The following is a 43,675-nucleotide window of genomic DNA, read 5'->3' as shown; positions in this document are numbered from 1 at the left end:
GCATGTCGATGTCGGCGCCGGCGAGCGTGCCGTCTGCCAGGGTGAGCCGGCCGTCACGGCGATAGACCGCACGACCATTGAGGTCGAAGCCGGTGCTGTCGGTGCCGATGGTCGACATGGCATCGGTGACGAGGAAGATATGGGCCGGGCCTTGTTTGGCGGCGAGCGCCACCTGCATGGTGACCGGATCGACATGGAAGCCGTCGGCGATCAGGCCACAATGCAGCGCTGGCGAAGAAAGGCCGGCGCCGACCAGACCTGGCTCGCGGTTGCCGAGCTGGCTCATGGCGTTGAACAGATGGGTTACCAGCGTTGCGCCCGCATCGACATATGCTGCGATTGCTGCGCATTCGGAATCGGTGTGGCCGAGACTGATGTGGTAGCCGGCCGCGACGAGGCGGCGGACCTGATCAGGCGTGACGCTTTCCGGGGCCACGGTCATCATAGCTAGGCCGAATTTGCCGGCCTTGCTCTCCAGATAGACGAGATCGTCTTCGGTCATCGGTCGGATCAAGGCTGGATCGTGGGTTCCCTTGCGGGCGACCGAGAGATGCGGGCCTTCCAGATGCAGGCCGAGGAAACCCGGCACAGCATCTTGCGCCGCCTGGCAACCGGCCTCGACTGCGGTGTTGCGGATGGCAGGAACATCGGTGATCAGGGTGACCATCAGGGCCGTCGTGCCGAAACGGGCATGGGCTGCACAGATCGTCTCGATACCAGTGACATCCGGCTGGTTGTTGAACAGCACGCCACCGCCGCCGTTGACCTGCAGATCGATGAAGCCCGGTGCAATCAGGCCGTTGCCGACCGGAAGCGTCTTCATGCCGGCCGGCAGTTTCGATTGTGGCATGACGGCGCCGACTTTGCTGCCGTCGACGACAAGAGCTGCGTCCTGGTGAAAGTTCTGACCATCGAAGATGCGGCTGGCGGTTATGGCGAAAACGGCAGTCATCGGGTCTGGGTGACTTTCTTAAGGGCGACGGGTTTATCGGGATTGAAGCCCCTTGCACGCGAAAGCGATTCGACCATGCCATAATAGGGAACGATCAGCATCAGCGCATCGGTCAAAGGATGGCCGGTCTCGATAAACGGCAGGCGGTTTGCGCAGTCGGTTTTGTCGGAGGTGATGAAGCAGGCGGCATTGTTGGAGGCCAGGTTCGACATGGTCTGGGCAATCGAGGCTTCCGCCTTGTCACGGGCGGCAAATCCGACGACCGGGAAATTCTTGCCGACGATCGAGACCGGGCCGTGCAGGACTTCGGCAGAGGAATAGGCCTCTGCGTGCAGTTCACAGGTTTCCTTGCATTTCAGCGCCGCTTCCGCAGCAATCGCCAGCGCTGGGCCACGGCCGAGCATATAGAGGGAGTCTGCATTGGTCAGCGGCTCGATCAGCGCGCTCCAGTCGAGCTCGAGCGCCTGCGAAAAATGCTCCGGCAGGCGAGAGACTGCGCTTTCCAGCTCCTTGTCTTCGCTCCAGCCGGCGATGATGGCGAGACCTGCGACAATCGAATTGACGAAAGACTTGGTCGCCGCGACCGCGATTTCCGGGCCGGCCTTGATGTCGACGGCGATGGTTGCAGCGTCGCCAAGCGGCGAGGGCAGCGTGTTGACCAGGCTGATCGTTGTCGCGCCGCCAAGCCTGGCACCGCGCATCATGGCAACGATATCCGGGCTTGCACCGGATTGCGACACGGCAAAGGCCGCAGCGTTTTTCAGCTTCATCGGCGCTTCGTAGATGGATGCCAGCGACGGGCCGAGGGACGCCACCGGCAGGCCGAGCTGCAGTTCGATGGCATATTTGAGGAAATAGGCCGCATGGTCGGACGATCCGCGGGCGATCGTCACGACGACGCTGGGATCCTTTTGGCGCAGCGCATCCGCGCATGCGCCGATGGCTTCAGACGATTCCTTCAGAAGGCGCGCTGCGGCTGCCGGGATCTCGTCGATTTCTTCTCGCATTTTCGTCAGCATTGCAGGTCTTTCAAGGTTCGGCGTCACGGAGATCCGATGCTCAGTTCCGCGACCAGGTCATAGGCGTCGCTGCGGTAGAGCGCGCGCGACATTTCCATCACGCGGCCGGTTTCAAGATAGGCGATACGTTGGACGGACAGCGCGGCGGAGCCCTGGGGCACGCCAAGCAGCTTGGTCTCGTCATCCCTCAGGATGACGGCAGAGATGCGCTGGTTGGCACGTACCGGGGTGATGCCGCTCTGACGCAGATGGAGATAGAGGGAATCGTCCATGGCATCCGGATCTGGCAGGATATCGTCGGGAAGGCTGGTGCGTTCCAGCGCGATGGGCATGTCATTGGCGGTGCGAATGCGCTCGATGCGGGCGACCCTCGCGCCGCCGACCAGACCCAGCATCATGGTTTCCTCTGCGGTCGGAAAATATAGCCCACGGTCGATCCAGTGCGATCCCGCCGTCATGCCGCGCCGGCGCATGTCCTCGGTGAACGAGGTGAGCTGGCTCAGAGGTTGTTGCATGCGCGGCACAGGCTTGACGACGAACGTGCCGGAGCCGCGCCGCCGAACGAGCAGTCCGTCGTTGACCAGGTCGTCAATGGCTTTGCGCACGGTGACGCGACTGATCGCGGCCGCGTCGGCAATGTCGCGTTCGGCAGGCAGCGCATCGCCGTGCTTCAGGCGACCGGAGGACACGGCGTCCTCAATCATCTTGCGAAGCTTGACATAAAGCGGACCGCCACGAACGGCCTGCAGCTGATCCAGCGGAAGGGTCGCGCTCATGGGTGATCCTTACCGAAACGATGGCAAGCGGGCCAACAGCCACCGGAAGCGCAATCCACGCTTTTCGCTATCCGCATTTCTCGAGCCTCCCAATGTAAGTTGCTTAAAAAGATACCAACCAAGCACCTATTTCGCAAATGGTTTCATCACTTGAATGCCAAAAACCTGTTGCTGCCAGAAATATCGCCGTAAAATCATCTATTTATCAATAATTCAGGCGTTTCGGGCGAATCTCGCTGGACGATTGGCATTTATTTGGTATCGTTTGTTAACTTTTGAACTGCCGAGGCATGTCTGTCCGTCGTTCGAGGGTGTGTGTGCCTGATCAGGTTGTTGTGCGTCGGCGACGATGTATCCTTGATCGATCGGGGTGAGGCCGGGAGGTTATCGCGATATCGAGTGCATGAAAAGGATTTTCATAAGTTGATGAAAATTTCCACTAGATGTTGACGATCGCCGGTTTCTGACGCAGTCTAAGAAAAATAATTGCGAAAGCAGGGGAATAGCACATGAAGGTTGCCGTTATCGGGCTCGGATTCCGCCTCGGCTACCTGGGCCGGATGTTCAAGGAGCTCGATCCAGATTTCCAGATCGTCGGATATGTCGATCCGGCTCCGGCTGGGATGTCGACCTTGGCTGAGAACGGCATCTCGCCGGGCAAGGCCTATGACACGCCCGAAGCGCTGATCGCCGGTGAGGTTTTCGACCTTCTGATGATCGGTTCGCCCAACCATCTTCATTTGGACCATATCCGTCTTGGTCTCGAGGCCGGGCTGACGGTGTTTACCGAAAAGCCGATTGTTACGACCATCGAGGAGAGCTACGCGCTGGCCTCATTGCTGCACACCCATGGCCATGACCGCCTGCTGGTCGGTCTGGTACTGCGCTATTCGCCTCTATATCGCGATCTGCGCAAGGCGCAGGCGGAAGGCAAGCTTGGCGACGTCGTGTCGATCGAGGCATCCGAGCATATCCAGCCCTATCATGGCGCATTCTTCATGCGCGACTGGCGCCGTTACGGCCAGTATGCCGGCGGTTTCATGCTGGAAAAGTGCTGCCACGACCTCGACCTTTATAACGGCGTGGTCGGCGCACGCCCGCGTTTCGTCGCCAGCTTTGGTGGCCGCAAGAGTTTTGTGCCGTCGAACGCGCCGGAAAATCACGGCGTCAACGATATGGAAGTCTATCATCGCAAGCCGAGCGGCTGGATGGGTTCCGACAAGGTGTTTGACAGCGATGGCGACATCATCGATTTCCAGACCGCGATCGTCGAATACGAGAACGGCGCGTCGATGACCTTCCATACCAATCTCAATGTTCCGGACGAGTTCCGTCGCTTCTGCGTCATGGGCTCGAAGGGCATGGCGGAAGGCGATTTCGTCCGTGGCTTCATGGATGTGCATGATGCGCGCACCAATGAGAAGCTGATTGCCAACACCTATTCCGCGCCTTCGGCAACGTCGCATCACTACGGTGCAGACGAGCAGATGGCGGAAGATGTTCTCGCTTTCGTTCGCACGGGGGCCAAGCAGCCGGTTTCGGCAATCGACGCGCTCGAAGCTGGCATGCTGGCTCTGGCGATGGACGAAGCTCGCCTCGGCCGCAAGGTTATCGACATGAAACCGGTATTCGAGCATTTCGATGCCTGCCTTCACGGCACGAGCCAGGGCATTGCCCAGGCTAAGTCAGCTTAAGGGGCGATGTGATGCAAGCCAGACGAAGCGCTGTCATCTTTGCCTGGCTGCTGATTGCGCCGGCTCTTCTCTATATCACCGTCATCGTCGCCTATCCGCTGGTCGACACCTTCATCCTGTCCTTCACCGATGCCTCGTTGAAGAAGACAAGCAATTGGGTCGGATGGGTCAATTACGAGAAGATCTTCAATGACACCTTCGGCACGGTTATCGTCCGGACCTTCATCTGGACCTTCTTTTCGGTGTCGATCAAAATGATCATCGGTACCTTCGGGGCCGCGATGTTGAATTCTGCGGTACCCGGCCGGACGCTGTTTCGGATCTTGACGATGCCGCCATGGATCGTGCCGATGGCCATCGGTATCTTCATGTGGGGCTGGATGTATAACGGCCAGTTCGGCATGATTTCCGGCGTACTCCAGCGCATGGACGTGGTTGATGGCCCCGTCGCCTTCCTTGCCTATGGATCGACCGCCTTCTGGGCAACGGTGTTTACCGACGTGTGGATCGGCGTGCCGATGGTGACGCTCTACATGATGGCGGCGATGCAGGCGATCCCCCAGGATCTTTACGAAGCGGCGTGGACAGATGGTGCCGGTCGTTCCTATCGATTCCGTCGCATCACCCTGCCGATGATCCTGCCCGCCATGATCACCATGTCGATGATTTCCCTTATTTCGACCTTCAACTCGTTCGACATCATCTGGATCCTGACCCGCGGCGGCCCGAGCGGTGAGACGACGACGATGATCATCGACACCTATCACACGGCGATCGGGTCGAAGAAATACGGCGAGGGTGCGGCACGCGCCGTGCTGATCTGCATCTTCCTGTCGATCTTCTGCTTTGCCTATTTCCGCGTCACGAGCCGGCTTTCCCAGGAGCACGCACGATGAGCTACGACAAGACAGCCCTCATCAATCGCTACAAGTGGTATGAACTCGTCGGTATCTATGCAGGCATCGCCGTCTTCCTGACCTTTGTGCTCGCACCCTTCGTTGAAGGTTTCCTGGTTTCGCTGAAGCCGCTCAGCCAGCTGTTTTCCTCGCCTTATCGGTTCTTTCCGGAAAACGGCTCTTTCGAGGCCTATCGTACTATGTGGGTGAGCGTTCCTGGCTTTGCCCGCTACATCTTCAATTCGTTCTTCATCTCCACAGTCGCCACCGTCATCGTGCTCATTCTGGTGGTGCCGGCGTCCTACGCTTTTGCGCGATTCGAGTTCAAAGGCAGCGGCCAGCTGCTCGGGGCATTCCTCGCCGTCAACATGTTCTCAGGTGCCGTATTGCTCATTCCGCTCTTCCGCCTGATGCGATCGATGGGTGTGCTCAACACCTATTTCGCCATGATCGTGCCGGGTGTCGCCTTCCTCATCCCGACTGCCATCTGGCTGTTGCGCACCTATATGCTGCGCATTCCGCGCGAGTTGGAGGAGGCGGCCTATGTCGACGGTGCTGGCTATTTCTACACCTTCCGGCGCGTCGTCCTGCCGCTCGCCACGCCGGGCATCGCCGTGGTCGCGATCACGACCTTCATTGGCGCCTATGCACAGCAGTTCATCTTCGCGCTCACCTTCAACTCCAAGACGGAATACATGCCGCTGCCGATCGGGCTGTTCGCCTATTTCGGCCGCCAGGAAGTGGTGTGGAACGAATTGATGGCCGCAAGCTTCGTCGGCATCGCACCCGCGATGATCGTCATCTTCTTCCTGCAGCGCTATCTCGTCAGCGGTCTGACCGCCGGGGCGATCAAGTAAGGCTGCCAATAAAATTCGGGCCAACCGGACGCTTCAACCTGTCAACAAAGGGGAACTATCGATGACAAGAAAACTGACCATGCTTGCAGGCTCTTTTGCCCTGCTGGCCAGCTCGGCACTGACCACGCTGGCTGCCGACCAGGAAATCTCCTGGATCTATTGCGGCGACAAGATCGACCCGATCCATGAGAAGTATATCAAGGAATGGGAAGGCAAGAACGAAGGCTGGAAGGTCACGCCGGAAGTTGTTGGCTGGGAACAGTGCCAGGACAAGGCAACGACGCTCGCCGTCGCCGGCACGCCGGTCGGCATGGCCTATGTCGGCTCGCGCACGCTGAAGGAATTCGCCCAGAACGACCTGATCGTTCCGGTTCCGATGACCGACGACGAAAAGGCATCCTACTATCCGAACATCGTCGACACCGTGACCTTCGAGGACACGCAGTGGGGCGTTCCGGTCGCCTTCTCGACCAAGGCACTCTACTGGAACAAGGACCTGTTCAAGGCCGCCGGCCTTGACCCGGAAACCCCGCCGAAGACCTGGGCCGAAGAAATCGCCTTTGCCAAGCAGATCAAGGAAAAGACCGGTACTGCCGGTTACGGCCTGCCGGCCAAGACCTTCGACAACACCATGCACCAGTTCATGCACTGGGTTTACACCAACAACGGCAAGGTCATCGACGGCGACAAGGTCGTGATCGACAGCCCTGAAGTTCTCGCAGCCCTCCAGGCCTACAAGGACATCACGCCTTATTCCGTCGAAGGCGCGACCGCCTATGAGCAGAACGAAATCCGCGCCATCTTCCTCGACGGCAAGGTCGGCATGATCCAGGCCGGCTCGGGTGCTGCTGCCCGTCTCAAGGAAACCAAGGTCAACTGGGGCGTTGCCGCTCTGCCGCTCGGCCCTGCCGCCAAGGGCGAAGGCACGCTGCTGATCACCGACAGCCTGGCCGTGTTCAAGGGTTCCGGCGTTGAAGAAAAGGCGATCGAATTCGCCAAGTTCATCACTTCGCCGGGTCCGCAGGGCGAATACGAACTGCAGGGCGGCGCTGGCCTCACGCCGTTGCGTCCGTCGCCTAAGGTTGACGAATTCGTCAAGGCCGACCCGTCGTGGAAGCCGTTCATCGACGGTATCGCTTTCGGTGGTCCTGAGCCACTGTTCACCGACTACAAGGGCTTCCAGAACGTCATCATCGAACTGGTCCAGTCCGTCGTCACCGGCAAGGCTGAACCGGCCGATGCTCTGAAGAAGGCTGCCGGCGAGCTCGAGCAGTATAAATAATCTCGGGCAACCGAGGCTCCGCGGGCCGGTTTCGGCCTGCGGTTTTCGATTGATGATGAATTGGCCGGTCCAGTCATTTGGCCGGCGCACGGGGACAGAAGTCGTGGGACAGCTATTTCTCAACAAGGTGCGAAAGTCGTTCGGACATTTCGACGTGATCAAGGGTGTCAGCCTCGAGGTCAAGGACGGCGAGTTCGTTGTCTTCGTCGGCCCGTCCGGCTGCGGCAAGTCCACGCTTCTCAGGATGATCGCGGGTCTTGATGACACGTCAGATGGCGACATTGTCATTGCCGGGGAGCGGGTCAACGACAAGCCGCCGGTCGAACGCGGCATTGCCATGGTCTTCCAGTCCTACGCACTCTATCCACATATGTCCGTCTTCGAGAACATTGCTTTCCCACTCAGAGTCGAGAAACTGCCCGAAGAGACGATCCGCGAAAAGGTTGGCGCGGTGGCGAAAATCCTCAAGCTTGACCAGCGCCTCGAGCAGCGTCCGGGCCAACTGTCCGGCGGCCAGCGCCAGCGCGTGGCGATCGGCCGTGCGATCGTGCGCGAGCCGAAGATCTTCCTCTTCGACGAACCGTTGTCGAACCTCGACGCTGCTCTGCGCGCCGACATGCGTATCGAGTTGACTAAGCTGCACAGCGATCTGAAGGCAACCATGATCTACGTGACCCACGATCAGATCGAGGCCATGACCATGGCTGATCGCATCGTCGTGCTGAATGCTGGCGATATCGCCCAGGTTGGCGCGCCGCTCGAACTCTATCACAAGCCGCAGAACATTTTCGTTGCCGGCTTTATCGGCAATCCGAAGATGAACTTCGTGCCGGTGACCTGCACCTCCATCGATCCGATCGGCGTGACCGTTTCCTATGAAGGCCAGAGCGTTACCCTGCCCGTCGAACCGCGGGCCGACCTTGTTGGCCAGACACTGACACTCGGCATTCGGCCGGAGCACACAACGCTGGCGCGGGGCGACGTCAACATCACCGTACTTCCGTCGGTCATCGAGCGGTTGGGCATCAATACGATCGCTTATGCCGCCCTGCCATCAGGCGAACCTTATTGCGCGCTGCTGCCGGGATCGGCACCCGTGCGTGCGGAAGAGCCTCTGGTCACCGGCATCATGGCAGCGGACTGCCATTTGTTCGACGGCAATGGTCAGGCGCTGGAGCGTCAGGTCGATTGGCGCACACTGGAACTTCCGGCGGCGGTCACCGCTGCCGAATAAGACTTTGTTTCAGGTCCCCCGACCTAAACTCTGGTCCGCCTTCGGGCGGGCCATTTTTTTGTTTGTGCCGAGAAGTGCCTCACGGAAAGCCCTGATACTGTGGCAGATCGTCGTTGATGTCGTACCACGGTGCTTTCGATCCGACGAAGATATGCATGGTGGGACGGGCCGAGGGTGCGTCCATCAGCGTTCCCATCGGGATATGGATCTTCACGCCGCCGTTTTCGGCGATCCAGGAATAGACCAGTGATCCGCATGTTCGACAGTGGAGGTCATGGATGCCATCCGGATCGCCGTGGGTGAACAGTTCCTTCTTGCCGTTGACAATCCTGAAATCATCCGGATTTAGGCCCGCGATGGGCTTGAACGCCGAGCCTGTGGTTCGGCGGCATTTCGAGCAATGGCAATTGAGCGCATAGAGGAAACGATCTTCGGACTCGTATTCCACGGCACCGCACATGCAGCCGCCACGTAGCGGCTTGGCTCGGGGTTTCTGATCTTTGTCCGACATGAGTGATCCTCCCGCCGCGGAGGCTAACTGAAGATCGATCTGTGCCGCAACCGAAACCTTGCTACCAGACGAGGCCGCGGGCGGCGACGTTTTCGACCCTGGTGACCAAACCATTGCGATGGAAAGTCATACTGTCAAACAGGTTGGAGATGACGCAGGTGTGGTTCGGCACGATGCGCACCTTTTCGCCGATCTCGGGGCGTTTGCCTTCCACCTTGGAGAGGTCGACCGTGCCATGCTCCTCCGACAGGCCGGTGATCGACGCCTGCGGATATTCGACGATCAGGCCGAAATCGGAAAAGCCGAGAAGATCCGAAGTCAGCGTCTTGGAGCCGGCATCGAGAATGGCGCGGTCGGCGGTCGGGCGCGAGACCACGGTCGCCAGAATGTGCATGGCGCAATCTTCCAGCGTGCAGTGTCCCGCCCGGACCATCGAGCGATCGTTGTAGATATAGGTTCCCGCCCGGTGCTCCGTGGCCGAGGGGACGAGATGGGCGGAGAACAGGCTTGGCGAGCCGCCATTCGAAACGATCGGGCAAGCGATGCCGGATGCTGCGAGCGTGGCAATGGTTTCGGCAAAAAAGGCTTCGACCTCTGCCTCGCTGTTGGCCTTGGGATAGGTCAGCAGGCCGGCGAAGGTCAGTGATGTTGTGGCCACGATCATCTGCGCCAATGCCACGGCCTCGGCCGGGGTCTGTACGCCGCAGCGACCGCCACCGGTATCGCATTCGACCAGGACGGTCAGCGGTCGGCGGCCGGTGAAATAGGCAGCCAGTCCCTGCACCGTGATGACGCTGTCGGCGACGACCTTGAGACCCGAAATGCGATCGTTCAACGCGGCAAGGCGTTCGAGCTTTTCATTGCCGAGAATGTTGAAGGTGATCAGCAGGTCTTCGAAACCGGCGTCGGCAAACGCTTCCGCCTCGGTGATCTTCTGGCAATTGACGCCTCTCGCTCCGGCCTCGACCTGGGCCTTGGCGATCGAGGGGATCTTGTGGGTCTTGATATGCGGGCGAAAGGCAATGCCGCTGGCGTCCATATAGGACTGGACGCGGGCGATGTTGGTCTCCAGGCGGCTTTCATCGATCAGGGGCAGGGGCGTCGACAAAGAATGCAGCGGTGCGCCGATTTTTGGGCGAAGATCAAGCATCAGGCGGCCTCATGTCCTTCAGGTGTATCATGCGGATCGGCCATGATCGGCCATATGTCATGGCGTACACGACGATAGGCGGTCTTGGCCGGGTTGTTTGGATAAGGCGTGCCGGCCGAGCAATACAATATCTCGGAGGCAATCTTTGAAAAGGCCGCGTAGAAGTGATTGGTCGATTTGATCACCAGGATGTGCTTTTGCGTCGGATCGATGCCGAGCGCGGTGAACAGCGACGGATCGTAGCTCTGGACGCGCACGCTGCTCAGGATGATATCGATCCCGTTCAAATGAATATGGGCCGCATCGCCGAATGGCGCGACGCTTTCGCCGAAATGCATCTCGGCATTCGGCACCACCTTGACCACTTTCACCAAGCCGTCGATCGGATTGCCGGTGCCGGGCGCGGATTTCGCGCCGAACCGCAGCGGAATTTCTGCGCCTTCTCCGGCCGCCATGCAGATCTGCACGGCAACCGGGTCCCAGATCATGCCGACGGCGACATTGGTGATGCCCTGCGCCAGTATTTCTGCCAGGACAACGGTTGCATCGCCTGCCGTGCCGCCGCCGGGATTGTCCCACATGTCGGCGAGCACCACCGGGCCATTGGGATAGGCAGCAGCGCGGGCAACGGCTTCCCGTTCGTCGATCTGCGGCATCATAAAGGTGCCGCGCTTGGAGAACAGGTCGAGACCGAGTTCGCGGGCAAGCGCTGCCCCCTTGTCCGGCCTTGCATTGGTCACTGCGATGGTCTTGGTGCCCATTTCCGGGACGTCACCTGCCATGAAACCATGGATGACTGATAGCGAGAGCACATCGTCATCTTCGTTTTCGATGGCCATAAGCCTGTCAACAAAGCTGCGCATCGGCTCGCGCGACGTCGGGAAGACGTCGATCATCCGGCAGTCGAAGACCGACATGGCGGGTTTCACGCGGCCCTCCAGCGTGTCGACGGCGATGGCCCACAGATCTTCAGCGCGATCGACGAAGTCGGTATGGGGAAATTCCTTGAAGACGACGAAGAAATCGGCGGCGGCAACACGCTTGGCGGTCAGATGGCTGTGCGGATCCAGTTCGGCGCAGAGAAGAATGTCCGGACCGATAATCTCGCGGATACGAGTGAGCAAATCGCCTTCCGGATCGATGTAGCCGTCGGCGACCATGGCGCCATGAAGGCCGAGCACAACGGCATTGACCGGCATGGCGGTTTTCAACTGCTCGAGGATCTCGTCGCGCAGGCCTTCATAGGCCTGCCTGTTGATGAGGCCTGCCGGATCGGCCCAGGTCGCCGTGCCTTCGATCAGCGTCCAGCCTTTCTGTGCGCAGACCTTGCGACCGACAGTGATCGGCGCCGTGCACAATGTTGGCGTTTCCGGATGCTGCCCGGGTGCTGCATAGAGCGACTCTTCGAAGGCGCGCCGGTCGATGCAGATCGGAGAGAAGGTGTTAGTTTCCGTTGCAAGAGCGGCTGTGAAGATGCGCACGGGCTGGCTTTCTGATCTGTTGTCGAGGCGGACGGTGTCTTAACCCATCGGGTTGGGCAGGTAGCCGGTGAAGCCGGAGATCTTCCAGCGACCCTCGTGCAGGCGGCAATAATAGAGCGTCTGCCACTTCATCACGTCGAAGCTACCGTCGGCCTTCTTGATGCCGCCGTCGAACTTCTTGCGTACCAGCGCCGTTTCGCCTTCGACTTCAATCACTTCCAGGGTCGTGGTGGTGAAGATCGCGTTGCGCGTGTCTTCGCCATAACTTTCGCCGGCAAATTCCTTCGCCTGTTTCAGCCATTCGTGGCGATAGGCTGCGAGATTGGGGAAGGCAAGACGCCAGTTGTCGGGATTGGCGTCGCGATTGCCGCTGATACCGAGAAAGCCTTCCTCCACAAAGTCGCCTGCGACCATGTCCCAGTCGGCTGCGAGAAAGGCGTCGATATCGCGTGTGACCAGCATCTCCCAGATGCTGTGGCGCGCTGTGTCGCTTTCAGGAAAGGGATTTTTGAACGGATCGCGCATTCTGGGTCTCGCCTTTAAAATCTTTTCATAAATGCTGTTTTTCTCTGGTCAAATTCGGTTTTTTATGGTCGTTTGTCAACGATCGAAGAAAATAATTTGCATGGAGAGCCCAATGACGATCAAACGTTACGGCGCTGAAAAAGCCGGTGCGGGTGGGCAGCGTCTTCCGTTCGCGCGTGCTGTCGAAGCAGATGGCTGGTTGCACGTGTCCGGGCAGGTCGCCATGGAAAATGGCGAAATCATCAATGGTGGCATTGTCGAGCAGACTCACAAGACGATCGCCAATGTGATCGAGATCCTGCACGAGGCGGGTTATGACGTCGAGCATGTCGTGCGCTGCGGTGTCTGGCTCGACGATCCGCGCGATTTCTGGACCTTCAACAAGATCTACCAGCAATATTTCGGCGAACATCCGCCGGCGCGTGCCTGCGTGCAGGCGTCGATGATGGTCGATTGCAAGGTCGAGATTGACTGCATAGCCTATAAATCTCCGAAATAGGGTTGAGGGCAGGCTGTTGGATATCTTTGCGACGATTCAGGAAGAGGGGCCGCAGTTTTCGGCCTCCGAGCAACGCATCGCGGATATCCTGCTGACCCAGTTCGATTTCGCGGTGAATGCCTCGATTATCGAGCTTGCCGAGCGGGCCGAAGTTTCGCCGCCGACGGTGACGCGTTTCTGCCGGCGCCTCGGATGCCAGAGCTTCGCCGATTTCAAGGTCAATCTTGCCCGTACGGCCTATGTCGGCGTCCGCTACCTCAACCCGGAGGCCGAGAGCACCGAGCCGGCCGATGTCGCGACAGATGTGATAACCAAGGCGCAGAATGCGCTGTTCATGGTGCATCGGGCTCTCGATGCGGCGGTGCTGGAAAAGGTGGCCGATCGCGTATCGCGGGCCGAAATGGTCTATGCTTTCGGGTCGGGCGGCAATTCCTCGCTGATCGCCGGAGAGTTTCAGAACCGGCTGTTCCGGCTGGGGTCGCGCGTCAGCGTCAGTACCGACCATGGCCTGCAGCTGATGCTGACGGCGGCGGCGCGCTCCAATGATGTGATCATTGGCTCGTCGTTTTCCGGCCGCAACGCCGAACTGATTAAGTGCTTCAACCTAGCGCGCGAAAACGGCATCACCACGATCGCATTGACCCAGAGCGACAGCCCTGTGGCCAAGGCGGCCGAACTGGTGATCGGCATCGATCTGCCGGAAGGCGACAATATCTTCCGGCCGACCTCCACGCGGTTTGCCTATCTCGCAGTGGTCGACGTGATCGCGAGCCTGGTCGCCTATCGCAATCGCAAGCTTTCGCAGGTGACCCTGCGCCATATCAAGCAACAACTGGTCGAGCACCGCGACGGTGACGACCGCCAGCTTCTGGGAGACTGACCCTTGTCCAGCCTGTTCCTGCCGCTCTGTCCGAAGGCGGTCCGCTGATGTCCTCCATTGCTGTTGTAACCGGAGCCGCCGGCGATATCGGACGGGCGATTGCACTTCGACTTGCAGACAGTCACGACATCGTGGTCTTGGTGGACATCGATGTTGCTGCAGCGGAAAAGGCAGCGCGCGATCTTGGAACTGCAGAGCGCTTCGTGGCGCTTGGCTGCGATGTGACCAGCGAGGTAGAGCTTGCGGCACTGGCATCGAAGATCGCCGGGTTCGGGCTGGTGCACACGCTGGTCAACAATGCAGGCGCCGCTCGTGCTGTCAGCCTGCATGACACGGACGGCGATATCTGGCGCAAGGACAATGCGCTGAATCTTGAGGCGCCGTTCCTGTGCTTCAGGGCATTCGCCGACGCGCTGAAGCAATCGCAGGGATCGGTGGTCAACATCTCCTCAGTCAATGGCATGGCCGTGTTCGGCCATCCGGCGTATAGCGCGGCCAAGGCTGGTCTCATTCACCTGACCAAGCTGATTGCCGTTGAATACGGCAAGTTCGGCATCCGCGCGAATGCCGTGGCACCCGGCACGGTGCGCACGCAGGCCTGGGAGGCGCGGGCTGCGGCCAATCCGCAGGTCTTCGAGGAGGCCAAGCGCTGGTATGCGCTGCGACGGATCGCAACCGCTGAGGACATCGCCAATGCCGTGTTCTTCCTGGCGGGCGACCAGGCAGCGGCGATTACCGGCGTCTGCCTTCCGGTCGATTGCGGCCTGACCGCAGGCCAGGCGGAACTCGCGCGCACCTTCTCGCAATCCGAACACTACTGATCCAACGATAAGCCAGGGGAACCATCATGGCACCAGTCCTTTTCCGTCTTGAAAACGCTTGGCACCCGACTGAGGGTGGCCAGAACGGTCGTTTCACCTTCACGCTGGTCAACCTGTCCGACGCTGCCATCAGCGGCTTCAAGGTCGCTTATACGTCCCTGACCCGAGTCATCGACAAGGCGGCCTGCAGCAATGCTGTGTTCGTCAATCGCAATGCCAACTTCCATCAATTCGCGCCGCCGCAGGGTTTCGTGCTCGAGCCCGGCGCGTCCTGGCAGTTTACCGTGGCCGGGCTGCACCGGCCGGCAGTGCATCGCACGGACGGGGCGAAATCGGCCTATCTGACATTGGCAGACGGAAGCCACATGGCGGTGGCCGTGGCCGACCTAATGCTGGAGGGCCAGCATAGCGAGCCGGCACCGGCTCTCCTGCCGGAAGGCAGGGTCACCGAGCCCTTCGCCATGCTGCCCTGGCCGGCCGAGGCGATACTCGTCGCCGGTGATGGTTTTCCTGTTGCGCTTTATCCGGCCGAAGGTGCTTCGCTTGCCGAATTGCGCACGGTCGAAAATGCGCTCAGGCTGTTCTGCCGGCTGTTTTCCGTCGGACATGCGCCGCTTGCGCTCGCTACGGTGCATGAGGGACGTGCGCTACGTTTTGAAGAAAAGGCAAGCCTCGGCGCTTCGGCCTATCAGGTCACGTTTTCGACCAATGATATCAGCATTGCCTATGGCGATATCGCCGGGCTGCAATATGGCCTGACCATTCTCGTACAGATGCTGCATGGCGCACGCATCAAGCCGGATCTCTTCCGCTTCCCGGTTTCAGGTAGCATTTCAGACGCGCCGCGCTACGGCTGGCGCGGTTGCCATCTCGATGTCTCGCGCCAGTTCTATCCGACCCATGACGTCAAACGGCTGATCGACATTCTCGCCTGGTTCCGGATGAACATCTTCCACTGGCACCTGAGCGACGACGAAGCCTGGCGGCTTGAGATCAAGGCCTATCCGGAACTGACAACGCTCGGCGTTTTGCGCGGTCCTGACGAGCCGCTGCTGCCGCAACTCGGCAATGGCGCGGAGCCGGTCGGCGGCTTCTATAGCCAGGACGAAGTCAAGGATATCGTCGCGCATGCGATGGCACTGCATGTCGAAGTCATTCCGGAAATCGATATTCCCGGTCACAGCACGGCAACGCTTGTCGCTTTGCCGGACCTGATCGACGGACAGGAAGCACCAGACAGCTATCGTTCGGTACAAGGCTATCCCAACAATGCGCTCAACCCGGCGATCGAATATACCTACGAAGTGCTCGGCAAGGTGTTCGACGAGATGGTCGACCTCTTTCCCTCGGTGCTGATCCATATCGGCGGCGACGAGGTGGCGTCCAATACCTGGATGGCATCGCCGCTGGCGAAAAAGCTGATGGAAGACGAAGGCATCGAAGGCACGTTCGGCCTGCAGAGCTATTTCATGAAGCGCATCCAGCAGATGCTGGCCGAGCGCGGCAAAAATCTGGCCGGCTGGGACGAAGTCAGTCATGGCGGCGGCGTCGATCCGGAGGGCACATTGCTGATGGCCTGGCAGAAGCCGGAAGTCGGGCTGGAACTGGCGAAGCAGGGCTATGACGTCGTCATGACGCCGGGCCAGGCCTATTATCTCGACATGGTGCAGGCGACGCAGTGGCAGGAGCCGGGTGCTAGCTGGGCCGGCACCGTGCCGCCGCATCATACCTATACTTATGAAGCCGTGGCGGAATTTCCGGCGGAACTGGCGGCGCGCATGCGGGGCGTGCAGGCCTGCATCTGGTCGGAGCATTTTCTCAATCGCGACTATTTCAACCATCTCGTCTTCCCGCGCCTGCCGGCCATCGCCGAGGCAGCCTGGACGCCGAAGGAGCGGAAGGACTGGTTGCGTTTTGCCGCCATCGTCCCGCTCAGCCCGCGCTACTGAGGAGAGACCGACATGACTTTGCGTATCGCCGTTGGTGGCATTCACACCGAGTGCAGCACATCTTCGCCGGTCCTGATGCAGCCGGAAGATTTCCGCGTATTGCGTGGTGAGGAACTGCTGGGCGCCGAATATTTCAATTTCCTCGACGCCGAGGATATCGAGCATCACCCATTGCTGCATGCGCGTGCCGTTCCGGGTGGTCCGATCGCACGCGCCACATATGAAGGCTTCAAGGCGCAGTTCCTCGAACTTCTGAAGGATGCCCTGCCGGTGGACGGCGTCTATCTCGCCATGCATGGCGCGATGAATGTCGAAGGCATGGATGATGCGGAAGGCGACTGGATTTCCGCTGCGCGTGCCGTGGTCGGGCCTGATGTGCCGGTTGCCGCGAGCTATGATCTGCATGGCAACGTGACGCAGAAGATCATCGACCAGCTCGACATCTTCGCCGGTTATCGCACGGCACCGCATATCGACGTGCGCGAAACCATGGTGCGCGCCTGGTCGATGCTGGCGCGTGCGCTGACGACCGGCGAGAAGCCGGGGGTCGCCTGGGCTCCCGTGCCGGTGCTTCTGCCCGGAGAGCGGACTTCGACGGAAGACGAGCCGGCCAAGGGCCTTTATCTCAAGCTGCCGGAGCATGACAACATTGCCGGCATTTGGGATGCCAATCTGATGGTCGGTTATGTCTGGGCAGACGAACCTCGCGGTACCGCCTGTGCCGTTGTGACGGCCGACAACAAGGACGCCGCGGAAAAAGCGGCGGCCGCGATCGCACAGTCCTATTGGGACGCACGTTCCGATTTCCAGTTCGGACCCGTCACAGGTCCCTTGGAGGACATGCTGGATATTGCTGAAAAGGCGCAAACCCGACCGGTCATCCTGGCCGATTCCGGCGACAACCCGACCGGTGGCGGTGTCGGCGATCGGGCCGATGTTCTGAAGGCACTGATTGCCCGCAATTTCGACGGCGCTCTGGTCGGCGGTATTACCGACAGGCCGGCCGTGGAGGCCTGCTTTGCGGCTGGCGAGGGGGCGGAGATCAGCGTGAAAATTGGCGGCTCCCTCGACCCGGCCAGTCCGTTCGTCGAAACGACGGCAAAGGTGCTGCGGCTCGATGATACCGGCGTTCCGGCCGAGCGTCAGGCAGTGGTGACGATCGGTGGCATTACAGTTATTCTGGCGGCGAAACGCCGGCCGTATCACAACATTGCCGACTTCACCCGCCACGGGCTCGACCCGCAGACCGTCAGGCTTCTGGTGGTGAAATCAGGCTATCTGTCACCTGAACTGAGTCCGATCGCCAATCCCAATCTGATGGCGCTCACCGACGGGGTGATCAACCAGGATATCGAGGCTTTGCCGAGCAAACGTCGCCAGCAACCGACCTATCCCTTCGTCAAGGATTTCGAGTATACACCGCTGGTTCGCCTGTCCGCACGGTTCCCGGGCGCATAGCGAAGCATCTTTTGCGTGCTGCCTGAGGTGGCACGCTCCCTCCATGTGAACGTATTGTCCGATGCTGTCGACCCTGACGCTTGTCTATCGCCATCCACCCATCCGGGTGAGTGCGCTTGCGATCTTCTTTTTCGGTTTTTCGGGAGCAGCGACCTCGCCCTATATGTCGCTGGTCGGCATTCGTGAGCTGGGCCTGTCGGACGTCGTCTATTCGGCGTTGATGTTCGCTGCCGCCATCGTCAATGTCAGCGCCAGCGTGATTGCCGGCATTCTCGCTGACCGCCTTGGACATTTTCGTTCGCCGATGCTGTTTGCCGGGACTTTCGGGGTTGTCGGCTTTGGCATCGTTTATCTGCTGCCGTCGCAGCTGGTCTTCATCATTGCGGCACTGGTGTTCATCCCGATCTTCAATTCGGTCAATTCGCTGATCTTTGCCAATGTGCGGGCAGTCTCGGCCGGCATGCCGGTGCGGGAGCTGATTGCGGTCAATTCGGCGATCCGCGCCGTCCTGTCGCTCTCCTGGGTTCTCGTTCCCGGCGTTGTCGGCGCTATGCTGGCCGGCGGCCCGAGCATGCTGCCGGCCTATCTTCTTGCTGCGCTTGCCTGCCTGATCTGTCTGGCGCTGTTCTTTTTCGGCATGCCGAAAGAGCCGCCGCCGGTTGCGGAGAACCGGCCGCATTATTCCTTCTTCGCGTCAATCCGCCAGATCGGCTCGCGCTCTGTCGTGTCACGGCTGCTGGCGATCGCGTTGATCTCGTCCATGCTGCATGTCAATGGCGCGGTGCTTCCGCTCGTCGTCACCGGCAAGGCGGGTGGCACGACGGCCGACGTCGGCGTGATCGTCGGCATCGTCGCGTTTCTCGAGATCATCTTCATCCTGTTCTGGGGCTGGGTCGAAGTGCGCACGTCCACCGTTGTTGCCATGTCGGCCGGGGCGGTGGTCTACTGTGCTTACCTGATCTTCCTCGGCCTCGCCGACCAGCCGCGCGATGTCTATATCCTGACATTGGTGAGCGGCCTCGGGGCTGCCGGGATCATCGCCATTCCGATCACCTATCTGCAGAACCTGATTGCCGACCGGGCCGGTCTCGGCAGTTCGCTGATCGCGGTGAATATCTTTGTCAGCGGTGGACTGAGCTCCTTGCTGTTTGCCGTCGGCACCGCCGTCAGCGACTATGCGGGAACGGCGATATTGGGGGCCGTCGCGGGCCTGACAGGGATTGTCCTTCTCTGGTTGCTCGACAAACCATTTGCAACGGCGACGGACAGATAGGGAGGCCTTATGCAGGCGAGGATCCTGGAAGTATGCGTCGACGATGCCGACGGCCTTGCGGCGGCAATTGCCGGCGGCGCGGATCGCATCGAGCTGTGTTCCGCACTGGGCGTGGGCGGCCTGACGCCGACACGTGGCTTCATGCAGTTGGCTGCCAGGAGCCCGATCCCCGTGAATGCCATCATTCGCCCGCGCATTGGCGGCTTTGTCTATTCGGACGATGAAGCCGCGATCATGATCGCCGATATCGAAGCCGCATGCGAGGCAGGGCTTGCGGGTGTCGTCGTTGGCGCTTCGCGTTCGGACGGAACTCTGGATCGGGCAGTGCTGGAACGGCTGATCAAAGCTGCGGCGACACTCGACGTCACGCTGCACCGCGCCTTCGACCTGGTCCCGGATTTTGATGCCGCTGTGGAAATGGCGATCGACCTCGGTTTTTCGCGGATTCTGACCTCCGGTGGCGCCAGGCATGCCGAGGCCGGCCTGCCGGTCTTGCAGCGTGTCGCTGCGGCGGGACGTGGGCGCATTTCGATCATGCCGGGTGGCGGCGTGCGCCCCGGCAATGCGGCGGCTTTCCTCGCCATTCCCGGCATTTTTGAGCTGCATGCCTCGTGCAGCCAGCCGATGGAGCCGAATGCCGATCTTGTCGATTTCGGCTTTTCGCCTGCCAACGCGCGGCGGACCGATGCCGATACGGTACGGCAGATGAAAGCGATCTTGGGGTAAGGCTGCGTGCTGTGCCAGTGGAGCGGCTTCCCTTCAAGGAGGAATGGCACTAAATCATGCGGGCCTTGCCAACGATCGGATGTCGCGTGATCCAGCTTTCCAGAGCCAGCCTTGTTCTTGCCTTTGCCGTATTGACCTCTACCAACGCGGCCCATGCCGAGTGGGTGGCGACCGAAAAGATAGAGAGCTACAAGATCAGCGGCACCGCGCCGATGGAACTCTACACCTCGATCGGCGAGCGAGGGCCCAAGCTTGGCGGCGGCCGGGTGATCGCGCATACAAATTTCAAGCTGACCTGGCAGCGCGACTACCAGCCGCAGGGCACGGCCTGTGTGCTTGTTTCGGCCAAGCCAAAGCTGGTCATTACCTACACGCTGCCGAAGCCCAGCCAGAAACTGCCAGCGGAAACCAAGGCCAAATGGGATCGGTTCTACGAGGGTATCGTCACGCATGAAAAGCTGCATGGCGAGTTCATTCGTGATCTCGTGCGGCAGATCGAGCAGATTTCGGTCGGGCTACGCGCCGAAAATGACCCGCAATGCCAGAAAGTCCGCCAGGCACTGCAGGCGCAACTGAAGCCGATTTCGGATGCCCATGTGGCGCGCCACGGCGACTACGACCGGGTCGAGATGTCGCCGGGCGGTGCGGTCCACCAGTTGATCCTGACGTTCCTCAATCCGTAGACGCGGGCCTCAAGCCGTGAACACGGATGTGCTGACGTGAGTTCTGGCATCAGGCCCGTTCGAGAACGATCGAAATGCCCTGGCCGACGCCGATGCACATGGTCGACATCGCGTAGCGACCGCCGGTCTCGTGCAATTCCAGCGCCGCCGTGCCGGTAATCCGCGCGCCGGACATGCCGAGCGGATGACCCAGCGCGATGGCACCGCCATTGCGATTGACGCGGGGGTCGTCATCGGCAATGCCGAGATCGCGCAGCGTCGCCAGACCCTGCGAGGCAAAGGCCTCGTTCAGTTCGATGACATCCATCTGCTCCTGCTTCAGATCGAGACGGGCGAGCAGCTTCTTCGAGGCCGGTGCCGGGCCGAAACCCATGATGCGGGGCGGCACACCGGCCGTTGCCCCACCGGCGATGCGGGCGATCGGCGTGAGGCCGTATTTCTTCACTGCCGCCTCGGAGGCGATGATCAGGGCGGCTGCGCCATCATTGACGCCGGAGGCGTTGCCGGCGGTCACGGTGCCGCCTTCCTTCTTGAACGGCGTGCCGAGCTTGGCCAGCGTTTCGATCGTGGTGGCGCGGGGATGCTCGTCTTGCGAGACGATCAGCGGATCGCCCTTGCGCTGCGGGATCGTCACCGCAACGATCTCCCTGGCCAGGCGGCCATTCTGCTGTGCTGCTGCCGCCTTGTTCTGGCTGCGCACGGCAAAGGCATCCTGGTCCTCGCGGCTGATATGAAAGTCCTCGGCGACGTTTTCGCCGGTCTCGGGCATGCTGTCGACGCCGTATTGCTTCTTCATCAGCGGATTGACGAAGCGCCAGCCGATCGTCGTGTCATAGATCTCGGCATTGCGGGAAAAGGCGCTCTCAGCCTTCGGCATGACGAAGGGCGCGCGGCTCATGCTTTCGACCCCGCCGGCAATCATCAGGTCTGCCTCGCCAGCCTTGATGGCGCGGGCGGCTGCGATGACGGCATCCATGCCGGAGCCGCAGAGGCGGTTGATCGTCGTGCCGGTCACGGAGACCGGAAGTCCGGCGAGCAGCAGCGACATGCGGGCAACATTGCGGTTGTCTTCGCCGGCCTGGTTGGCGCAGCCGAAGATCACGTCGTCGACGGCTTGCCAGTCGATGCTGGCATTGCGCTCTATCAGTGCCTTCAGCGGAATGGCGCCGAGATCGTCTGCTCGGACGGAGGAGAGCGCGCCACCGAACCTGCCGATGGGGGTGCGAATATAGTCGCAGATATAGGCTTCGGTCATTTCGCAGATCCTTCAGAGTGCCGGGACGACGAGGTCGGCCACGGGGCCATCGGTGTGCAACGGCGCGCCGGTCATCGCCTGCAGTTCCTCCAGGGTCATTGCGGCCAGCTTTTCGCGCACGACGAAATGGCCCTCCTTGATGTCGATAACGGCATGGCTGGTGTAGATGCGGGTGATGCAGGCGACGCCGGTCAGCGGGAAAGTGCAGGCCGCGACCAGTTTCGGCTTGCCGTCCTTGGTGACATGCTCGGTGATGACGAAGACCTGCTTGGCGCCGTGCACGAGATCCATGGCGCCGCCGACGGCGGGTACGCCCTTGGATCCGACACGCCAATTGGCAAGATCGCCGTTCTGGGCGACCTGATAGGCACCGAGGATAGCAACATCCAGATGGCCGCCGCGAACCATGGCAAAGCTGTCGGCATGGTGGAAAAAGGCGGCGCCGGGCTTCAGCGTGACGGCCTTTTTGCCGGCATTGATCAGGTCCCAGTCTTCCTCGCCCTCGGCCGGTGGTTCACCAAAGTTGAGGATACCGTTTTCGGTGTGGAAGATCGCTTCGCGGCCGGGCGGCTGGTAGCGAGCAACCATTTCCGGAAAGCCGATGCCGAGGTTCACATAGGCGCCGTCTTCGATGTCCTGGGCGGCGCGCCAGGCGATCTGGGCGTTGGAAAGCTTGATGTCTTCGCGGGTATCGATCGGCTGTATTTCGAGGGTCATGCGTATACAACTCCGGCCCGGATGAGCTCTTCTTCCTGCTGCGGATGGGCGACCTCGACAACACCGTTGACGAAGATGCCAGGTGTGATCACCTGCTCGGGATCGATCTCGCCGGCCGCCACGATGCGCGACACCTGCGCGATGGTCCGGGCTGCTGCCATGCACATCAGCGGATTGAAGTTGCGGCCCGCCTTGTTGTAGGTGAGGTTGCCGTGCGTGTCGCCGACCTGCGCCTTGACGATGGCGAAATCGGCCTTCAACCAGCGTTCCTGCACGTAGGGACGGCCGTCGAATTCGGCGATGACCTTGCCATTGGCAAGTTCGGTTCCGTAGGCTGTCGGCGTGTAGAAGGCCGGAATGCCGGCGCCGCCGGCGCGAATTCGCTCTGCAAGCGTGCCTTGCGGCACAAGTTCAAGCTCGATTTCACCGGCCAGATAGCGGTCAGTGAACGCGCGGGGATCGGACGAGCGCGGGAAGGAGCAGATCATCTTCCTGACCATGCCGGCGTCGATCATCGCAGCAATGCCGATGCGGCCGTTGCCGGCATTGTTGTTGATGACCGTCAGATTCTTCGGACCCCCTGTCTGCTGAAACTTGTCGATCAGGGCGTGGATCAGTTCGATCGGCGCGCCGGAGCCACCAAATCCACCAATCATGACGGTCGCGCCGTCACCGATGTCTGCGATGGCGTCTGCCGTGCTCGCAATTGTCTTGTCCATGCGGGGTCTCCCGTTTCTCGCAGGGCAAGCGTCATGTCATTCACCGAGCAGACCTTGCCTCTGTCTTCAGAGATAGATCGGGACAGGGTCGACAGCAAGAATTTTGTGCGATATACGATATTTGTACGAATATCGCACAAATGAGGATGAGATGCAGATCAGAGAGCGGGACCTGATGGGTGGGCTCGCCAAGGGCCTGAGTGTCATCGAGGCGTTCAGTGCAGAGCGGCAAAGGTTGAGCATTTCGGAGGCGGCGGAGATCGCCGGGCTCGACCGCGCCACGGCGCGACGCTGCCTGCTGACGCTGTCAGAGCTTGGCTATGCGCGCTATGACGGCAAATATTTCGAACTGACGCCACGCATCCTGCGGCTGGGCAATGCCTATCTGTCCGGCACGTCGATGCCCGCCCTGCTGCAACCCTATCTCGACCAGTTGTCGGAAAAGCTCGGTCACAGCGCTTCGGCGTCGGTACTGGATGGGAACGAAATCGTCTATATTGCTCGCGCCTCACAAAAGCGCGTCATGTCGATCAATCTCATGCCGGGTTCGCGCCTGCCCGCCTACAGTGCTTCGATGGGGCGGGTCCTGCTTGCCGCACTAGGTGAGGCGGAAGTGGCAGCCATTCTGGCGACGTCCAGGCTCAAGGCCCATACGCCATTTACCCGGACAGATCCTGCGGAACTCCTGGCCGAGATCGGCCGAGTGCGCGTACAAGGATATGCGGTGATCGATCAGGAACTGGAGATCGGACTGTGTTCGATCGGCGTTCCCCTGCATGACGCGCGCGGTCGGGTCGTGGCCGCCATCAATGTCGGCGCGCCGTCTGCCGTCCTGCCTGCCGCCGACTTGGCCGGTCATTGCCTTGACGCAATGCGCGAGGTTCAGGCGCGGCTGAGATCGCTGCTGCCATAGCGGATCTGGCCAAGTTTTGGCCAGACAACGCGTTAGCCGCTCTTCACCTCGCGGGCGGCCTGGCGGATGGTGCCCATCAGAATCGTGAGGGGCATGGCTGGAATGGCGTCGGTTCGGACGGTGAGGCCGACAGGGCCTTTGGTCTCACTGGTGTCGATCGGCAGGCTCGTCAGGGTGCCATCGTCGAGGTCGGCGGCTACCACGCCTGCGGAAATGATCCAGATCGCGTCGGTGTTGCGGACAAAGGCGCGCCCAAACGAATCCGACACGGTTTCGATTTGGGTCGGCAGAGCCGAAATGCCGTTGGCAATCAGATAGCGCTCGACAAAGGGTCGGATGATCGAGGCGCGGGTGGGCATCAGCACCGGATAACGCTCGAGTGCCGCAAATACCGCCGAGCCCTCGTTCAGCAGCGGATGTCCGGCGCGGACGCAGAAAATCACCTGCTCGGAATACAGATGCTCGAAGGAGAAGCCGGTCATCTGTTCCGGTGCCGCCAAGCGGCCGACCACGAGATCGAGATCGCCGATGCGCAATTGCTCGAGCAAAACCGCATTCTCGCCGGTGACGATCTTGATGCGGGCTGGAATGTCTTCCTGCAGAAACAGGGTCATGGCGCGTGGCATGATGCGGGTCGAAACCGTCGGCAGGGCGCCGACGCGGATCGGCGGGGCATCCGCGTGGACGGCATGGGAGACGGAATCGAAACCCTGGCGCAGCGCCGTCAGCGCCGCGCCGGCATGTTTCAGGAAGGCCTCTCCATAGCGGGTGATCCGGATACCGCGGCCATCGCGTTCGAAGACCGCAACCCCCAGAACCTCTTCGAGTTCCCGGATCGTCTTAGTGACCGCGGGTTGGCTGATATTCAACAATTGAGCCGCCTTCATCACGCTTTTCTGGCGGGCCACTTCGACGAAGGTTTGCAGATGGCGAAACTTGATGCGGTTGTCGATCATGAAGATTCATAACTCATGAGTTAATGATTGATTGGAAAACATCATTTTACCTAACCAAACGCTGCAAGCAATATGGCAGCGTTGGAGGAGACATTCGTGCAATTTGTTCGTGTTAACGGCATCACGCTGCATCACCAGATCATTGGTGGTCCGGCGCACCGCCCCGTCATCGTGTTCATCAATTCGCTCGGCACAGACTACCGTATCTGGAGGGATGTGCTGGTGCGGCTGGCGGGGGACTATCCACTGGTCGCCTACGACAAGCGGGGTCATGGCCTGTCGGATGTCGGTGCCGCTCCCTATAGCATCGACGATCATGTCGATGATCTCATCGGGCTTCTGGAGCACCTGAACGTCACCCAGGCGGTGCTCTGCGGTCTTTCTGTCGGTGGACTGATTGCGCAAGGGCTTTATGCGCGGCGTCCCGATCTCGTGCGGGCCTTGGTGCTTTGCGACACGGCGCCCAAGATCGGTTCCCCGGAGATGTGGGATGCCCGCATTGCCGCGGTGAAGGCGAATGGCATCGAGCATATCGCGGATATGGTGATGGAGCGCTGGTTCACCCCGCATTTCCGCCGCTCGGACAATCTGGACTACCCTGGCTATCGCAACATGATGATCCGTCAACCGGCTGACGGCTATATCGGAACTTGTGCTGCCATCCGCGACGCCGACCTTACCGAAGAGGCGGCCCGCATCGCGGTTCCGACGCTTTGCGTCGTTGGCGATCAAGATGGCGCGACGCCGCCAGATGTGGTGCTGGCCATGGCTCGGCTCATTCCCGATGCCCGTTACGAGGTTATCTCCGGAGCCGGACATATTCCCTGCGTCGAGCAGCCGGAAATGCTGAGCGCAATGATAACCGCTTTTCTCACGCCGCTTGTTTCAGGAGAAAAACAGCATGGCTGATGTGTCTGGTTCATCTGAACGATATCGGCAGGGGATGGCGACCCGCCGTTCCGTGCTGGGCGATGCCCATGTCGATCGCGCCTCCGGCCTGGCAACGGGTTTCGACCAGCCCTTCCAGGAGATGATCACGGAAGGCGCCTGGGGGACGGTCTGGTCGCGCCCCGGCTGGAGCAAGCGCGAACGCTCGATGGTAACGATTGCACTTCTGGCCGCGCTTGGTCACGATGAGGAAGTGGCGATGCATGTGCGGGCGACCGCCAATACGGGCGCAAGTCGCGACGACATCTGCGAGGCGTTGTTGCACGTGGCCGTCTATGCCGGGGTTCCGGCGGCCAATCGCGCATTCAAGCTCGCCAAGCAGGTGTTCGAGGAAATGGACGCCGGGCAGGGGGTGGGAGAAAAACATGAGTGACCTGTCGAACAAGAAGCCGGAAACGGGGGCCTTCTTCGGTCGAGACCGGAGCCAGCATCCGCCGGCCTACACGCCCGGCTACAAGACGTCCGTGCTGCGCTCGCCGCAAAAGGCGCTGCTGTCGCTGGACGGGACCGTTTCGGAAATCACCGGGCCGGTGTTCGGCCATTCGATCCTCGGCGAACTCGACAATGACCTGATCCACAACTTCGCCAAATCCGGCGAAAGTGCCATTGGCGAGCGTATCATCGTGCATGGCCGAGTGCTGGACGAGCGGGCACGGCCGGTTCCGGGTGCATTGATCGAGTTCTGGCAGGCCAATGCCGGTGGCCGTTACCGGCACAAGAAGGAAAGCTATCTTGCGGCGCTTGACCCGAATTTCGGCGGCTGCGGACGTACGATTACCGACGAGAACGGCTACTATATCTTCCGGACGGTCAAGCCGGGCGCTTATCCCTGGCCGAACGGCGTCAATGACTGGCGCCCGGCACATATCCATTTCTCGATCTTCGGCCATGGGTTCGCGCAGCGACTGATCACCCAGATGTATTTCGAAGGCGATCCGATGATCTGGAAATGTCCGATCGTTCAGACCATCCCGGATCGCGCGGCGATCGAGCAACTGGTGGCCGCGCTCGACTGGTCGGCGACCATTCCGATGGATGCGCGCGCCTACAAGTTTGATATCGTCTTGCGTGGCCGTCGTTCGACATTGTTCGAAAACCGGCTGGAGGGAAATTGATGGTTCAGCCCCTGGGTTATCTGAAGGAAAGCGCGTCGCAGACCGCCGGTCCCTACGTGCATATCGGCCTGACGCCCAATTTTGCCGAGATCACCGGCGTCTATCCGGTCGATCTCGGGACTGCGATGGTCAATGACAGGACGCAGGGCGAACGCATCACCGTCACCGGCCAGGTCATCGACGGGTCGGGTACGCCGCTCAGGGACGCGCTGATCGAGATCTGGCAGGCCGATGCCGCCGGGCTCTACAACAGCCCGTCGGAAATGCGCGGCAGTGCGGATCCGAATTTTACCGGCTGGGGGCGCTGCCCCTGCGATCTCGCGACCGGTGAATACCGCTTTGAGACGATCAAGCCAGGCCGTGTTCCGTTCAAGGATGGCCGCCTGATGGCGCCGCATATCTCGTTCTGGATCGTCGCGCGGGGCATCAATCTCGGGCTGAATACACGGATGTATTTCAGCGACGAGGCGGCGGCCAATGCCGAGGATCCCGTTCTGGCGCGTGTCGAGCACCGGGTCCGCGTGCCCACCCTGATTGCCATCCGCGATGGTTCCACATATCGCTTCGACATCCATCTCCAGGGAGACAGGGAAACGGTGTTCTTCGACATCTGATCTCGATCCAGCAGGCCCCCATGAGCATTTCCGTTTTCGACCATCCGATCCTGTCCGGCCTTCTGGGTGACGCGGAGATCGCAGCGCAGTTTTCCACTGCCGCGGAACTGGCAGCGATTCTGGCTTTCGAGGTTTCCTTGGCCAAGGCCGAGGCGGAGGCGGGCCTGATCCCGCAAGCGGCGGCAGATGCGATCATTGCCCTGCCGGAGCGTTTCGTGCCGGATGTCGATGCCATTCGCGAGGCTACCACGCGCGACGGCGTCGTCATTCCCGAGCTTGTGGGGCAGTGGCGCGCAGCTTTGGGTGAGCAGGGCAAGCACATTCATTTCGGCGCGACCAGCCAGGACGCGATCGATACCGGCCTGATGTTGCGACTGACGCAGGTGGTTCGCTTGCTCGATATGCGGCTTACGGCCGTTGTCGGTGCGATCGATGCGCTTGAAGCGCGGTTCGGCTCGTTGCCCTTGATGGGCCAGACCCGCATGCAGGCGGCAATCGGGATATCGGTTGGAGACCGTCTGGCATCCTGGCGTGCGCCGCTGGTGCGTTATCGGCAAATGCTGAAGCCATGGCTTGAAGAAGGCTTCCCCGTTCAGTTCGGCGGTGCCGCGGGCACACTGGAAAAGCTGGGTGACAAAGCCGAAGCTGGTCCGGGCGCGGCTTGCCGCCGACCTGGGATTGGCCGACCGGCCGCAATGGCACAGCCAGCGAGATGTGATTGCCGAGTTTGGCGGACTGTTGTCGCTGATGAGCGGCAGCCTCGGCAAGATAGGGCAGGATCTGTCGCTGATGGCCAGTGCGGGGACGGCGCTGATTGGCGGAGGCGGCGGATCCTCGGCCATGCCGCACAAGCGCAATCCGGTCAAGGCAGAGGTGCTTGTCACGCTGGCGCGCTTCAATGCGGTTCAGCTATCGGGCCTACATCAGTCGATGCTGCATGAACAGGAGCGGTCCGGCAGTGCCTGGACGCTGGAATGGATGATCCTGCCGCAGATGGCGGTTGCAACGGGTTCTGCGCTGCGAACTGCGGCAGAGGTGCTTGGCTCTATCGAGCGAATGGGGGAAGCCTGATCAATCGGGCGCCGCTTCGTCTTCGGCCGCGCCGGATGCGAAGCTTCGGCTCATGCGGCTGATCATGCGGATCTGGCGGCTGAAGTTGCGACACTTGTCGCAGGCCAGCAGATGCAGCCGCAAGCCGATCGTTTCGCGCGTATTCAGCCGACGTTCGAGGCCGTCGGAAGCGAACTTGGTCGCGTCTTCGCATTTCAGCATCAGCAGGTCTCCTTCGGGGCGAACCAATGGCCTTCGAGGCAATTTCGAAGCCGCAACCGTGCGCGATGCATCAGCACGTGCAGGTTGGAGATGCTGATGCCAACCTCGGCGCAGATTTCAGGCGTCTGCATGTCGACAAATTCCCGCATCATGAACACGCGACTCTGGTCCGGCGGCAGATGATCGAGGCAGGTCTCGAAGACCCGCCAGAAATCCTTGCCGAGCAGTTCCGCTTCCGGGTTCCCCCAGTCACTGGGCGCGTGTTCCGGCAGCCAGTGGCGACGGATGTCGAAGAAAGCCGGCGCTACATCGTCGCTGGCGGGTGATGGCAACGGAACGATCGTTGCCTGCCGGCGCTTGAAACGAAGCTGATCGGCAATCTTGTTGCGCAGGATGGCAAAGACCCAGGTGCGGAAAGCCGAACGCCCGGCAAACGCGCCGGCATTGCGCAAGGCACCGGCCAGCGCCTCCTGCACGGCATCTTCTGCCAGAGAGACATCGGAGAGCTGAAGCGTTGCGAATTTCAGCATGCGTTCGCGCAATTCGGCCAGATAGTTGCCGTCGGCCAGAAAGGTGGCTGCCGGAAGCGTTGATGGCGCTTCAACCCGCCCGCTGTTCTTCATCATCCCAAATCCCTCGCCAAAGCTCAGACTAACCGTCGCATGGCGCCTTGCAAACTCGGCTCTCCCCACATTTGTCGTGGGACGAATTCAGTTCTTACACAAGGGGTGAAATATTTTCAGCAAGGGGTGATTGCCGGTTGTCGAAGGCCGCCGCTGATCGATCCTGCATCCGGCAACAAACCGCAGGTGTGGAATTCTGGCGAAAGGCTATCCGTCGGAGCCGATATGTTCCATCCCCTGCGCAATGGCAGGTGCTGGTTTTGCGGTAGCCTGATGCCGACGCTCTTCGGCATAGGCCATCATCAGTGGCGCGACTCCCTTGATATCGTCGGCACGCAGTTCCTCAGTCAGATAGTAGGCGACGCTGCCGTCTCTGTAGATGCCCTGAAACGGTCCGAGACCAGCAACGCAGCAGATGCCGTTCAAGTGAACGTGGCCATCGACGCCGGCGTGCAGTTCGTGTTCGACCAGCGAATGCAAAGCCTTGCGACCGAGACCGGCATCGGTGCCGATCCCGATCCCCAGCCGTTCTGCTTTCTGCAGGGCATAAGCAAACATCGCCGTCGCCGAACTTTCCGGATAATTGCCCGCGATCTCCGGGTGATCGATCACCTGAAGCCATCGGTGGTCGGACGTCGCGCATGTTCTGAGCTGCGCGTTCAATGCGGCGAGGCGGATGGCGAGATCGTCTCGATCGGGGCCGTTCGGCAGATTGTCGATGATATCCACGAAGGCCATGGCAAGCCAACCAATCGATCGCGCCCAATGGGCAGCTGACTGGCCGGTCCTGTCATCGGCCCAGGCCTGGAGGCGGGCTTCGTCATAGCCGTGGCGATAGAGGCCGGATGTTTTGTCGAATGTCAGATCAAGCGCTGTCCTGAATTGGTCGACCGCGTCGGATGCCATATCGGGCGCCGCAAGTGCATTGGCGAGTTCGAGCTTGAAAGGCAGGGCCATGTAGAGTCCGTCCAGCCAGATCTGATGCGGATAGCGCAGCTTGTGCCAGTATGGTCCCGCCTTGGTGCGGGGGTGATGCTGCAATTGCAGGCCGAGCGGCCGAGCCGCGTCGAGGTAGCGTGCTTCGCCGGTCGAGCTGTGGAGGTAGATCAGCGCACGTCCGGCCAGCACATTGTCGATGTTGAATTCATCAATCCGGTATCCGGCAAGTGCGCCGTCCGGTCCGATCTGGCCGTTGACGAGACGGGTCAGATGCTCGAGCCAGCGGGCTTCTCCTGTCGCCTCGTGCAGGCTGATCAGGCCGCGATAGAGGCAGCCGTCCTCGTAGCACCAGGCGCCACCTTTGTAATAATCATAGTCGCGGGCGTAATTGTCGAAATAGGAGGTCAGCATGGATTTTCACAAGTTCGGGTGAATGGAATGTGGTGACAGCCGGGTGAGCAGGCTGAAGCGGGTGTTTTCAGCGACAATGCCCGCATGGAGCAGTTGTGGAAGGTGGCACGCCATTTCCGGCAAGCCGGGTTTGGCGCCTTCGCCATAGACAATACTCAGTCCATCGACTGACACCGCGTCGATCTCGCACTCCGGCAAGCCGTAGAAGACGGCGGCCGCAGTCTCTGCACCCGATACAACCACATCCCGGATGGTAATGTTGCTGATGCGCGGGGTCTCGATCGAAAGAGGCAAAGGATTGCGCGACTGGACATATTCAGACCGCCCATCTGCATCGCAGAAATAGAAGGCGTTGACAGCAATCGGGGTTGCGACACCGTCCATCCTGCACTGGCTGAGATGGATGTCCGAGACCGCGCCGCCGCGCCCGCGCCTTGTCTTGATGCGTAGGCCGCGGTCGGTCCCGACAAAATGGCAACGGCTGATCGATACGTCGTGAATGCCGCGGCTCATCTCGCTGCCCATAACCACGGCGCCATGGCCAAGTTGCATCAGGCAGTTGCGGATTTCGACGCGCCGTGTGGGGCGGTCCGGTCCGCCGCGCGGATCACGCTTGCCGGCCTTGATCGCGATACAGTCGTCGCCCACGGAGATGTCGAGGCCGATCAGCCGTATATCGCTGCTGGCTTCGGGGTTCAGGCCATCGGTGTTCGGCGAAAGCGGATCATTGCGGATCGTCAGGCCGACTGCGAGTACATGCTCGCACAGGACCGGATGGATCGTCCATGACGGAGAATTCCGCACTGTGATCCCGGACAAGGTGACGTGCCTGCAGTCGGACAGGAAGATCGTGCGCGGGCGGCGTGCCCCGTCGCGGGTTTCCTTCGGCCATGTCCACCAGTCGCCCCGGTCGCCGCCGCCATCGATGGTGCCTTGACCGGTGATCGCCAGGTTCTGACAATCTATGGCATTGATCAGGCTTGCGAAACATGGTTCGGCGACGCCTTCCCAAGTTCCAAGCACACGGCCATCCGCATGACGGGCTGGCAGAACCTTGCGGCCCTGGCGGGAACCGGTATCAGCAAGAACTGCACCTTCCTCAATGAGAAGTGTCATGTTGCTTTTGAGGAAGACGGGGCCGCTCGACCATGATCCGGCGGGCAGGCGCAGTGTGCCGCCCGCCGGTATCGCCGCGATCGCGGACTGGATCGCGCGCGCATTGTCTGCGCTCTCCGTCGATGCGCCGAAGTCGCGAATGTCGAGCAGGGCTGTTTCATTTGCGGTGGCGAAGGTAAAGCCGCCATCCGCTGTTTCCAGTCGGTAGTGTCGTCCTGGTTCGAGATTGCCCAGGTTGAGCACGACCGAATGTACTTGTCCTGTCGCGACAACCAAGTCATCACCCTCGCTGAGCTGCCAGTCGAGCGCGCCGTCGCGGGCAAACAGAAACCTGTCCGGCGCGATCAACAGCGTTGCCGTGCGGGCACCGGTAGTCAGCAGGGTGATGAACTGGCTGGTCACGATTGTCCTCTCAAATACCGGTCAGGGCGTCGTTGATGCCGTCGATGATTTCCTGCGCAGCGTCGGCTGCCGATGCCTGGCCATAGGCGAAGGCCTCGAACGTGCTGTCGAAAACGTCGGTGACACGCGGATGTTCGTTGAGCGGGGAGACCCCGACGCCGCTTGCCTCCAGCACGATCTTGTTGGCCTCGATCTGGACCGGCTTGATCTTGCCTTCCTTGCCCAGCACTTCAAGTGCGATCTTGCTCGATGGTATGCCGCGCGTGGCGCCGAGGATCTTGATCGCCTCGGGGTCGTTGAGCATGCAGTTGATCACCTGCGCCGCCGCCTTTGGATCCTTGCTGTTCTTCGAGATGGCGAACAGCATGGACGGCTTGCGATAGACGCCTTCGGTGGTCGCGCCTTCGACCGTCAGCAGCTTGACTGGAACGAGGGTCTGGCCGTCTTCCATGGGGCCGGAAATCTTGCCGTAGGTGCTGTCCCATTGATAGGTGCCGGCGATCTTGCCCTTGGCCCATTCCGGGTTCTCATGCAGCGGGGCGTTGCCGCCGGCCGCAACTGTCTTCCAGGATTCGATAACGCCCTTGTCGACCATGGTCTGGTAGAATTCCAGGCCTTCGGCGAGCTCTTCCGGAGTCCATGCAACCTTGTGCGTCGTTGGATCGATCAGGTCCTTCCCGGTCATTTGCGTGGTGCGCAGGATGACGACGAGCCTGGCGTCGAGTGCTGCGCCTTCGAAGGGGTAATAATCCTGGCCGAGCTTTTCCTTCATCACCGGGGCAGCGGCGATCAGTTCGTCCCATGTGGTCGGGATGGCAAGGCCGGCATTTTCATAGGTGGTCTTGTTGAACATGAAGACACGACCTGTCGTCGAGACCGGCAAGCCGTTGAGCTTGCCATCGACGGAACCGCTGTTCAGGTCATTGTCCGACCACTGGCTGAGATCGATAATGTCCTTGTACTGGTTGAGATCGGCAAAGCCATCGCCGCTCTTTGAAAAGATCGGTAGCCACGGCCAATTGATCTGCATGATGTCGGCCTCGGTCCTGCCGGCGAGCTGGGTCGTGACCTTTTCCTGGTGTCCGGTCCAGCCGGTGAATTCCGGGGCGATGGTGTGGCCGAACTTGCCGCCGCAGAGTTTCAGGGCTTCCTGCGTCGCCAGGTGGCGATCGTCGCTGCCCCACCAGGACATGCGAAGATCGCTGGCATAGGCAGTGCTAAGGCTGGTGGCTGCGAGCAGTGCAGCGGTTGCAATCAAGGATCTCATTTTGGCTCCTCCCAAGTTGAAACGATGAAAATGTCAGTTGGCCAGAGAGATGTTGTCCCCGCTCTGGCGGTCGAAGATATGCATCTGGGCAATATCGGGGGTCAGCCAGATACGATCGTCGCGGATGGCGCTGCGGTCGAACTGGCTCGATGGGACAACGGCAATGACGCGCTCCGGGCCGATGTCGACATAGAGGTAAACCTCGTGTCCCATGAATTCGACATGGCTGATCCTGCCGTTCAGCGTGCCGGGAGTTTCGGGGGCAGCAACGCGCAAATGCTGCGGGCGGATGCCCATCGTCACCTGTTGTGGTGCATTGGCGATCAGGCGGTTGCTCAGGCCGGCGATGAGCGGCACCGTCTGGCCGGCTGTTATGATCTCGTCGCGCGCCGTGAGATCGGCTGAAATCAGGTTCATCTCCGGACTGCCGATGAAGCCGGCGACAAAGGCGTTGGCGGGACGGTTGTAGAGGGTGACCGGGTCGGCGACCTGCATGATGTGGCCATCCTTCATCACGCAGATGCGGTCGCCCATGGTCATGGCCTCGGTCTGATCGTGGGTGACATAGATAACCGTAGCCGCCATGCCGTCGGCCTTCAATCTCTTGTGCAGGTCGGTGATGCGCACGCGCATCGAGGCGCGCAGCTTGGCATCGAGGTTCGACAGGGGTTCGTCGAAGAGGAAGACCTGCGGCTTCTTGATCAGCGCGCGGCCTACGGCAACACGCTGGGCCTGGCCGCCGGACAGCTGTTTCGGCAGGCGCTCAAGCAGAGCGCCGATTTCCAGCGTGTCTGCGACCTTGTCTGTTTCGGCGTCGATCTCGGTGGTTGGTCGGCGCTTCAGGCGCATGCTGAAGGAGAGGTTCTTTTTCACCTTCATATGCGGATAAAGCGCATAGTTCTGGAAGACCATGGAAATGCCGCGGTCTCCGGGCGAACGGTCATTGACCAGCTGGCCACCGATGCGGATCTCGCCGCCGGTCACCTGTTCCAACCCGGCGATCATGCGCAGCGTCGTCGACTTGGCGCAACCGGACGGGCCGACCAGCACCATGAACTCCCCGTCTTCGACATCGAGATTGATGCCATGCACGGCGCGAAAGGACCCATAGTCTTTTTCGAGGTTCTTGAGTTGCAGCCTGGCCATCGGTTTATCCTTTGATGCCGCCGGCGGAGATGCCGTCGATGAAGTATTTCTGGGCAAGGAAGAAGACTGCGAGTGCCGGCGTCAGCGCCAGCACCGACATGGCCAGCACACGGTTCCATTCGAACGCTTCGGTCGTGTCGATCGACAGCTTGAGCGCCAGCGATACCGGGAATTTTTCGACCGAAGAGATGTAGATCAGCGGTCCGAGGAAGTCGTTCATCGTCCACATGAACTGGAACAGGCAGACGGAGATTAGGGCCGGCATCAGCAGCGGAATGATGATGAAGACGAGCACCTGCCATGTGTTGGCGCCATCGACGCGGGCGGCCTCTTCCATGTCGCGCGGGATGGCGCGCAGGAACTGGACCAGCATGAAGACGAAGAAGGCGTCGCCGGCGAGTGCCGAGGGCACCCAGAGCGGCAGGAAGGTGTCGAGCCAGCCGAGATCGCGAAACAGCAGATATTGCGGAATGCGGGTAACGACATTCGGTAACAGCAGCGTGGCGATCAGGGTGGCGAAGAGCAATTTCTTGAACGGGAACTCGAAGCGGGCAAAGCCATAAGCGACCGCCGTGCAGGAGATTGCCGTGCCGATCATCTTCGGCAGGACGATCCACAGCGTGTTCAGGAAGAAGGTGCCGAAGCTGTAGGGCGTCGATGTCTTCCAGCCCTTAATGTAACCATCGATCGTCGGGTTCTGGGGCCAGAAACCGGGATTGGCAAAGATCTCTGAATTTGTCTTGAAAGACGCGCCGATCAGCCAGACCAGCGGATAGATCATGATCAGGCCGACAAGCGTCAGGACCGTGTAGCGGATCACGGTGGTGATCCTCTGACGGCGCAGGTCGCGGCTGCGGGCGAGCGAGACATCGTCGAGTTCTGCAGACAGGGAGGCGAGCGCGTGTTCGGTCATGGTCAGCTCCTCTTGTCGCCGGCGTAATAGACCCAATGGCGCGAGGACCAGAAGGCGATCAGGGTCAGCGCCATGATGATGACGAAGAGCACCCAGGCGATGGCTGAGGCATATCCCATGTCGAAGCGCTTGAAGGCCTCGTCGTAGATGTAGATCGGCAGCAGATAGGTGGCTTTCAGCGGCCCGCCCTGGGTGATGATGTAGGGGCCGTTGAACTCCTGGAATGCCTGGACCATCTGCATGATGAGGTTGAAGAAGATGACCGGCGTGATCAGCGGCAGGGTGATGTGGACGAAGCTCTTCCACTTGCCCGCGCCGTCGATGGCAGCAGCTTCGTAGAGGCTCTTGTCGATGCTCTGCAGCGCGGCCAGGAAGATCACCATGGCCGAGCCGAACTGCCAGAGCCGCAGCAATGTGATGGTGAACAGCGCGTTGACCGGATCACCGAACCAGTTGACCGGTTCGAGTCCGATCATTCCAAGTCCCATGTTGACCAGGCCGACATCGGCAAACATGTAGCGCCACAGCACCGCGATGGCGATCGAGCCGCCGAGGATCGATGGCACGTAGAAGGCGGTGCGGAAGACGTTGATGAATTTCAGCTTGGAATTCAGGATCACGGCGACGAAGAGCGCGAAGGCAAGCTTCAGCGGTACCGTGGTGAAGACATAGAGCAGTGTCACCCAGAGTGACTTGCGGAACGTGCGGTCGGCAGTAAACAGGCGGATATAATTGTCCAGCCCGGTGAAGATCGGCGCACTCATCAGATTGTAGTCGGTAAAGCTCAGATAGAGCGAAATGACAAAAGGCACGGTGGTGAAGACCAGCAAGCCGAGAATGTAGGGCGACAGATAGAGCAGCCCGAGATAACGGCTGTCTCCGCTCATTGTGCGCTCCTCGCTGCGTTGCTACGCGCTGGCGCGCAATCGATATCGCACCGGCAATTTCCCATGTGCCGGGGCGCATGGATGGTCCGGACAAGATGTTCTCTTTTCTGCATCGCAATATGCGGGGACACGCCTTCTGCTGCTCCTGCTCCTCCGCAGGGCTCGCCACCGCGTCCCGTCTCCTCCCGATTTCCTCGCCGGCCTTTTCAAACTGGCCGCTCCTGTGGCTAATATCCGGCGGAAGTCTTTGCGCGGAAATTGACGAATAGGGGGAAAATGATGGAGGAAACTGAAGGTCAGGTTCTGGCCGGCATTCCGATGAATGCGCTGGCGCTCAACCTGACGCGCTCGACAATCCGGATGCAGCACACCCAGACATGGCGGATCGACAAGTCCAACCGGGTCCACGATCTGGTCATCTGCCTGACGGGCAGCGCGCAGTACGAGATCGAGGGCGAGACGGTGTCGATGGTGCCGGGCTGTGCGATGCTGCTGAACGCCGAAACCCGGTTCGTCGGCTACTCGACCTCGGTCGAGCCTTACACGGGCATTGCGCAACATTTCACGCTCGATCTGTTCGGGCGTCTGGATCTGATGGGGCAGATGCAGTTGAAGCGTGCTGTTGCACTGTCGCGTTGGGACATGCTGGAAAAGGTGGTCCGGCATTACCGCGAAACCGCACCGCCCTATTCAACGACGCTCCAGCAACATCACGTTTTCATGTTCCTGCTGACCGAATTCATCGAGCAGGCATTTGCGGGTGGCGCGAGCAGTCGGTCGGCAATGTCGCCAACCCCGATCAACTGTCTCTGGCGATCATGGTTGCGGCAAGCCAGATTGCTGCGGATCCGCTCAGCGAGCATATCGTCCGCCAGGTGCTGGACGCCGCGCCGTACAATCTGGACTATTTCAAGCGCGAGTTCCGCAGGCGAGTCGGCTGGACGCCCGACAAGTTTCAAGAGTTTAAGCGCATGGAGCGGGCCATGGGCCTTCTCGCCGGCGGCTGCACCGTGAAGCGGGCTGCGGCGCTTTCAGGCTACGGCGATGCCTATTATTTCTCGCGGATGTTCAAGCGTTATATCGGTGTGAGCCCGCAAGGATATCGCGACGCCGAACGCAGGAGCCGGGAAGGGGCTTTCCCGCGTGGCGAAGAAGATGGCCAGATTGTTTATCCTCTCGCGAGGTCCTGAAAAACCTGTCATATGTTTTCAGTTGCACGCTCTTTTTCGTCCTTACCTTGTAGGTTAAATTCACCTCTGTCTCTTCGCTAGATTCAAGTCATGCCCCCGCATATGCCGCTTTCAAGCTTGTGGTTGCTCCCTCAACCTGTATGATGAGTTTAAATACATGTTCGGGAGGCATTATGACGCATACTGATTTCACCAACCGTTTTGCAATCGATCCTATGACCGCCGCAAGCTTCGGCACCGATCAGTTGCGCGAGCATTTTCTGCTGCCTCCGCTGTTCGTGATGGGTCGAATTCAACTGCATTATACCAACTATGACCGGATGATCGTCGGCGGTGCCATGCCGGAAGCCGAGCCCTTGACCCTTGAAACGATCAAGCCGGCTGGCACGCCGGAGCTTCTGGCACGGCGTGAACTGATCGCTGTCAACATCGGTGGCCCGGGTGTGGTGACGGTGAGCGGCGAGGCGTTCGCAACCGGTCCGCGCGACATGGTTTATGCGGGCATGGGAGCTTCGGTGACGTTTGCATCCAGTTCCGCCGAAAACCCGGCAAAATTCTATCTGCTCAGCGCGCCGGCGCATGCCTCCTATCCTGCCCGCCATATCGGCATATCAGACGCCAAGCGGATCGATCTGGGCGCTCAGGAGACCAGCAACGAACGCTCGATCTTCCAGTTTGTTCATCCGGAAGGCGTCAAGACCTGCCAGCTTGTGGTCGGCATGACCAGTCTTGCCAAGGGCTCCGTGTGGAACACGATGCCCTGCCATGTCCATGATCGACGCATGGAGGCCTATCTCTATTTCGACATGACGGAGAAGGCGCGTGTCTTCCATCTGCTCGGCGAGCCTGATGAAACACGCCATGTGGTGATGAAGAACGAGGAGGCGGTCCTGTCTCCCGGTTGGTCGATCCATTCCGGCGCCGGCACGGCGAACTATTCCTTCATCTGGGCGATGGCCGGCGACAATGTCGATTATACCGATGTCGATCCGGTTGCGATCGAAGATTTGCGTTGAGCCCTCCCTCGGCTCGTTCATGCTCTTAGGCTGGTCCTGATTGACGAATGACGGCACGGGGATCAGTCGATCTGCGTCGTGTGCGAGGTGGTGTGCGGGATTGTCCATCTCGCACACGCTTTTGGCGCGATTTCATGACGTGATCGCGGACATTGATTGTGGTTTGAAATGTGCCGAAGCCAAGGGCATCAGGGCAATCGACCGCTACTTTAATTATGGGCCATTAAGGCGGTGTTAGCTATCCGTCACCTACTCTCGGCCGATTAGGCGTGAATGTTTCCAGTTCGCTCGGGCCCACTTTTGGTGCCGCGATTGAGACATTTGGAGGAGAGGGTAGTCCGTGTTTATTGATCGTATTTTGTCGCGGTTTAACATCCAGACCAAGGTGTTGATCTTCATTCTTCCCTTTGTCATCAGCATTTCAGCCGTCGGGTTTACCGGCCTTTATGCCTCCGGACTTCTCCAGGGACGCATCGAAATATCCAATAGCGTGTTGCAGTCGTTGAGCGGCTTCCGCGATGTGTCGGCTGCGATGAGCAGTTTCCTTGCCGAGACGACAGCCGCCGGACGCGAGGACGTCACCAGCCGGTTGAAGCAGCAGCAGCAGGTGCTTCAGGACACGCTTGCGCAATTGCCGGCCAATGCCGATGGCCGCGCCGAGCTTGAGCAGGCCGGCCAACTGGTTGATCAGGTGGTCAAGCATATCGATGAACTCTGGCGTCTGCATGAGACCGAGTCCGGCCTGGTCCAGTCGCTTCAGCAGGGCGTCGGCGTGGTTGTCGCCTCGCAGGCTTTGGCGACCGATGCCATGGGCAAGGTGGAAAGTGCCGTTCAGGCCGATGATACCGCTGCGAAGTCGATGCTTCGCGATGCGGACCGGATCCGCAGCACCGGCACATTCCTGACCGAAATGAATTCGGCCTATACCAAGGCCAAGTCGCCGGACGAGAAGTTTGCCGTTATCGCGTCGCGCCTCGACGAAATGAAACAGCGCCACAGCGTGCTTGTGACTGCACTGCCGGAAGCCAACAAGTCGGCCGCCAAGACGATCGACAAGATCATGGGCGAGTTGACGGTCATCCTGGCTGCGAACGACAAATCCGAAGCCGTCATCACCGACGTTACCGGCAAGCTGCGCAATTTCACCCAGCTGAATGCCTATCTCGGCCTTGCCGCGCAGCAGAAGATGAAAGAGGCGACGATCAAGTTCGGCGAACTGGATGCGCCGCTGGCCAAGGCGCAGGCCGTTTTGAACGATGGTCGCAAGCTGGTGAGCTCCAGCTATCAGACGCAGATCATGATGGCGCGCTTCCTTCTGGAGCCGACCGAGGAAAACCGCGTGCTTCTCGAGAGCCGGGTCGCAGCGATGCGCGATGACCTGGCGACACTGGAGAAATCCGCAGCCGACCTGCCGTTCATGGCGCAGCTCAAGACCGATCTGTCTCCGGCCATCGAGGTCATGCAGAACGCCAGTGTCGACCTGGTCAAGATTAGCCAGGATCGCAAGGCGAGCTATGGCCAGGCCGGTGCCGATCTCAACACGATCTGGACGCAGCTGACATCGTTTGCCGAATTGCAGAAGGTCAGTGCCGGTGAAGAGCGCCGCGATGCCAATTCGATCTCGATCGGTGCCACAGGCCTCGGCATCCTGATTTCCATCTTCGCCGGCATCGGCCTGGTGCTGACCTTCAAGGGTCCGATCGGTCAGATCACCGCTGCCATGCGGCGCCTCGCCGATGGCGTACTGGATACCAAGATCAACGGCGAAGCCCGTGTCGATGAAATCGGCGAAATGGCCCGTGCGCTCGGCGTATTCAAGCAGAATGCCCTTTCGAAGATCGAAATCGAAAGCCGCAGCGAGGCGGAGCGGGCGGAAGCCGAGGAAGATCGTCGGCGCAACGACCGCGAAAAGCAGGATGTCGACCGGCAGATCGACTTTGCCGTCAACGCGCTCGCCGCCGGTCTCGGCCGGATGGCGCAGGGCGATATCTCAAAGACGATCGATACGCCGTTCCATGGCCGTCTCGAACAGTTGCGCACCGACTTCAACCAGTCGCTGGAGCGTCTTCAGGACACGGTAACGCGTATCCGGTCCAACACCTATATGATCCAGCGCAATGCTGCGGAAATGAGCAGTGCTGCCGACCAACTGGCCAAGCGCACGGAACAGCAGGCTGCTTCGCTCGAGGAAACCGCGGCTGCGGTCGATGAGATCACCGTGACTGTCAAATCGTCGGCCGAACAGGCCGAGGAGGCCAACAGCATCGTTGCCGACACCAAGGGTCGCGCGGATACCTCGTCGGTTGTCGTGGCCAGTGCCATCGACGCCATGGGTCGTATCGAGGATGCGTCCGGCCAGATCGTGCAGATCATCGACGTGATCGATGAAATCGCCTTCCAGACCAACCTTCTGGCGCTGAATGCCGGGATCGAAGCCGCCCGTGCCGGCGAGGCCGGCAAGGGCTTTGCGGTCGTCGCACAGGAAGTCCGCGAGCTTGCCCAGCGTTCGGCCGGAGCCGCCCAGCAGATCAAGGACCTGATCCACAAGTCGAGCACCGAAGTTTCCTCAGGTGCCAAGCTGGTCCAGCAGACCGGTGCCGTTCTTGCCGAGATCTCCGCCAATATCATCACGGTTTCCGAGCGGGTGTCGATCATTGCCATGGCGAGCCGCGACCAGTCGAACGCTCTGGGCGAGGTCAATTCCTCGGTCAACGAGATGGACCAGATGACGCAGCGCAATGCGGCGATGGTGGAAGAAACCAATGCCGCCACGCGCCAGCTTGCCGATGAGGCGGATGCGCTGATGCAACTGGTCGATCAGTTCAAGCTTGCACCCGAAAGCCAGCGACGGTCTGCCGGCTCGCATTCCCGGGCAGCCTGACCCGTTCCACCTGCATTAAGATCAAGCCGCCAGCGACCGCTGGCGGCTTTTCTCGTTCGGCTGACGCGGCGCCGACGGGCTGATGCGTGGTCGGCCCTTGGAAAGTTGTGCGGGGCTCGATATCCTTGATACCGGAGGAGGACCGAGTTTGACGACATCGAAGGCCGCAGGAAAGGTTGCAAGGCCATGGCAGCGCGTGGTGATGGCAAGGCGCATCATTGGCATTCTGGTCGTCTTGCTTGTGATTGCCGCCATCGGTGTGATGACTGCGGGCAACAGGCTTCTCACCCGCAGCGTGATGGACGAGGCCTCGTTGCAGGCCGAAAGTGCGTTGCGCCTGGCGGCAGCGGCACTCAGCGGTCACCTCAAGCGTTATGAGCCATTGCCGGCGCTGATTGCCGATGATCCGGACATGAAGGAACTGGTGCGCCGCCCCGATGATGCCGGCCTGCGCGCGCATGCCAACGTCTACCTGAAGGCGATCAACGCGCTGCTCAAGTCCTCTGACATCTACATCATGACCATGGACGGCGTAACCATTGCGGCCAGCAATTACGATGGCCCGGCGAGCTTTGTCGGCGAGAACTTCAGCTATCGTCCCTATTTCCAGGAGGCTGCGGCCGGGCGGCAATCGCGCTTTTATGCGCTTGGCACGACATCGGCAAAACGCGGCTATTATTTCGCCTCTCCGATCCATGTCGATGGCGCCGTTGGCGGGGTCATAGTCTTCAAGGTCGATATCGACAGCATCGAGGCATCCTGGCGCGGCGGCGAGTACAAGATCCTCGTCTCCGATCCGGAAGGCATCATCTTCATGACCGGCAGTCCGGGCTGGCTTTATTCGTCGGTGCTGCCGCTGACGGCCGAGCGACTGGAGCGCACGACTGCATCGCGGCGCTATTCCGATGCCGTGCTCAAGGAGTTGCCGATCAAGCGCAGCCAGTTCGACAATCATGAACTGATGACCGTTCCGACGAATGGCGCTTTCCGCGAATACCTGGTCAAGTCGGACTACATGATCGATGCCGGCTGGACTGTCAGTGTTCTGCTGGATACCGGCTCGATCCGTGCACAGGCGCGCACCATGCAGATCGCCATTCTTCTGTCATTGTGCCTGATGTTTCTCCTGCTCGCGGTGGTGATCCAGCGTCGCGCCCGTCTGGAAGAGCGCATGCTGATGCAAGTCGAGGCACAGGCGGAGCTGGAGCGGCGCGTCGAGGAGCGCACGGCCGATCTGGCGCGGGTCAACTCTCAGCTGCGGCAAACCCAGGCCGATCTGATCCAGGCCGGCAAGCTGGCGGGCCTTGGCCAGATGTCGGCAGCGCTTTCGCACGAATTCAACCAGCCGCTTGCCGCCGCCAAGACCTATGCCGACAGTGCGGTCATGCTGATCGATCGCCAGCGCGTGGGCGAGGCGCGCGAGAACCTGACGCGTATTTCCGGCCTGATCGATCGCATGGCCTCGATCAGCCGGCATTTGCGCAACTTCGCCCGCAAGCCGAACGAGAAGCTTGCGGCGGTGGCGCTTGAGGACGTGGTGCATGATACGCTGGAAATCATCTCCGCACGTCTGTCCACGGCCGATGCCGAGCTCATCATCAACATCGCCCCTGGTCTGCCACCGGTTCATGGGGGCTCGGTGCGTCTGCAGCAGGTGCTGGTCAACCTCCTCTCCAATGCCTGCGATGCCGTGGAGGGGCTCGGCAACC

At 60.5% G+C, this 43,675-nt stretch carries 42 protein-coding genes and 1 pseudogene; 24 read left to right on the top strand and 19 right to left on the bottom strand.

Features of this window, described 5'->3' with window-relative positions; translation table 11 throughout:
- From nagA to PDO_RS13940, 3 genes are all read right to left on the bottom strand, one after another.
- Nucleotides 1–952 (bottom strand): N-acetylglucosamine-6-phosphate deacetylase (gene nagA / locus PDO_RS13950; RefSeq protein WP_007602704.1); only part of this gene is annotated, 952 nt, incomplete at its 3' end.
- Nucleotides 949–1,971 carry an SIS domain-containing protein gene (locus tag PDO_RS13945; protein WP_037074099.1) on the bottom strand — a complete coding sequence of 341 codons (1,023 nt, stop codon included), beginning with the start codon at nt 1,969–1,971 and terminating at the stop codon, nt 949–951. The genes nagA and PDO_RS13945, both read right to left, overlap by 4 nt.
- 23 nt (nt 1,972–1,994) lie before the next feature.
- Nucleotides 1,995–2,747 carry a GntR family transcriptional regulator gene (locus tag PDO_RS13940; RefSeq protein ID WP_007602702.1) on the bottom strand — a complete coding sequence of 251 codons (753 nt, stop codon included), beginning with the start codon at nt 2,745–2,747 and terminating at the stop codon, nt 1,995–1,997.
- Nucleotides 2,748–3,256: 509 nt separating this feature from the next.
- On the opposite strand from PDO_RS13940, the gene PDO_RS13935 reads away from it, so the two are divergent.
- The 5 genes from PDO_RS13935 (at nt 3,257) to PDO_RS13915 (ending at nt 8,710) form a co-directional block, all read left to right on the top strand.
- Nucleotides 3,257–4,441 carry a Gfo/Idh/MocA family protein gene (locus PDO_RS13935; RefSeq protein WP_007602701.1) on the top strand — a complete coding sequence of 395 codons (1,185 nt, stop codon included), beginning with the start codon at nt 3,257–3,259 and terminating at the stop codon, nt 4,439–4,441.
- A gap of 11 nt (nt 4,442–4,452) precedes the next feature.
- Nucleotides 4,453–5,337 (top strand): carbohydrate ABC transporter permease, encoded by an 885-nt coding sequence (locus tag PDO_RS13930; protein WP_007602700.1) that lies wholly within the window; start codon nt 4,453–4,455, stop codon nt 5,335–5,337.
- Nucleotides 5,334–6,194: a carbohydrate ABC transporter permease gene (locus PDO_RS13925; RefSeq protein ID WP_007602699.1), complete on the top strand. Its 861-nt coding sequence runs from the start codon at nt 5,334–5,336 to the stop codon at nt 6,192–6,194. Before PDO_RS13930 ends, PDO_RS13925 begins: the two co-directional genes overlap by 4 nt.
- Nucleotides 6,195–6,255: 61 nt before the next feature.
- The gene (locus PDO_RS13920) at nt 6,256–7,476 is read left to right on the top strand and encodes an extracellular solute-binding protein (RefSeq protein WP_007602698.1); all 1,221 of its coding nucleotides are present in this window, start codon (nt 6,256–6,258) and stop codon (nt 7,474–7,476) included.
- Between the two features lie 103 nt (nt 7,477–7,579).
- Nucleotides 7,580–8,710 (top strand): ABC transporter ATP-binding protein, encoded by a 1,131-nt coding sequence (locus PDO_RS13915; protein WP_037074120.1) that lies wholly within the window; start codon nt 7,580–7,582, stop codon nt 8,708–8,710.
- Between the two features lie 79 nt (nt 8,711–8,789).
- On the opposite strand, the gene PDO_RS13910 is transcribed toward PDO_RS13915, so the two are convergent.
- The 4 genes from PDO_RS13910 to PDO_RS13895 form a co-directional block, all read right to left on the bottom strand.
- Nucleotides 8,790–9,221 carry a GFA family protein gene (locus tag PDO_RS13910; RefSeq protein WP_007602696.1) on the bottom strand — a complete coding sequence of 144 codons (432 nt, stop codon included), beginning with the start codon at nt 9,219–9,221 and terminating at the stop codon, nt 8,790–8,792.
- A 61-nt stretch (nt 9,222–9,282) separates the two neighbouring features.
- Complete coding sequence (locus PDO_RS13905) at nt 9,283–10,371, bottom strand: D-TA family PLP-dependent enzyme (protein ID WP_007602695.1); 1,089 nt, start codon at nt 10,369–10,371, stop codon at nt 9,283–9,285.
- Nucleotides 10,371–11,852, bottom strand: coding sequence for a M81 family metallopeptidase (locus PDO_RS13900; RefSeq protein WP_007602694.1), 1,482 nt, complete (start codon nt 11,850–11,852; stop codon nt 10,371–10,373). The genes PDO_RS13905 and PDO_RS13900 overlap by 1 nt, the downstream gene beginning before the upstream one ends.
- Before the next feature lie 39 nt (nt 11,853–11,891).
- The gene (locus PDO_RS13895) at nt 11,892–12,377 is read right to left on the bottom strand and encodes a hypothetical protein (protein ID WP_007602693.1); all 486 of its coding nucleotides are present in this window, start codon (nt 12,375–12,377) and stop codon (nt 11,892–11,894) included.
- A gap of 112 nt (nt 12,378–12,489) precedes the next feature.
- Between PDO_RS13895 and PDO_RS13890 the strand changes: the two genes are divergently transcribed.
- The 8 genes from PDO_RS13890 (at nt 12,490) to PDO_RS13855 (ending at nt 20,666) form a co-directional block, all read left to right on the top strand.
- Nucleotides 12,490–12,876, top strand: a complete 387-nt coding sequence (locus PDO_RS13890) for a RidA family protein (RefSeq protein ID WP_007602692.1) — start codon at nt 12,490–12,492, stop codon at nt 12,874–12,876.
- 16 nt (nt 12,877–12,892) lie between these two features.
- Nucleotides 12,893–13,756, top strand: coding sequence for a MurR/RpiR family transcriptional regulator (locus tag PDO_RS13885; RefSeq protein WP_007602683.1), 864 nt, complete (start codon nt 12,893–12,895; stop codon nt 13,754–13,756).
- A 47-nt stretch (nt 13,757–13,803) separates the two neighbouring features.
- Complete coding sequence (locus tag PDO_RS13880) at nt 13,804–14,577, top strand: SDR family oxidoreductase (protein ID WP_007602682.1); 774 nt, start codon at nt 13,804–13,806, stop codon at nt 14,575–14,577.
- A 26-nt stretch (nt 14,578–14,603) separates the two neighbouring features.
- Nucleotides 14,604–16,526 (top strand): beta-N-acetylhexosaminidase, encoded by a 1,923-nt coding sequence (locus PDO_RS13875; RefSeq protein WP_007602675.1) that lies wholly within the window; start codon nt 14,604–14,606, stop codon nt 16,524–16,526.
- A gap of 18 nt (nt 16,527–16,544) precedes the next feature.
- Nucleotides 16,545–17,984, top strand: a complete 1,440-nt coding sequence (locus PDO_RS13870; RefSeq protein ID WP_037074116.1) for a M81 family metallopeptidase — start codon at nt 16,545–16,547, stop codon at nt 17,982–17,984.
- 61 nt (nt 17,985–18,045) lie between these two features.
- The gene (locus PDO_RS13865; RefSeq protein WP_007602673.1) at nt 18,046–19,257 is read left to right on the top strand and encodes an MFS transporter; all 1,212 of its coding nucleotides are present in this window, start codon (nt 18,046–18,048) and stop codon (nt 19,255–19,257) included.
- Between the two features lie 9 nt (nt 19,258–19,266).
- On the top strand, nt 19,267–19,983 hold the full coding sequence (locus tag PDO_RS13860; protein ID WP_007602672.1) for a copper homeostasis protein CutC: 717 nt from the start codon (nt 19,267–19,269) through the stop codon (nt 19,981–19,983).
- Between the two features lie 86 nt (nt 19,984–20,069).
- Complete coding sequence (locus tag PDO_RS13855) at nt 20,070–20,666, top strand: DUF922 domain-containing Zn-dependent protease (RefSeq protein ID WP_007602671.1); 597 nt, start codon at nt 20,070–20,072, stop codon at nt 20,664–20,666.
- A gap of 49 nt (nt 20,667–20,715) precedes the next feature.
- Here the strand turns inward: PDO_RS13855 and pcaF are convergent, their stop codons facing one another.
- From pcaF to PDO_RS13840, 3 genes are read right to left on the bottom strand one after another with little or no spacing between them, the layout of a single operon-like run.
- Nucleotides 20,716–21,921: a 3-oxoadipyl-CoA thiolase gene (pcaF, locus tag PDO_RS13850; RefSeq protein ID WP_007602669.1), complete on the bottom strand. Its 1,206-nt coding sequence runs from the start codon at nt 21,919–21,921 to the stop codon at nt 20,716–20,718.
- 12 nt (nt 21,922–21,933) lie between these two features.
- Nucleotides 21,934–22,638, bottom strand: a complete 705-nt coding sequence (locus PDO_RS13845; RefSeq protein WP_007602667.1) for a CoA transferase subunit B — start codon at nt 22,636–22,638, stop codon at nt 21,934–21,936.
- Nucleotides 22,635–23,357 carry a 3-oxoacid CoA-transferase subunit A gene (locus PDO_RS13840; protein ID WP_007602665.1) on the bottom strand — a complete coding sequence of 241 codons (723 nt, stop codon included), beginning with the start codon at nt 23,355–23,357 and terminating at the stop codon, nt 22,635–22,637. Before PDO_RS13840 ends, PDO_RS13845 begins: the two co-directional genes overlap by 4 nt.
- 157 nt (nt 23,358–23,514) lie before the next feature.
- On the opposite strand from PDO_RS13840, the gene PDO_RS13835 reads away from it, so the two are divergent.
- Complete coding sequence (locus PDO_RS13835) at nt 23,515–24,270, top strand: IclR family transcriptional regulator domain-containing protein (protein WP_037074111.1); 756 nt, start codon at nt 23,515–23,517, stop codon at nt 24,268–24,270.
- A 32-nt stretch (nt 24,271–24,302) separates the two neighbouring features.
- Here PDO_RS13835 and pcaQ read toward each other — a convergent pair whose 3' ends face one another.
- Nucleotides 24,303–25,226: a pca operon transcription factor PcaQ gene (gene pcaQ / locus PDO_RS13830; protein WP_007602655.1), complete on the bottom strand. Its 924-nt coding sequence runs from the start codon at nt 25,224–25,226 to the stop codon at nt 24,303–24,305.
- Between the two features lie 96 nt (nt 25,227–25,322).
- Between pcaQ and pcaD the strand changes: the two genes are divergently transcribed.
- The 5 genes and pseudogenes from pcaD (at nt 25,323) to PDO_RS13805 (ending at nt 28,974) form a co-directional block, all read left to right on the top strand.
- Nucleotides 25,323–26,135, top strand: coding sequence for a 3-oxoadipate enol-lactonase (gene pcaD / locus PDO_RS13825; RefSeq protein WP_007602653.1), 813 nt, complete (start codon nt 25,323–25,325; stop codon nt 26,133–26,135).
- The gene (gene pcaC, locus PDO_RS13820) at nt 26,128–26,547 is read left to right on the top strand and encodes a 4-carboxymuconolactone decarboxylase (RefSeq protein WP_007602651.1); all 420 of its coding nucleotides are present in this window, start codon (nt 26,128–26,130) and stop codon (nt 26,545–26,547) included. The genes pcaD and pcaC overlap by 8 nt, the downstream gene beginning before the upstream one ends.
- On the top strand, nt 26,540–27,289 hold the full coding sequence (gene pcaH, locus PDO_RS13815; RefSeq protein WP_007602649.1) for a protocatechuate 3,4-dioxygenase subunit beta: 750 nt from the start codon (nt 26,540–26,542) through the stop codon (nt 27,287–27,289). Before pcaC ends, pcaH begins: the two co-directional genes overlap by 8 nt.
- Nucleotides 27,289–27,903, top strand: coding sequence for a protocatechuate 3,4-dioxygenase subunit alpha (pcaG, locus tag PDO_RS13810; RefSeq protein WP_007602644.1), 615 nt, complete (start codon nt 27,289–27,291; stop codon nt 27,901–27,903). Before pcaH ends, pcaG begins: the two co-directional genes overlap by 1 nt.
- 20 nt (nt 27,904–27,923) lie before the next feature.
- A pseudogene (locus tag PDO_RS13805) lies at nt 27,924–28,974 on the top strand (3-carboxy-cis,cis-muconate cycloisomerase).
- Here the strand turns inward: PDO_RS13805 and PDO_RS13800 are convergent.
- The 8 genes from PDO_RS13800 to PDO_RS13765 form a co-directional block, all read right to left on the bottom strand.
- Entirely contained in the window at nt 28,975–29,175 is a 201-nt protein-coding gene (locus PDO_RS13800) for an anti-sigma factor family protein (protein ID WP_007602642.1), read from the bottom strand. It lies immediately after the preceding pseudogene.
- Nucleotides 29,175–29,801 carry a sigma-70 family RNA polymerase sigma factor gene (locus tag PDO_RS13795; protein WP_007602641.1) on the bottom strand — a complete coding sequence of 209 codons (627 nt, stop codon included), beginning with the start codon at nt 29,799–29,801 and terminating at the stop codon, nt 29,175–29,177. The genes PDO_RS13800 and PDO_RS13795 overlap by 1 nt, the downstream gene beginning before the upstream one ends.
- 204 nt (nt 29,802–30,005) lie before the next feature.
- Nucleotides 30,006–31,148, bottom strand: coding sequence for a glycoside hydrolase family 88/105 protein (locus tag PDO_RS13790; RefSeq protein ID WP_007602640.1), 1,143 nt, complete (start codon nt 31,146–31,148; stop codon nt 30,006–30,008).
- 6 nt (nt 31,149–31,154) lie between these two features.
- Nucleotides 31,155–32,666 (bottom strand): polygalacturonase PglA, encoded by a 1,512-nt coding sequence (gene pglA / locus PDO_RS13785; protein WP_007602639.1) that lies wholly within the window; start codon nt 32,664–32,666, stop codon nt 31,155–31,157.
- Nucleotides 32,667–32,676: 10 nt separating this feature from the next.
- Complete coding sequence (locus PDO_RS13780) at nt 32,677–33,933, bottom strand: ABC transporter substrate-binding protein (protein WP_007602638.1); 1,257 nt, start codon at nt 33,931–33,933, stop codon at nt 32,677–32,679.
- A 33-nt stretch (nt 33,934–33,966) separates the two neighbouring features.
- Complete coding sequence (locus PDO_RS13775; RefSeq protein WP_007602637.1) at nt 33,967–35,079, bottom strand: ABC transporter ATP-binding protein; 1,113 nt, start codon at nt 35,077–35,079, stop codon at nt 33,967–33,969.
- 4 nt (nt 35,080–35,083) lie between these two features.
- Nucleotides 35,084–35,992 (bottom strand): carbohydrate ABC transporter permease, encoded by a 909-nt coding sequence (locus tag PDO_RS13770; RefSeq protein ID WP_007602636.1) that lies wholly within the window; start codon nt 35,990–35,992, stop codon nt 35,084–35,086.
- Nucleotides 35,993–35,994: 2 nt separating this feature from the next.
- Nucleotides 35,995–36,879 (bottom strand): carbohydrate ABC transporter permease, encoded by an 885-nt coding sequence (locus PDO_RS13765; RefSeq protein ID WP_007602635.1) that lies wholly within the window; start codon nt 36,877–36,879, stop codon nt 35,995–35,997.
- Between the two features lie 279 nt (nt 36,880–37,158).
- Between PDO_RS13765 and PDO_RS13760 the strand changes: the two genes are divergently transcribed.
- The 5 genes from PDO_RS13760 to PDO_RS13740 form a co-directional block, all read left to right on the top strand.
- Nucleotides 37,159–37,893, top strand: coding sequence for a hypothetical protein (locus PDO_RS13760; protein WP_007602634.1), 735 nt, complete (start codon nt 37,159–37,161; stop codon nt 37,891–37,893).
- A complete protein-coding gene (locus tag PDO_RS29110; RefSeq protein ID WP_244426451.1) occupies nt 37,779–38,069 on the top strand; it encodes a helix-turn-helix domain-containing protein in 291 nt (96 codons plus the stop codon). Before PDO_RS13760 ends, PDO_RS29110 begins: the two co-directional genes overlap by 115 nt.
- 173 nt (nt 38,070–38,242) lie before the next feature.
- The gene (kduI, locus tag PDO_RS13755) at nt 38,243–39,085 is read left to right on the top strand and encodes a 5-dehydro-4-deoxy-D-glucuronate isomerase (protein ID WP_007602633.1); all 843 of its coding nucleotides are present in this window, start codon (nt 38,243–38,245) and stop codon (nt 39,083–39,085) included.
- Between the two features lie 340 nt (nt 39,086–39,425).
- Complete coding sequence (locus PDO_RS13750; RefSeq protein WP_007602621.1) at nt 39,426–41,966, top strand: methyl-accepting chemotaxis protein; 2,541 nt, start codon at nt 39,426–39,428, stop codon at nt 41,964–41,966.
- A gap of 202 nt (nt 41,967–42,168) precedes the next feature.
- Nucleotides 42,169–43,675: sensor histidine kinase (locus PDO_RS13740; RefSeq protein WP_052023455.1), on the top strand; the 1,507-nt coding region annotated here is incomplete at its 3' end.

It is taken from the genome of Rhizobium sp. PDO1-076 (assembly GCF_000247475.1).
In the GTDB taxonomy this organism is placed as follows: Bacteria; Pseudomonadota; Alphaproteobacteria; order Rhizobiales; family Rhizobiaceae; genus Allorhizobium.
This window is presented reverse-complemented; position numbering and strand designations above follow the sequence as displayed.

Coding starts and splice junctions, on each gene's coding strand:
- PDO_RS13945 (WP_037074099.1), bottom strand. CDS start 1,971: ATGCTGACGAAAATGCGAGAAGAAATCGACGAGATCCCGGCAGCCGCA.
- PDO_RS13940 (WP_007602702.1), bottom strand. CDS start 2,747: ATGAGCGCGACCCTTCCGCTGGATCAGCTGCAGGCCGTTCGTGGCGGT.
- PDO_RS13935 (WP_007602701.1), top strand. CDS start 3,257: ATGAAGGTTGCCGTTATCGGGCTCGGATTCCGCCTCGGCTACCTGGGC.
- PDO_RS13930 (WP_007602700.1), top strand. CDS start 4,453: ATGCAAGCCAGACGAAGCGCTGTCATCTTTGCCTGGCTGCTGATTGCG.
- PDO_RS13925 (WP_007602699.1), top strand. CDS start 5,334: ATGAGCTACGACAAGACAGCCCTCATCAATCGCTACAAGTGGTATGAA.
- PDO_RS13920 (WP_007602698.1), top strand. CDS start 6,256: ATGACAAGAAAACTGACCATGCTTGCAGGCTCTTTTGCCCTGCTGGCC.
- PDO_RS13910 (WP_007602696.1), bottom strand. CDS start 9,221: ATGTCGGACAAAGATCAGAAACCCCGAGCCAAGCCGCTACGTGGCGGC.
- PDO_RS13905 (WP_007602695.1), bottom strand. CDS start 10,371: ATGCTTGATCTTCGCCCAAAAATCGGCGCACCGCTGCATTCTTTGTCG.
- PDO_RS13895 (WP_007602693.1), bottom strand. CDS start 12,377: ATGCGCGATCCGTTCAAAAATCCCTTTCCTGAAAGCGACACAGCGCGC.
- PDO_RS13890 (WP_007602692.1), top strand. CDS start 12,490: ATGACGATCAAACGTTACGGCGCTGAAAAAGCCGGTGCGGGTGGGCAG.
- PDO_RS13880 (WP_007602682.1), top strand. CDS start 13,804: ATGTCCTCCATTGCTGTTGTAACCGGAGCCGCCGGCGATATCGGACGG.
- PDO_RS13875 (WP_007602675.1), top strand. CDS start 14,604: ATGGCACCAGTCCTTTTCCGTCTTGAAAACGCTTGGCACCCGACTGAG.
- PDO_RS13865 (WP_007602673.1), top strand. CDS start 18,046: ATGCTGTCGACCCTGACGCTTGTCTATCGCCATCCACCCATCCGGGTG.
- PDO_RS13860 (WP_007602672.1), top strand. CDS start 19,267: ATGCAGGCGAGGATCCTGGAAGTATGCGTCGACGATGCCGACGGCCTT.
- pcaF (WP_007602669.1), bottom strand. CDS start 21,921: ATGACCGAAGCCTATATCTGCGACTATATTCGCACCCCCATCGGCAGG.
- PDO_RS13845 (WP_007602667.1), bottom strand. CDS start 22,638: ATGACCCTCGAAATACAGCCGATCGATACCCGCGAAGACATCAAGCTT.
- PDO_RS13840 (WP_007602665.1), bottom strand. CDS start 23,357: ATGGACAAGACAATTGCGAGCACGGCAGACGCCATCGCAGACATCGGT.
- pcaQ (WP_007602655.1), bottom strand. CDS start 25,226: ATGATCGACAACCGCATCAAGTTTCGCCATCTGCAAACCTTCGTCGAA.
- pcaC (WP_007602651.1), top strand. CDS start 26,128: ATGGCTGATGTGTCTGGTTCATCTGAACGATATCGGCAGGGGATGGCG.
- pcaH (WP_007602649.1), top strand. CDS start 26,540: ATGAGTGACCTGTCGAACAAGAAGCCGGAAACGGGGGCCTTCTTCGGT.
- pcaG (WP_007602644.1), top strand. CDS start 27,289: ATGGTTCAGCCCCTGGGTTATCTGAAGGAAAGCGCGTCGCAGACCGCC.
- PDO_RS13800 (WP_007602642.1), bottom strand. CDS start 29,175: ATGCTGAAATGCGAAGACGCGACCAAGTTCGCTTCCGACGGCCTCGAA.
- PDO_RS13795 (WP_007602641.1), bottom strand. CDS start 29,801: ATGATGAAGAACAGCGGGCGGGTTGAAGCGCCATCAACGCTTCCGGCA.
- PDO_RS13790 (WP_007602640.1), bottom strand. CDS start 31,148: ATGCTGACCTCCTATTTCGACAATTACGCCCGCGACTATGATTATTAC.
- PDO_RS13780 (WP_007602638.1), bottom strand. CDS start 33,933: ATGAGATCCTTGATTGCAACCGCTGCACTGCTCGCAGCCACCAGCCTT.
- PDO_RS13775 (WP_007602637.1), bottom strand. CDS start 35,079: ATGGCCAGGCTGCAACTCAAGAACCTCGAAAAAGACTATGGGTCCTTT.
- PDO_RS13770 (WP_007602636.1), bottom strand. CDS start 35,992: ATGACCGAACACGCGCTCGCCTCCCTGTCTGCAGAACTCGACGATGTC.
- PDO_RS13765 (WP_007602635.1), bottom strand. CDS start 36,879: ATGAGCGGAGACAGCCGTTATCTCGGGCTGCTCTATCTGTCGCCCTAC.
- PDO_RS13760 (WP_007602634.1), top strand. CDS start 37,159: ATGGAGGAAACTGAAGGTCAGGTTCTGGCCGGCATTCCGATGAATGCG.
- kduI (WP_007602633.1), top strand. CDS start 38,243: ATGACGCATACTGATTTCACCAACCGTTTTGCAATCGATCCTATGACC.